The following is a 53,360-nucleotide window of genomic DNA, read 5'->3' as shown; positions in this document are numbered from 1 at the left end:
TAGAATTCAACAGAGATTAAACGACCTGTCTCCTGTAGAGTACAGAAAACTGGCCGCATAAATGTGTTTTTTCTTCTGTCCCATTATGTGGGTGCAGTGTCTATCTTCATGAACTCGCGTCTTTTTAGACCTATAGTGTCTGCAGTGAGTTAATCTACTAGAAGTATTGTAAAATTTTTATCTATCCAAAATCTGCATGACTCATAATGAAAAGCATCCCAAATTTGATCGCTTGATAACTCAATCTCATATTTAATACAAGTTAAACTAGAAGCCTCTGACAAGTTCATCAAAGATATAAAATACCAAATTCTTAGCTTTTGAAATTTCAAGAATTTTTAAAATCAAAATTTTCTTTGCTTTGGACACATCAAAAAAGAGAACCAATCTGATTCTCTCTCGTGCTTAACGATAAGTCACCCACTACAGTTGACAAAGAGCCGTAAAAATCCAGAACTTAAGGTTCTGGACAGTGTTCTCTATTCAACTGTTACGGCTTTTGCTAAATTACGTGGCTTATCAACATCAAGACCACGTTGCAGAGAAGCAAAGTAGGCAATCAACTGCGTTGGAATAACCATTGAGATACTAGCAAGATAAGGGTGTACCGTATTGACAATGATATCATCTGTATCAGTTGCCAAATCTTCCTCAACAATCGTCAAGACGCTGGCACCACGAGCAGCCACTTCTTGGATATTACCACGCGTATGGGCGGCCACAGCCTCACTTGATGAGATAAGAGCCAAAACGGGTACTCCTTCTTCAATCAGTGAGATGGTACCATGTTTCAATTCACCCGCTGCAAAACCTTCACATTGAATATAAGAAATTTCTTTCAATTTCAGTGAAGCTTCCATAGCTACATAATAATCGTTTCCGCGCCCAATATAGAAAGCATTGCGACTAGTTGGCAATAATTTGGCAACCTTCTCTGAAATCTGCTCTTTTTCAGATAGAGTGGATTCAATAGATTGAGCCGCAATAGAAAGTTCATGAACCAAATCAAATTCAATAGCCTCTTTCTTACCATTGGCTTCACCAACAGCCTTAGCTAAGAAAGCCAGAGCAGCAATTTGGGCTGTATAAGCCTTAGTAGAAGCTACGGCAATTTCAGGTCCCGCATGAAGCAACATGGTATAAGTTGCTTCACGTGATAGAGTTGACCCTGGAACATTGGTGATTGTTAAACTTGGAATATCAGCTGCATTAGCCTTAACCAAAACTTGACGACTATCAGCCGTTTCACCAGATTGGCTGAGTAGGACAAACATAGGCTTCTCACTTAAAAGTGGCATGTTGTAACCCCACTCAGAGGCCACACCAATTTCAACAGGAGTATCTGTTAATTTCTCAAACATTGACTTGGCTGCAAAACCGGCATTGTAAGAAGTTCCAGCAGCTAAAATATAGATACGGTCCGCTTCTTGAACAGATTTAACAATCGCAGAATCAATGTTCATATTACCTTCAGCATCCGCATATGTATTAATCAATTTGCGCATAACTGTTGGCTGCTCATCAATTTCCTTGAGCATATAGAATGGGTAAGTTCCTTTACCGATATCTGAGAGATCTAACTCAGCTATATAGCTATCACGCTTTTGAACATAACCTTCATAATCCTGAACTTCAACACTATTAGCTTTAACAATAACTAGTTCCTTATCATGGATTTCCATAAATTGATTAGTTTCACGAATCATAGCCATAGCATCGGAACAAACCATGTTATAGCCATCACCTAAACCAATCAAAAGAGGAGATTTATTTTTAGCGACATAGATTGTTTCTGGATCTTTTGTATCCATCAAAGCAAAAGCATAAGAACCTTCAATGATTGATAGAGCTTTTTTGAAGGCCGAGAGAACATCTAGTTGATCTTCTTCAACAAATTTACCAATCAAATGAACGGCAATTTCAGTATCTGTTTGGCCCTTAAAATCATGATCAGTAAGATAAACCTTTTTAATTTCAAGGTAATTTTCAATCACACCGTTATGCACCAAAGTAAAACGTCCTGTTTGTGATTGATGGGGGTGAGCATTAACTTCACTAGCTGGACCGTGAGTTGCCCAGCGGGTATGACCGATACCAGCTTTACCAACTGTATCACCTGCCTTGGCTCTCAACTCGGCAATACGACCGACAGCTTTAATCAAGTGATTAGTCTTTCCATCTGTTACATAGATACCTGCTGAATCATAACCACGATATTCCAATTTTTCCAAACCTTGAATCAAAATATCAGTTGCCTGATCATTTCCTACAACGCCAACAATTCCACACATATTCTTAATCGATAGCTTGAGCTACCTCTCCTTTAAATTTATTTCGCTTCAAATTGGTATAGTCAAATATCAAAATCAATTACGATAAATACAGTATATTTAAATGTTTTCAATTTGTCAAGAGAAAAATTGGTATAGTTCAATGATGTCACTATAAAACTAATTATTGACAGACTGTGGCTAGACTTGCAGTATTAAAATTGCTCATGAAAATAATTAAAGACATAAAAAAAGAGGAGCTCCGCTACTCCACTGTTACAAAGCCAAATCTGTCTAAAGGTAAAATTCTAAAGGAGATGACACCTTTAATCTGTTCCTTTGAGATAAAGCCAAAGGTACGACTATCTTTTTTATCTCGACGATTATCATTTAAAATAAGGTAGGAATTCTTAGGAATTTTGTTAAGATTGTCTTTTCCACTGATAGTCTGAGTAGTGAAATCATCTGTAAATAATTGTCCCGGCTGCGCTGTTTTCATAAAGTCAGCCTTTTGTCTTTTAAGATAATCTTCTTCTTTAACTTCACCATCAACATAGAGGACATCATCCATGGATGTTACCGTCTGACCGGGCTGAGCAACAATACGACCCATATATTCTTTTCCATCAATTGTATAGACTACAAAATCCTTATCAAGGACTGATCGCCTAGTAGCAACGGTTACTAAATCACCCGATTTAAGATACGAGTTGGCTGTTTTATCAGTTATTTTAAAGGTTGAAAAGAAAAAGATGCGCACCAAAATCAGGGCTAAGATAATTACTAAAAAAATGATAATATCTCTTATAAGATCACGTCTAGCCATATAAACTCCTTTTAATCTCTTATATTATAACACGTATAAAGAAAATACAAAAGGTAAATGACCAGCAAATAATCAACAAAAAATTAGCTGATATTCATTAAATAAGGCAAGAAAAAAAGAGCCGCATTCAGCGACTCTTTTTTAGATTACTTATTTGACAGTGCGAACACGCATTGTATTGGTACCACCTGAACCAACTGGAACACCAGCTACGATAACAATGTCATCGCCTGATTCAACAAGACCTGAAGCGATAGCTGCTTTCTCAGCAACATCAAACATGTCATCTGTTGATGCTGGACGCTCTGTTACTACTGGAATAACACCCCAGTTGAGCATCAATGATTTTTGTGTAATTTCATCGAAAGTTACCGCCAAGATATCAGCTTCTGGACGATATTTAGAAATCAAACGTGCTGTGTTACCAGACTCTGTTAAAGCAACAACTAATTTGATATTCATTGAGTTTGTGGCATCTTTTACAGCTGAAGCAACAACTTCTGTCTTAGTTGAACGTTCAAATTTGGAAGAATCCAAACGGCCATATTCGCTAAGAAGCGTTTGGGCATTCTTATCGATTGTAGCCATTGTACGAACAGATTCTCTTGGATATTTACCGTTAGCAGATTCACCTGAAAGCATAGTTGCATCCGTACCATCAATAACAGCATTGAAGACATCAGATACTTCGGAACGTGTTGCACGTGGTTTATCAGTCATTGTTTCCAACATGTTAGTAGCTGTAACAACGATTTTACCAGCTGTGTTAACTTTAGTGATGATCATTTTTTGGTAAACAGGGACCATTTCAAATGGAACTTCGATACCCATATCTCCACGTGCAATCATGATACCGTCAGCAGCATCAATGATTTCATCAATGTTGTCAATACCTTGTTGATTTTCAATTTTAGCCAAGAGTTTAACATGACTATTACCAGTTTCTTCACAGATAGCACGAACAGCTTCTACATCAGCAGCCGTACGAACAAATGAGATAGCGATAAAGTTCAAACCGTTTGAAAGACCGAAACGAATATCCGCATCATCACGTTCTGCAAGTGATGGGAAAGGAATGTTGGTATAAGGGATATTAACCCCTTTTTGCTTAGCAATGATACCATCATTTTCAACTTCAACTTCAAATTCACGTTTGTCAGTATCTTTACCAACGACACGAAGACCAAGTTTACCATCATCGATAAGAACTTGTTTACCAATTTCAACATCGTCAAAAATATCAAGAGCTCCGGCAACGTTCAAAGCAATAACATCTTTAGTTGATTGAATACCTTGTTTAGTTGCGACACGAATTTTATCACCAGTTTTATAAGAGTATTCTTTAGCATCATCCGCAAACAATTCTGTACGGATTTCAGGTCCTTTAGTATCAAGCAAGAAACCAACTTTTTGACCAGCAATTTCTTCTGCTTGACGGACAACATCCATACGTTCACCTTGTTCTGCATGGTCACCGTGTGAGAAGTTGAAACGGAAAACATTAGCACCTTCGCTGATTAAGTTAGCAATATTTTGTGCCGACGCTTCATGGTCGAGATTTTCACCCCAATAACCATCATCACCGAATTTTTTACCACCACGGATTTCTACCGCAGGACCAAGTGTTGCAACGATTTTTACGCGTTTATTCATGATAAATATGAACTCCCTCTATTTTTTATCCCCTTTGGGATGGAATTAACTAGAATTGATAAATAATTAGAATTAAGTGATTAGTAAGTCAAATCACGAGCCAGATCAGCAAAATCAAGGCGAGCCTTATGAGGATTATTAACAATAATCTTATCACCATCAAGTGAGAACAAAGCACCTTCCTCTGCTGTACCAAGGATTGGGCTTTCTACCAAGCTTTCATTGTGAATACCGATTGCAAGTCCACCACGTCCTTCTTTTAAAAGCTCAACAGCATGAGCACCCATCCAAGATGCGAGAACACGGTCACGAACACTAGGTGTGCCACCGCGAACAATGTGACCGAGATCAATTGTACGAAGATCGCTAGTATCCCCAGCTTCCTTCATTTTAGCCGCAAATTCTTCGGCCTTCATCACACCTTCAGCCAAAACGATGATGTGGCGTTTTTTACCTTTATTCTCATAACCATCTTTGACTTTGGCAACCACGTCCTTGAAAGTGAAATCTTCTTCTGGCACAATAATTTGATCAGCACCAGTAGCGATACCAGACCAAAGAGCAATATCACCAGCATTGCGTCCCATAACTTCAACAACAAAAGTGCGGCCGTGACTATAAGCTGTGTCACGAATTTTATCCAAAGCATCTGCCGCTGTCGTCACAGCTGTGTCAAACCCGATTGTATAGTCCGTTCCCACAATATCATTATCAATTGTGCCGGGAAGACCAACAGCTGGGAAGCCATGTTCAGTCAGACGCATAGCACCATGATAAGAACCATCACCACCGATAACTACAACGCCTTCAATGCCCTTGTTTTTAAGTTGCTCAATTCCTTTTAGTTGCCCCTCAAGAGTGGCAAATTCAGGGTAACGGGCTGATTGTAAGAAGGTCCCACCACGATTGATAATGTTAGTCACGCCTTGGGTATCAAATTGGAATATATCTCCTTCAACCATACCAGCATAACCACGATTAATGCCAAAGACTTCCATGCCCTCGGCGATTGCTTTACGAACAACTGCACGAATAGCAGCGTTCATGCCAGGAGCGTCACCGCCACTGGTCAAAACAGCAATACGTTTCATTCTACCTGATACTCCTTTTTAATTTTTAACCCTTTTATTATAGCATATTCATTTTTAAAATGCTCTTATTTCAGAATTTTTTTAATGAAAAACCGTTTTCATGACATAGCTTTTCAGGTCTTCTTGGAGTTGGGAAGATTTACTGACAAAATACTTCTGACTCTGGATAGTCTGATTGCTATCCTGATAGTGGAGGACAACTGGAATAGAACCTGGATAGGCTTGCAAAACTTCTGCAACTAGCTGATCCTGTTCATTATCTGCCAGCTGAATCCAAAATTTCTCTGTCGTAGCAGGAGTAATAGTCTGTAAGACTAATTGCAGGCGGTCATCACGCACCTGAGTACGACCGATCATATAAAAAATCTCACCTTCTTTTAAATACTCCTGCCATTTGGTAAAGGCCGCAGGGAAGACCGTCACCTCAAGCTTTTGCTTGGTATCTGTAAGAGTTACAAAGGCCATTTGCTCACCCTTGGATTTGGTTCGGATGACACGCACAGCCTCAATCTGCCCTAAAACACGTGCCTGGCTGTTCACCACCAGTTCCTCAAAAGGGGTATATGTGCCCTTTAATTCTTGCGCAATAGAAACCAGTGGATGTGGACTGAGGCCTACGCCCAACAATTTCAATTCCATATCGTATTTCTGACTGGCGCTATAATCCTCCGCTTCAGTCCAGCTGTAAGATGAATCCGCAAAGAGGCTCCCCAGTTCATGAACAAAGGTAAAAAGATTTTCCAGGTTTTCTTCAATTTTACGACGATTGGGATCAAAAAAATCAAAGAGACCAATCTGAATCAAGGGGCGAATAAAATCAGCCTTTTGGTAATTCTCAGGAAGCTTGGTCAAAAAGTCTTCAACCGATGAGAAGGGACGATTTTCAATGATCCAATAACCTAAATCTCTAGGGAAGCCCTTAATGTTTTTCATTCCCATATAAATTAGGCCATCTGAAATTTTATCACCATAAGGGATATTATTGATGGAGAGTTTGCCTACCTTAAAGTCAGCTTGAAGAGCGTCGGTAATGTAGTCACTACTTGAATAATTGAGCATGACATCGTAGAAAATGGACGGGTAGTGAGCCTTGAAATAAGCTAATTGGAAGGCCAGAGCCGAGTATGCAAAGGCGTGACTACGGTTAAAACCGTAGCCAGCAAACTTAGCCATGCGGCCAAAGAGTTCCTTGGCAGTTTCTGGATTGCGTCCCAATTCCTCAGAACCCTGCAGAAAGTCAGCTTCCATCTTCTGCATTTCAACAGGGTTCTTTTTAGACATAGCGCGCCGAAGCAAATCTGCTTTCCCCAGTGTAAAACCAGCAAAAATCTGGGCAATTTGCATAACTTGCTCTTGATAGAGCATAATACCATAAGTCGGCTCCAAAATGGGAGCGACGATTGAATCGATTAAATCGACAGTCTCACTACCATATTTACGATTGATAAAATTCTCAGTATAATCACTAGCTCCTGGCCGATTCAGACTGGTTGTTGCTACGACTTCTTCAAAGCGTGAGGGTTTGATTCGTCGCAACAGATTGATGGCCCCTGCCTGCTCGAATTGAAAAATTCCCTTAGTTTTACCAGCAGCAAAGAGGGCCAAGGTATCAGGGTCCTCCAAATCAATGGCTTTTATATCAATCTCTATTCCTTTTTCTTCAGCCAATTTTTCAGCCATCCGCTGGACAAAGGTCAGATTGCGCAAACCTAGGAAATCCATCTTAAGCAGGCCATTGGCTTCGATACTCCCCGCATCATATTGGGTAATCATCATATCTTCACCCGCTTTGAGTGGAATATGATCAGTCAAATCATCATCACTCATGACAATCCCCGCAGCATGGATAGAGGTCTGTCGCGGACGTCCTTCTATCTTCTTAGCAATGGCAAAAGCCTTTTGATACTCCACCTTACTATTGATGATTTGACGAAAGGACATATTCTTTTCGTAGGCTGTCTCTAAATCATCCCGAAAACTAATTTTACGCGTGATGTTGGTCAACTCAAATTCAGTAGCCCCAAAACGTTTGAAAACGTCTCGAATGGCTTGCTTGGCGCCAAAGGTTGAAAAAGTTACAATCTGAGCCGAATGGTGACTACCATAGCGGTCACGAACATAATGAAGAAATTCACCACGGTAAACGTCTGGTAAATCAATATCAATATCAGGCATGCTGTAACGTTCTTCATTGAGAAAGCGCTCAAATAGGAGGTTGTTTTTGACGGGATCAATACCTGTAATATCCAAGGCAAAGGCGACTAGACTACCCGCGGCAGAACCCCGCCCCATCCCCATGTAATAACGGCGACTGCGTCCAAAACGCAACAAATCCCAGACGATTAAAAAGTAATCATCAAATCCCATTTTATGGATGATTGTTAATTCTCGCTCCAAGCGCTCTTGATAGTTTGGCAGATCTAACCCTTTGTCTTTGAGTCCCTGCTCTACCCGCTCCCGCAATTCAAGTACCGCTTTCTTATGGCGGTTAAAGCGAGGTAATTTCAACTGATGATCAAACTGATAAGAAATATCTACCAATAAGTTATCAAGGTTGTTCAGACTTTCAGGAAATCTTTCCAGAAAGACTTGCTCCATAGTGTCACGTGGGTAAAGGAGCTGACGAGGTGCTAAAGGAGCAACATCTTTTAAGGGTAGATTATCACGGATGGCATGCAAGACCTGCAGAGTTTCTCTATCACCTTCCTCAAAATAGCGCACCGTATGCAGAGGCAAAATTGGCTTAGGATAAGCGATTTGTGGACTATCGAAGCTAACACCAATGTAGTAGTCAAAAGGAAAATCCTCATCCTCAATACCTTCAAAATAAGGTAAAATAACCGCTACTCCCGCTAAATAGTCGGACAGCGCCTCAAGCTGAAGCCCTTCACTCATCTTTAAAGTCGATAATTTAAGCAAATTTTTATAGCCTTCAGTATTCAGGGCTAACAAATCTACTTGGACTAATTGTTCCTCCTTGTGAAAACTAAACTCAAGACCAATCATTGGTTGTAATCCTTGAGCCTTAGCTTCTACGGCAAAATGATAGGCAGCATACAGATTGTCCTTATCCATAATCCCCAAATGGCTGTAACCCATATCTTTAGCACGGCTCACATAGGATTTTAAGTCAACCAAACTATCCATAAAACTGTAAACTGTTTTGGTGTCTAAGGGGGCAAACATAGCACTATCCTTTCTTAAATGTGGCTTTCTACTATTATACTATGAATATCTGTTTTTTTCTCTTCAAAGCCCTGAAATAATGCGATTTATTACTAATTAGTTAGTTCAATTACTTGAAATTTTCAAATATTTTCTGTATCATTTATCTATAACAATTATTAGTTATTGGGAGAGAGGAGATACTATGGCTTGGATATTTGATGAAAAATCACCTATCTATCTGCAAATTGCTAAAAATATCAAAATTAAAATTATTGGTCATGAAATCAAACAGGGAGAGCAATTGCCAACCGTTCGTGATTACGCTGAGGAGGCCGGAGTCAATCCCAACACTATGCAGCGAGCTTTCATTGAATTGGAACACGAAGGTATGGTCTATTCAAGACGGACAGCCGGACGCTTTGTAACAGAGGATCCTGTTCTAATCGAAAAAAAACGCTCTGAATTGGCGAAAGACGAGCTAGCAAATTTTATATCTAATATGAAGAATATCGGATTTTCAAACCAAGAAATTCTAGCAGAGACCGAAAATTATATTAAGGAGACAAACTAATGGAGAAATTATTGCAAGTACACCATGTCTCAAAGTCCTATGGGAAAATGCAAGCGCTCAACGATGTGAGCTTAACCATTCCCAGTGGGAAAATCATTGGGCTCTTAGGACCAAACGGGAGCGGAAAAACAACCCTCATTAAGTTGATCAACGGCCTCTTAAAACAAACGAGCGGTGAGATTGTCATCAATAGCTTCCACCCTTCTTTGGCAACTAAAAAAATTATTTCCTACCTACCAGATACGAGCTATCTCGATGAAAATCTAACTATTCAAAATACCTTAAATTTTTTCCAAGATTTTTATGAAGATTTTGACCGTCAAAAAGCTGAACAGCTTTTAAGTGATCTCAATCTCAACACCAAGGAAAAGCTTAAAAATCTTTCCAAGGGGAATAAAGAAAAGGTTCAGCTGGTACTCGTAATGAGCCGTCAGGCCAAACTCTACATCTTGGACGAACCTATTGGAGGAGTTGACCCTGCTGCACGTGAGTATATTTTGCGTACCATTATCAATAACTATTCTGATGAGGCTTCGGTTATCATATCTACCCACCTGATTGCCGATATTGAGCCCGTTTTAGATGATGTCATCTTTATCAAGGAAGGTAGTATTATCCTTGAAGGAAACGCCGATGATATCCGCTCTGAACACGGGAAATCCCTCGATGCCCTTTTCAAAGACTTGTTCCGCAATTAGGAGGTCCTCATGTTAGCAAAACTATTCAAATATGAATTTAAAACAATTGGCAACTGGTATTTAGCCATAAATGCACTCATTCTGCTGTTCAGCCTTATCACCGCCGTTTTTACGGCAATGCTGCCTTTCAAACCTGGAGAACTCACACTAAATTTATTAGTTTTAGCTGGACTTGCCTTAATCACTGGACAATTCCTTGCTACCCTTATTTTAATCATCCGCCGCTTCTACACTAACCTTTTAGGACGTGAAGGCTATTTAACCTTGACGCTACCAGTAACCTGCCACCAATTGATTATCTCTAAACTACTGGTGGCCTCAATCCTAACGATAGTCAATTACCTTATCTTGGCTATAGGGGGACTTATTATTTGGAGTGGTCTAAAATTTAATCCTTCCCTCCTCCATACAATAACTATAACATCAGACTTTAATAATATTCTTTACTTTTTATCCTATTTTTTTATAGGAACTATATCAAGTATTCTAGACATTTATTTGGCGATTGCCATCGGCCAATTATTTAGAAACCATCGCATCAGTATGGCCATTGTTAGCTACATTATCATTACAGCTCTCATATTTATTATGGAACCTATATTTGGTCTCAACAACCCGAGCCCTGATATTGATTCCAATATGCCCAAACTGTTGGCAATCGATATTCTCTTCAGTATCATTAATTACTCAGGTACCCATTATATCATTAAAAATAAACTGGATATCCAATAAAAAAAGCCTCTAAAGGCTTTTTTTATTAGCTACTTACTAGCCTCTCCAAGACCATTTTGGTCTTTGTCTGAGAGCTTGTTATTGGTAAAGTTGAGAATCATCTGACCTTGTTCTTGACCTTTAGCCAGCTTGAGGTTGCTGGACCAAACAGCCTGTAACTCTGTCTTATCAGAAGAGGCAGCCTCAGACAGATTGTCCGGTGCACCATATTTAGCAATGATATCGGAATAAGTCATTCCCTTTTTCAAATCAGCATAGTCGTCAGCAGTAAAACTAGCATCGCGATTATAGGTATAACCCCTGATTGAGCGAACGAGGGTACTATCATTATAGAGTTTGACCTCGACAGTTATCGTATCGAAAGTCCAAGTATAAACATCCAGAACGATGTCACCCGAAGATGGCTTTTCCTGCGTATGCTCCTTAGGTTCACCAAAAAGCTTTTTCAACTGTGCGATGGAGGTTCCTCCAGCAAAATCATTAGAGGACTTTCCTACTGTTACCTTATCAAAATTTTTGCGGACGCTGTCATGATTGTCGCTACTCTGCAGAGTACTTGATGACAGGGGTAAGGATGATGAAGTGCTTGTTTTATCATCCGAGGATTTATTACAGGCAGCTAAAATCACTGCTGACAATAAACAGACCAATCCTATTAGCAACTTCTTTGATCTCATTGGTAATCTTCCTTTAAATCCTTTGTATAAATGGAGCCGGTGGGAGTCGAACCCACGTCCAAACACCTGCCTACATATTCGTCTACAACCATAGGCTATGTCTTGAATTTAACTTAAGCACGATACATAGCTCAAATCTTGATTAAGCGAGCCTATCAAATCTCTTTTTAACCAGCTAGGCAATGGTCAAACGTAGCTTGCTGTTAAATAAAACCTTCTGACAGAACACAAGCAATCCTGAGAAGATCACGCGAGCTGTTTTTTAGGCAGCTACAGCGTAAGAGTTTGTATTTTTTGCAGTTATATTTAACTGAGCGTTAGCGGCGCCACCCGAGTTGCAAAATATGTCTCATAATGCCTGTCGAATCCGTAACGACCCCTAAACATTTTCGTCCAACATTATAGCAAATCCAGAAAAAAATAGCAAAAATATATCTTTTAAGGTATAATCAAGTTATGTACAATATTATCAAGAAAACGATAGAATGGCTAGGAACGCTAACACTTATTGCTACTGCTATTTTAGTTATCTGGCTATTGAAAGAAGGAACACTCAACGATTTTGAAGCCTTCAAAGCATGGGTAGCTCAATATAAAATATTATCTCCTTTGATTTTTATCCTGATTCAGATCATTCAGGTTGTACTTCCGATTATTCCAGGAGGAATAACAACTATCGCCGGTTTTGCCGTTTTTGGTTTCTGGCAAGGACTTCTCTATAATTCCATCGGTATCATCATCGGCAGTATCCTTCTTTTCATTCTAGTTCAAAAATTTGGAGTCAAGTTTATCCTCCTATTTGTTAAAGAAGCAACCTTTTTAAAATATGAGGCTAAATTAGAAAGTCCTGGCTATGAACGCCTCTTCATTCTTTTAATGATTTCTCCAATTTCTCCCGCCGATCTTTTAGTCATGGTCACCGGGTTGACTAATATGTCACTGAAAAAATTTTCTATCATTATGCTGATAACCAAGCCTATTTCGATTGTTGGCTACAATCTGATATGGTTAGTCGGTGGAGACTGGGCTTATTACTTCTTTGGTTTCACCAAAAAATAAATCTAAAGCAAATAAAACTGGACAAAAAATCCTTGTCCAGCTTTATTTTTTCCATCCTGAGGGAATCGAACCCCCATCTCAAGAACCGGAATCTTACGTGATATCCATTACACTAAGGATGGCAACGACTCCTATTATATCATGATAGTTGATAAGATACCATAGTAAAATAAAAAAAAGAAGGCTGAACCTTCCTATTTCTTATAATTCAATATCTCCAAAAAGGTCTGCCATCGAGAAACCTGTTTGTGTTTCCGGCAATTCGTAATCACGTTTCGCTTCACGTTTTGGACGACGTGGGCGTGATTGACGCTTTTCGTTGTTATTATTGTCACCTTCAGCATCAGCTGGACGTTCTTCAAGCGCCTTGATTGAGAGTGAAACACGCTCATCACCGGCATTGACATCAAGAACTTTAACTTTAACATCTTGACCTACAGACAAAACATCTTTTGGATTTTCGACACGCTTGTGTGAAATTTGCGAGATGTGAACAAGTCCGTCGATACCTGGTAATACTTCAACAAAAGCACCGAAATCAGTCAAGCGTTTTACTTTGCCATCGATAACATCGCCAACAGCCAATTTTTGTTCAACACCGTCCCACGGTCCAGGAGTTGTTGCTTTCAATGACAATGAAACACGACCTGCTTCTTCGTCGATAGCAAGAACTTTAACGTCAACTTCATCACCAACAGAAACAACTGATTTTGGTGACACATTACGTTCGTGTGACAATTCAGTCACGTGTACCAATCCGTCCACTCCACCGAGATCAATGAAGGCACCAAAGCTAGTCAAACGAGCAACCTTACCTGTTACGATTGAACTAACTTCAAGTTTAGAGAAGATTTCTTTGCGGGCTTCTGCATTCTTTTCTTCAACAACTTCACGACGAGACAAGATAAAACGGTTTTCAGCTGGATCAACTTCTTTGATTTTAGCTTCGAATTCTTGACCAACAAATTGCTCTGTATTGCGAACAAATCGTGTATCAAGCATGGAAGCTGGAATAAAACCACGAAGTCCCTCAAATTCAACAGAAAGGCCTCCCTTAACAGCGCGAGTCCCCTTAACGGTAACAACTTCTTCTTCACGACCAATGAGTTTGTCCCAAGCCTTGCGTGCTTCCAAGCGTTTTTTAGATACAAGGTAAGTTACTGTATCGGTGTCTTTTCCGACAACTTGACGAAGTACAAGTACTTCAATTTTATCACCAGCTTTAACAAAATCGTTAATATCAGCTTCACGTTCGTTAGTCAACTCACGAAGAGTGAGAACACCTTCGATACCAGTACCTTCTATGATTACGTTTGCTTGACCATTATCAACTGTCAAAACTTCAGCAGTGACAACATCACCAGGGTTAACTTCGCTAACACTGTTTAGCAAATCTTCAAATTCATTCATTCTAAAAAATCCTCCAGCAAGAACTAGGCTAGCCAGCTCTTGACAACACTATATTTTCTTAAGGCAACCCGCTAGGACAAACTAATATCACTTTGGCGGTCTTAGGAAAAATTCCTAATACCTCAGACTGGGGTAGCTGGATTCGAACCAACGCATGAGGGAGTCAAAGTCCCTTGCCTTACCGCTTGGCTATACCCCAAAATATCTCACTCAAGTGTTACTGGACTCTGCATAAAATACTGTGTGAAAATAGGAGATTTCCTAGAGCTCTTACATTATGAGCCGTCGTCAATCTCCTATTTTAATTTGCATATACAAGGTCCTAATATCTTGAATATGGAAGGGGAGGGATTCGAACCCCCGAACCCGAAGGAGCGGATTTACAGTCCGCCGCGTTTAGCCTCTTCGCTACCCTTCCATTTGCAACTAGGGCTTATTCTAACATAAACAAACCCTTGCTGTCAACAGTTTTTAGTGATTTAAATTGTAATTCTCAATGATGTTTTCTACGGCTTCATCCAATGTTTGATAGGAATTTGTGAGGGTTTCATTGTCAACTGTCACAAACTGTCCATCCACTTCAACGATTTGACCGACAGTTCGTTTTCCGATGGTCAATTCAAAGCCATTGAGTGATTTTCCAGATACAAGAACTTGGGCATCACTTAGTTGAATTTCGATTTTTTTGTCTTTCTTAGCCATGATTTACTCCGTCTTTTGAATTTCTTCCTCATTTTACACGAAAATAAAAAAGCTTGCAAGAGCAAGCTTAGAAATATCAATTAGTCAACCTTTACAATCCATCCTTCTGGCGCTTCGACATCACCAAACTGAATACCCGTTAAGAGGTCATATAATTGACGGGTGACTGGTCCGACCTCTGTCTCACTATAGAAGATATGGAAATTATCACCATCTTGAATACCGCCGATTGGTGAAATAACCGCTGCTGTTCCGCAGGCACCAGCTTCAGCAAAACGATTAAGTTCATCAATAGGTACATCGCCTTCAACAGGCTTCAATCCAAGACGTTCTTCAGCCAATTGGAGCAGAGAGTACTTAGTAATTGATGGCAAAATTGAAGGACTGAGCGGTGTTACAAACTCACCATCCTTGGTGATACCAAAGAAGTTGGCCGATCCCACTTCCTCAATCTTGGTATGGGTTGCTGGATCCAAATAGATGACATCAGAGAAGCCATTATCGTGGGCTTGACCGCCCGGAAGCAGGCTAGCCGCATAGTTACCACCAACCTTAGCTGCACCTGTACCATAAGGAGCAGCCCGGTCATAGTCTCTTGAAACAACGAAGTTGGTTGGTGCCAGACCACCTTTAAAGTAGTTGCCAACTGGCATAGCAAATACAGTAAAGATGTATTCCTTGGCTGGTTGAACGCCGATCACCTCCCCAACACCGATTAAAAGCGGACGTAGATAAAGGGTAGCACCTGTACCGTAAGGAGGCACATAGTCTTTATTGGCCTTAACAACTGTCTTACAAGCCTCAACAAATTTATCAGTTGGGACTTGTGGCATCAAAAGGCGATTAGCTGTTTTTTGCAAGCGTTCTGCATTTTTATCTGGTCGAAAGAGCTGAACCGTCCCATCTTTAGTTCGATAAGCTTTCAAACCTTCAAAAGCTTGTTGTCCATAGTGCAGGGCTGGTGAGCTTTCTGAAATATGAAGAGTGGCATCTTGGGTGAGTTGTCCTTGATCCCACTGACCATCTTTATAATAAGAGATATAGCGAAAGGGTAATTCGCTATATTCAAACCCAAGATTTTCCCAATCTAAATCAACCGTCATAATATATTCCTCTTTCTATCACATTGTGTGGTTCTATTGTAGAACTTTTCAAAAGCTTTTTCAAGGTTTTTTGGAAAAATTCTGAAAATTTTGTCATTATAAAAGAAGAGCCCTTTATAGTGGCTCTTACATTCTTTAATTAAGTGTTGCTGAGAAGACTTCCTCATCTGAAATACTGTCTGAGATGAAGCTACCATTGCTGGTACGCTCAGAAAGGCCTAAATCGACCAAGTTAATACGATCAATAGTTCCGGTCTTAGAAATGACTTCTAGAATTTGTGGATCATCATTAATCCTAGCTTCTGTACCGAAGAGGTCAAGTTCTTCGCTATTAGCATCTGACAGAACTGGTCCTGCCAGAAAAACGCGGTGCGGCTTAGACTTGAGCTCCCGTAAAACCTGAAGGCCACGACCAGCGCGCTTAGCTAGCGGAAGATCTGCAACCGATATCCGTTTGAGACTACCGCGTTGGGTTAGGATGAAGAAGGTCTTGGTATTGGTGATGAAGGCTGATTTGATTATATCTCCATCTTTCAGATTAATAGCCTTAACACCTGCTGCTTTTGCTCCCACAATCGGTACTTCTTCAATGCTAAAATGCAGGGCATAACCATTTTGTGTCACAAGCATGACTTGATCCAGTTTGATTGGTGAAATAGTGACCACTTGGTCATCCTTTCCTTTGAGTTTGGCATACTTAACCGATTTTGTCCTGTAGCTGCGCCAAGGCTGGAAGTCCTGACGCTCAAATCGCTTGATTTGACCGAGTTGGGTCACGGCAAAATAAGTCTCCGGTGTGAAATCATCAAGAACTTCAGCATAGAGCACCTCTTCATCGGTAGCAAAATTCGTGATAGTTTGCGATAAATGCTCACCGATTTCCTTCCAACGGATATCGGTCAATTCGTGAATCGGACGATAGATGACATTCCCCAGATTGGTAAAAATCAAGAGATGTTGAGTCGTCTTAGCCGCTACCACCAACACTACTTGGTCACCATCACGCTTACCGAGTTCTTCTGGAGTGGAGGCATTGTAGGAACGAGGACTAGTGCGTTTGATGTAGCCACTGCGGGTCAGGCTAATATAGGTTTCTTCCTCAACAATCAGACTGGCTGTATCAATCTCGATAGCTTGGGTTTGCGCCTGAAGCTCCGAACGACGGGGGACACCAAATTTCTTTTTGACCTCACGAAGTTCACGCTTCATGAGGTTATACATAGTACGTTCATCGTCAATAACAGCCGTCAGAGTAGCAATCTGCTCCCGCAGACTAGACTCTTCTTCTTCCAAGGTAACAATATCGGTATTAGTTAAGCGGTAGAGCTGCAAGGTCACGATAGCTTCTGCCTGTTCCTCAGTGAATTCATAGCTGACCTTGAGGTTTTCCTTGGCATCAGACTTATTTTCAGAAGCACGAATCAGAGCAATAATTTCATCTAGGATGGATAGCACCCGAATCAGACCTTCAACAATATGCAGACGCTTTTCAGCCTTTTCCTTATCAAACTTAGAACGCGCTACTATGATTTCCCTGCGGTGAGTAATGTAACTGCTCAAAATCGGAATGATACCAACTTGACGCGGAGTAAAATCATCAATCGCAACCATATTAAAGTTATAGTTGATCTGCAGGTCGGTATATTTAAAGAGATAATTCAGAATAGTCTGAGCGTCCGCATCCTTCTTGAGTTCAATAGCAATGCGTAGACCATCGCGATCGGACTCATCACGAACTTCAGCGATACCGGGTAGCTTATTGTTGATACGGACATCATCAATTTTTTTAACCAGCATAGCCTTATTGACTTCATAAGGAATCTCGGTAACAATGATTTGTTCCTTGCCGCCTTTAAGTGTCTCGATAGTTGTACGCGAGCGGACAACCACACGCCCCTTCCCAGTTTCATAAGCCTTGCGAATTTCATCTGCCCCTTGAATAATGGCACCAGTTGGTAAATCCGGCCCCGGAAGAAATTCTATCAATTTATCAACCTTAGCTTTAGGATGATCTATCATATAGATGACTGCATCAATAACCTCGGCTAAATTGTGGGGTGGAATATCTGTCGCATAGCCGGCCGAAATCCCTGTAGCGCCATTGACCAAGAGGTTAGGAAAAGCAGCCGGTAAAACCGTTGGTTCTTTCTCTGTATCATCAAAGTTCCAAGCCCAAGGAACTGTATTCTTGTCAATATCTTGTAAGAGATAACCCGCAATTTCCGAGAGCCTTGCCTCGGTGTAACGCATGGCTGCCGGTGGATCACCATCCATGGAACCATTGTTCCCGTGCATTTCAATTAAGGTTTCACGGTTTTTCCAGTCCTGACTCATCCTCACCATGGCATCATAAATAGAAGAATCTCCATGGGGATGGAAATTCCCCATAACATTACCGACAGACTTGGCAGACTTACGATAGCCCTTGTCATGAGTATTACCATCTTTATTCATCGAATAAAGAATACGGCGCTGGACAGGTTTGAGACCATCCCTGATATCAGGCAGCGCCCGCTCTTGAATAATATATTTGGAGTAGCGACCAAAGCGCTCTCCCATGATGTCCTCAAGGGACATGTTTTGAATATTGCTCATAATTATATGATACCAAGCCCAAGAAGGCTGGTTCAATTCCTTTCTAAAAATAGTAAAAGGTTAGTTATATTTAATACTACTTATCCTTGCGATACCTATCTGGATCACCCAAAACAAATTCTCGCTTACGAATGCCCATATTTTTAGCCATGCGTCTGACATTAAAGACGAGAAAGAAATCGGCCATTAAAAAAGTCAACACAAATAGAATAACAATAAGAGCTTGCGCATCATGCCTAAAGACAAGACTTAAGAGCAAGCCGATCGAATAGGTCAAGCAAAGTCCTGCTAGCAAGGCTTTACTGTAGGAGTGGCTTGCTTTGTTATAGCCCTTATGCGCCAGTATGGCTAGGTAAAAAATAGCCAGACCAGTATACAAGAAGCCTATAACAAACCAAGAGTTCTCCAACTGTGCCTCATGTAAAAATGTCAGAGAGACTGTTACCATGCTGATCCCCATAAAGATGGGATAGTGGAGATAAATCAAGGCGTAACCCGAAATGTTTTTTTGCTTTTCATCAATAACATGATCAAATTCAATGATATAGAAAAAGAAGAGAGCAACAATGATAAGTAATAATAAAACTGAATAAATGTTAAAGCTGTTAATAGTAAAAGTTGGGGCTACTGAAATAATCATTTCACCAAACATGATGATAACCAACAAGGTCACGCGCTCAAGTAAATGTGGAAAATCAACCGGTGTCACTTCTTTTTGCTTCAACTGAAAGAGAGGGTAGAAAGTTGACAATGCTATCCCTGTAGCAAAAACTGTCACTCCAATATAAAAGGGAAGAAAGAGGCTAATGACAATCATGACCAAACGAAAACTCAGTATTCCAATAAAACCTTTCGTTGTCTGTCGTGTTACGAGATCATTGGTTCGTTTGTAACAGACAATATATTGGAGAAGCAGGGTCAAACTTGCAACTCCGACCACCGACACGAAAGGGAGGTAATTCCGAGCGGCATCCTCAACTGTAAAAGTATTGGCCAAGTATAGCATAGCACCCATGTTGACTACCATAAAACCAATATCAAGCAGAGAATTGCTTCCATAACGATTGGTGAAAATCGTCTCAATCATCCAAGTGTTAACCAGTATGACCAGGGCCAAAATGCCAGAATATATATTAGCTAGAGGAATGACCCCGTGGTGCAGATGGTGAATAAACTCCGTCATCTGTGAAATCGCATAAACAAAGACCAAGTCATAAAAAAGCTCAGTCAACTCAACCTTTTTGTGCATAATGACCTCCTAAACGGGAAAATGACTGGATTTTTTGGTTTTTATCCAATAATAATTGTAAACGATTTGATGTCCCAGTAAAATAGTTGATAAAATGCAAATGAATACAGTGAAATTAGGGTTAAAAGGAAAATAAGGAATCAATTTCAACCCAAGATAGATTATTAAGCTTACTAACAATAATATAGCGACAATTTTATTAACTTTTTTTATGTTTAAATTTCTCTCTTCAAAAAATAAACACCATGCTACATAGTAAACAAGAGCCATTAAGATCAAGCCAAGCCAATAGGAAATCTCTAGCAAATAACCGTAAAATGCAGTGTTATCATTATCAGTTGTCATAGCATGAAATTTATCATGGACACCCAAAATAAAAATTAGCAATAAGAATCCCGAAAATAGAAAATAATTTTTATAGTGAAAAATCTTATCTATAAATAAAGAAAGCAAATAACTCATACCAAGGTATAACATACCGTGTAACAAGCCTATAAAATATACCAATATAAAAATAATGTTCCTCCTTTAGAACACCGTACTCTCTTCTAAAGTAAACTTAACATTGTCCTCAATCCATTGGCGTCTTGGCTCAACTTTATCACCCATAAGGACTGAAACACGACGCTCGGCACGCGCCAAATCTTCAATGGTTACACGAATTAGAGTGCGAGTTTCAGGATTCATGGTTGTTTCCCAGAGCTGGTCGGCATTCATTTCTCCAAGTCCCTTGTAGCGCTGCAGATTAGCCCCCTTACCGAATTTTACACGCAAATCTTCCAATTCACCATCGGTCCAAGCATATTCGGTCACTTCTTTAGCTCCCTTGCCCTTTGACATCTTATAAAGGGGGGGCAGGGCGATGTAAACATGACCCGCCTCAACTAATGGTCGCATGTAACGGTAAAAGAAGGTTAACAGCAGAGTCTGGATGTGAGCCCCATCAGTATCGGCATCGGTCATGATGATAATCTTATCGTAATTGGCATCTTCAACCTTGAAGTCTGGCCCTACTCCTGCCCCGATGGTATAGATCATAGTATTGATTTCTTCATTTTTGATGATATCGGACATTTTAGCCTTGGCTGTATTTAGAACCTTCCCTCGCAAAGGAAGGATAGCCTGGAATTTACGGTCACGTCCCTGCTTGGCCGAACCACCAGCAGAATCCCCTTCGACTAAGTAGAGTTCATTTTTCTTAGGATTTTTAGACTGGGCTGGAGTCAATTTACCAGACAGCAGGCCCTTATCCTTTTTATTCTTTTTACCATTGCGGCTTTCATCACGAGCCTTGCGAGCTGCCTCGCGGGCATCGCGAGCCTTGATAGCCTTGCGCACCAAGCTGGAAGCCATCTCCCCATTTTCCATGAGAAAATAAATCAGTCGATCAGAAACCAGTCCATCAACGATTGGACGCGCCAGTGGACTACCCAGCTTATCCTTGGTTTGGCCTTCAAACTGCAGATGGGCCTCTGGTACTAAGATAGACAGAACAGCTGACAGACCTTCACGATAATCAGCTCCCTCTAGGTTTTTATCCTTTTCCTTAAGTAGACCAGTTTTGCGAGCATAATCATTCATAGATTTGGTGATGGCTGTTTTCAGTCCTACCTCATGGGTACCGCCGTCCTTGGTGCGGACATTATTGACAAAGGATAAAATATTATCTGAGAAGCCATCATTGTATTGCATAGCTATCTGAATTTGAAAGCCTTGATCTTGCCCTTCAAAGTAGATAACAGGTGTCAGAGTCTCTTTATCCTCATTGAGGTATTCAACAAAATCTTGGACGCCATTTTCATAGTGAAATTCTTCTTCTTCACCACTACGTTCATCCTTCAAGACAAGGGTCACTTCCTTCAAGAGAAAGGCCGATTCTTTGAGACGCTCAGCAATTGTATTAAATTTAAAATCAGTCGTTGAGAAAATACTATCATCCGGTTTGAAGGTGACCTTGGTGCCTGATTTTGATTTCGGTACTGTCCCAATTTTCCTGAGCGTGGTGACAGGCTTGCCGCCATTTTCAAAACGCTGTTTGTAAACTGCGCCATCACGCGTGATTTCTACTTCCAGCCAGCTCGACAGAGCATTGACCACCGAAGAACCTACACCGTGAAGACCTCCTGAGGTTTTATAGCCCCCTTGACCAAATTTACCGCCAGCATGGAGAACCGTAAAGATAACTTCAACTGTCGGCATCCCCATAGCATGCATCCCAGTTGGCATCCCACGACCACTATCGGCCACACTGACTGAGCCATCCTGATGCAGTATTACCTCAATACGATCACCAAAGCCTGATAAGGCCTCATCGACAGCATTATCCACAATCTCCCAAACCAAATGATGTAGACCCGTTGCGTCGGTAGAGCCAATGTACATCCCTGGGCGTTTGCGAACCGCATCCAATCCTTCTAGTACCTGAATGGCATCATCATTATAATTATTGATTGAAATTTCTTTTTTAGGCATTCTGTCCTCCCAAATATTCATCCATCTTATCTTACAAGTTTTTGGGCAATTTTGCAAAAAAATTTGGCCTAGTCTCTTATTTTTACTCTTTTAACCCTTATGTATTGTTTGAGCCTATATTCCCACTCTTTCTTTTATGATATAATGGCAACATGAATAGTTTAATTTTAATTATTATCGCTTATCTGCTGGGGTCTATCCCAACCGGCCTATGGATTGGAAAGATTTTTTATCATAAAAATATCCGTGAGTTGGGCAGCGGTAACACTGGCACCACCAATACCTTCCGGGTTTTAGGAAAACGGGCCGGGACCGTAACTTTCTTGATTGACATGCTCAAGGGAACTCTGGCTGTCTTGCTACCGATCTGGTTTGGTACTGAACTCTCACCCCTTCTAATCGGATTCTTCGCTGTTTTGGGACATACTTTCCCCATCTTTGCTGGTTTCAAAGGAGGTAAGGCAGTTGCAACTAGTGCCGGTGTCCTGCTCGGCTTCACACCGATTTACTGCCTCTTTTTACTAGCTATATTTACTAGCGTTTTGTTTTTAACCAGCATGATTTCCTTTTCAAGTATCGCTGTATCTGTTATCGGTTTAGTGACCCTCTTTATCTTCCCAGCTTTCCATTTCATCTTGCGGGACTATGACTGGCTCTTTACTCTGATTGTTTCAGGTTTGGCTCTCATTATCATCACCCGTCACCGTGAAAATATGGTTCGCATTAAAAATCAGGAAGAAAGTTTGGTACCTTTTGGCCTCAATTTAACCCATCAAAAAACTAAAAAATAAGAGTGATATAAACAACTACATAAAGATGTTCCACTTAAGTGTACTGACCCCAAAAATTGAACAAAAAATCGAACATTGGGGTGGACTTAGTATAATAAAGTAGACACAAGATTAAGTGAAAACGAGGAAATGATTATGCTAAAAAACCTTTGATAAGGCATTAAACTATCTGCTGTAAAATTCATTCTTGAGGAAGAGCAGTCTGTAAAAATGGTTAGTTCAACTTTAGGAATTCATCCCAATAGTCTTTATCGCTGAATTCAAGAATATGGAGAAAGTGCGTTCCCAGGACATGGGAGCGCACTTCGTCATGCCCAATTTGAGATAAAAAACTTGAAAAAAAGAACAAGATGCTACAGAAGGAATTAGCTCTTCTGAAACAGTTCTAGGTCTTCTTGAAGCCAAACCGAAAATAAAATTTCGGTTTCTGAAGGAAAATAGCGTTAGCCTGAATATTCATCACGCTTGTCAAACCTCCAAGTTTCCCGTTCAGGTTTCTATGCTTATTTAAAACGTCGACCATCGTCAAGGCAGGCTGAGAATGCGGCTTTGAAGGAAATGATTAAAACTATTTTCTATGAACATAAAGAGCGTTACGGGAGTGTGCGAATTACCCAAGAACTTTGTAGACGTGGCATTCATGTCAATCATAAACGTGTCGGCAGACGACTTCATCAGCTAGGTTTCTATGCCAAAGGAAATCGTTATAAATATAAATACTATAACGACGTTCTTCATTAACTCGTCCCAATCTTGTTCATCAATGTTTCCAAGCGACAGGTAAAAATAAACTATGGCTAGGAGACTTAACCTACATTCCGACACAAGAAGGACTACTTATTTGCCTGTCTTTATAGACGTTTATAGTAGAAAGATTCTTGGTTGGGCAATGGGACGACACATGCAAGATAAGTTGGTAACAGATGCTTTCAATCAAGCTTATTATAGAGAAAAGCCTAAAGAAGGGGTAATCGTCCATACAGATCAAGGTTCTCGATATACCGGAGAACGATTTCAGGACCTACTTAGGCAGAAAAAATGTAAGTCTAGTATGAGTCGAAAAGGTAATCCATACGATAATGCACTCATGGAATCCTTTTATAAAACATTAAAAAGAGAGCTTGTCAATGATGCTCATTTCGCAACCATTGAGCAAGCTCAGCTTGAGATTTTTAAATATATTGAGACTTACTATAACCCTAAACGTCTGCATTTAGCTTTAGGGTCTCTCTCACCTGTAGAATTTGAAAAAATAGTTACTAATTAGCTTAACTATATGTCTATTTTTTCTTGACAAGTTCAAAATCTTTTATTATTTCACTGTCCACTTGACAGGGAGCAGTTCAGATTCTCTATTTTTACTTATTATTCTTACGGATACGGAAGTGGTCGAAGATAGCACCGGCCGCAACAATTGTCACACCTAGGGCACTGACTAAAATTTCATTAGCATGATTGCTTAAGTCAGCTCCTGTATCGGTCTGTGTGCTTAAAGGACGAGAATTTGCTTCCAGACTTGAGCCTGCCTGTCCCGGCTGAGCCGCACTACTATTAGCACCGCTACCGTCCAGAGAATGGCTGAACTTAGGTGTCTCTTTTTGATCTGAAAAACCTGCATCTGCAGTTTGGGAAGATTGATCTGAGCTATCTGATTGCTCAGTCTTATCTTTCATATCAGCCAAGTCATTTTTTAGCCCTGTTTCTACTGTGTCAGAAGCGGACTCAAGCTCTTTAGAGAGTGCAGTTGGAGCGATTCCTACAAGTTTACCCGATTGGAGGTCTGTTTTTTGCTCGTCAGCATCAGTTTCAGGATTCAAATTCGAATACTTATCAGGAAATGGTCTAACAAAATCATCAAAGTTGTTCTTAATCCAATACTCGTTATAATACTCTAATGCTGACACGGAGATCAGCCGAGAGTTGGGATTGATTATCTCATACTTCATCAGATCAACATCTGATACTAAATAGTCTTCAAAAACTTGATCCATAGAGGGGCCTTCTTCACGAAAACCTCCTAGCATAGTGTAATTATCCCCACCTGCTGCCAAAAAATCATTGGTCACTAGATAGTAAGTTGCCCTTTTATCCAAATCCTTATAGCTATTCGTTTCAGGATCCCAGATATCAATAGCCAGAATCCGCTTATCCGCACTTAGGTTAGTATCATAATAAACATGAGCTCCGGCAACTTGAAGAAAACCACCGCTCGGTTCTAAGAGAGGATTGCCATTCTCATCAACAATAGAATGACCATGATTATCTATCTGTGTCATAGACCCCAGAGAGGTTGTAAACATATCATAGATTTCTTGACCAGTCACCTGAATCTGTGAAACCGTATTGCCAAAGGGAAGTACTGAGATGATCTCTCCCTTAGTGATAGGCTCATCTTTCTTGATATTATCACGCAGTCCTCCACCGTTGGTTACCGCTAGATTGGACTTTTGACTAAAGCCGGTTTGACCATATTCCAGAAGAGCATCCGCAACAGCATTCCCAAGATTGGTTTCACGCACACGCACATTCATACGATCGCCGTTAAGCTCAATCGGACTGTTCTCATATACAACAACCGCAGTTTCTGTCCGATATTTTTCCTGAATAGCAGCGATAAGGTCGGAGATGCTATCATCTGGCACTAAATCTTTAACTTCATCAGCTGAGATAAGGTCCGCAGATGCCAATTTATCAGAATTAAGCGTGATTTTGCCAACATTATGCAGATAGCTTCCCGTCTGGCTATACGTAACATTGCCATAATTAGCCTGCAGAATGCTATGAGAATGTCCATCAATAACGATAACATTCTTACCAGCCAATTCTTCATTTTCGGACAAGGCTCGAGCTAGAGTCGTCCCTTGCCATTCAGTCTTAGTGGTATTATCAACACCTAGATGAGCCAGAACAACATAAGTATTATAGTTGACACCTTCTGCTCTAGCATTAGCTTCAATTTGGGCAATAACACTATTGACTTCTGTAATAGGGTCTGTAAAGCTGACACCCGCAATATTCTTAGGATGTGTTTTTGTTGCCGTTTCCGGAGTTGTCACTCCGATGACTACAACCTCATCACCAGTGATTTCAGGATTCTTATCAATAAAGGTTGAAGGTTCAAAAAGGCGGGCACCGTTGACATAAATATTTGAGCTGATAATTGGAAATTCTAACTTTTCTCTTAGACGCTTCAACTGATACAAACCAAAGTCAAACTCATGGTTACCCACTGTCATAGCATCAAAGCCAATCTTATTCATAACCTCAGCCATGTCTTCGCCTTGGCTGGAATTAGAGATGGGGAGTCCTTGGAAAGAATCCCCTGCATCAAAGACTAGGGTTTCGCTCTCTTGACGAGATTGATTGACAAGGGTTGCTAGTTTAGCATCCCCAATCACACCATCTTCTTCGACCATACGGCCATGCACATCATTGGTATGAATAATATTTATATTATTTGAAGCTGCTGCAGAAGCTGAAACTGCTGATAAACTACTTTCATCAAAATCGCCAGAAGCTTCAGAGGCCTCTACATCAGCTGTTTCTTGATTAGCAACCTGCTCATCTGCCTGCACCGATTGCTCAGATGAAGACAGGGAATCCGACTTTTTTAGCGCATCATCAGCCGCCTTTTCTTGATTGTTCACCGGCATTTGGGTAGAATCCACCTTCATCTCAGCATTCCCAGATGAATTAACCTCATCAGCATATGCTTTATTTGATAAAATCGCCGTTGAAAACAAGAGAGCAGATAATGTTGGAATGATAAGTGTTTGCTTGCGCATGAGGAACTCCGTTTTACTATAGTATTTCTATTATACTATAAATTATTTGATATATAAATTAAATTGTTCAGAAAAATTTAGTTAATGTTAAATACTATTGAGCCTGATAAACAATCTGACCATCACTGATGGTGTATTTCACAACCCCTTTAAGTTTTTCACCGATGAAGGGAGAGTTAGCAGCTTTAGAGGCAAAATTTTCTGATACAATACGGTCTTCCTTATCAGCAAAAATCACAATGTCAGCTGGACCATTTTCAGCGAGATAACCTGCTTCAAAGTCATATATAGCGGCTGGATTACTGGTCATTTTAGCTAATAATTCTGACAAACTTAGGTCCCCAGTCTCAACCAAATTAGTCAAACCAAGTGATAGAGAGGTCTCCAGACCGGTCATACCAGAAGGCGCCTTAGTGATATCTTCAACATTTTTCTCATCGGCATGATGAGGTGCGTGATCTGTTGCGATGATAGAGATGACACCAGATTTAAGGCCTTCAATGATTGCTAGACGGTCTTTTTCAGTCCGCAGCGGTGGATTCATCTTAGCGTTGCTTCCTTTTACAAGTAAAAGATCTTCTGTTTTGGAAAAATGTTGGGGTGCCGCTTCTGCTGTTACATGAGCTCCAAGATTTTGAGCAAATTCGACGATTTTTACAGATTCAGCCTTGGATAAATGTTGAATATGTAAATGGGCTTGTCTATCATAGGCTATCATAACATCCCGAGCAATCATACTGTATTCTGCTGCACCCGTTGCTCCACAGAAATGGAACTTATCCTCAGCAACGTATTCATTGAAACCAAGAATTCCATTGAGTTCTGGATCCTCCTCATGAAGGGCAATAAAGGTTCCCAGTTGCTCGGCTTGATTCAGAGCCTCTTTAACTACCTTGGTACTTTGTAAAGGAATACCATCATCAGAAAACGAAACAGCACCAGCAGCTAACAAAGCCTTAAAATCTGTCAGATCTTGCCCATTAAAATTCTTAGTAATCGTTGCATTGGTATAAATATGGATATTTTCCTTATCACTGCTAGCAAGAACTTCTTTTAAGGTCGCCACATCAGAAATAGTCGGGTTGGTATTGGCCATCATCACCACACTGGTAAAGCCACCTGCAGCTGCTGCAAGAGCCCCCGTATGGATATCTTCCTTATGAGTTTGACCCGGCTCACGAAAATGCACATGAATATCCACCAAACCCGGAGCCACCACCAATCCTGTCGCATCAATAACATCAGCATCAGCCATCTCAATCTGCTCCTCTATCTTGATGACTTTATTGCCATCAACCAAGATATCACAAACCTTGTCAAGCTGGGATTTAGGGTCAATTACGCGACCGTTTTTTATCAATAACATCTTAAACTCCTTGACTTTGTAAAAACAATAAAAATAGTGACCTTTTAGGCCAACCAATTGATTGGTGCCAGACCAGCTGCCTTTAGATAGCTATTGGTCTGAGAAAAAGGATGACTGCCAAAGAAACCACGGTGAGCCGATAGAGGACTGGGGTGCGGAGACTCAATAACATGATGGATGGGATTAGTAATAAGCGCCTTCTTTTTACGGGCATATCCCCCCCAGAGGATAAAGACGACCGGCGTCTCCTTCTGGTTGACCACCTTGATGACCGCATCCGTAAAAGGTTCCCAAATCTGCCCAGAGTGCCCATTAGCCTGGCCAGCTGGTACTGTCAGACTGGCATTGAGAAGTAATACTCCTTGCTTGGCCCAGTTGGTTAAATCATGGTGATCACGTTGACCTAAATCCTGAGCCAGTTCTTTTAAAATATTCTGCAAAGACGGAGGTGCCGGCACTTCCTCAGGTACCGAAAAAGATAAACCCTGCGCCTGATTGGGACCGTGATAAGGATCCTGTCCAATAATTACGACCTTAACGTCCTCCAGAGGGGTCGTCTGAATAGCATTAAAGACCTTTTCTCTGGGAGGATAGATGATCCCTTTGTCATAAACCTCATTCATGAACTGATTGATCTGGGCAAAGTAGCCCTGAGGCAGTTCTTTTTTTATTAAATCATGCCAAGCTGAATGTTGCATACAAGTCTACTCCTTTAGTTTTTTTACTCACCCAAGTCTTTCTAACTGAGACAGATATGCTAATATCTCCCTATCAAATCAAGACTTACACTGTCTAGGAGATGGGGTTTGACAGCTTTCTGCAATTCATTGAGATAAAAGCCCTCAGATAATTCAAGAAAATCATCCAAGGCAAAAACAGTCAAAGTATAGACGTGGTCCTGATCAGGTGGGTAAGGACCGATATAATTATTTTCAATAGCTGAAAAATCGGTCGCTAAAAATTTACTGACCAAGCTATTCTTACCGTGTAGGTGCTGAGTATCTAGGCGTGAAAAGTCGGCTTCAATTTTTGTCTTATCTGCAGGGAGATTGGCTACACACCAGTGGATATAGGCAAAACCACAAACCGGAATCGAATCGTAATCCACAAAGGTCCAAGCTAAGCTCTTAGCTTCCTTGGGCACGTCTAAAACTTCAAAGGGGAAGGATACAATAGCATTGCCAAGCTCCAGCTCATCTGTGTGCTTGCTGTAACGATCTGGCAAAATATTATGAGCAAAATCTGTTGTAATTTTCATACTATCCTCCTTTATCATAGCATTCAGAAATACGAAACCAGCCCCTACCCATTACTTTTTAGACTTGTCTTCTGGTATATTTTTTAGGATATACTTACTGATGAGATAGCCAACTGTCCCTAAGACGAGTCCCATAAAGCAAAGGTAAGGAAGGCAAAAATATAACCACTGACTTTGGTAGTATCATACCAGACACTGATTATCAGGCTGGGATAGACCGTGACTAGCATGACCAGACAATGTACAAATATCTTTTTCTTAACAAGGCAAACATCGTAATCATAAATAACCGTGGCTGCTGAAACTGCCGTTGCAATAAGCGTGACGGCTATCAAACTCCTGAAGGCTTTTATTCCCTGATTCTAATAGACAAAATAGGTGATGGTCCCCCATAATAAGCAAGGGAATAATCCCTCTAATCAAGGCATTTTTGATGCAGTTACGTTTTAAGTTCATTTAGTTTCTCCTTTGCGATAACTCTGGGAGTAGCTTGTTAGAACTCCTTAACCTTGCCAAGTTTCCTGATTTTCCTTGAATTTCTATACCTTATCTAGTGGCCCTGAGTCAATCGACTACTCTCCAACACCATACTTTTCAACTCATTCTCTGTCAATTCTGTTTCATTAACCAACACCGTTAGCCAGTGTTTCTTGTTCATGTGATAAGCTGGAATCACTCCCTTAGTGTCCAGCATAATCTCCACTTGTTCTGGTTTAAGTTTGAGATTGAGGAGGAGTTTTCCATCTTTTTCGGTGACCAATGCCAGCATTTTTTGATTATGCCTATGCCGGATAACAGGTGTGTACTTGCTTTTCTCACGGGTAAAGGGATAGGCTTCCTCCGCTCCTGTCACATCCAGCAGCCAATCTAAAAGTTGACGTTTTGTGAATTTCATATTAAAACTCCTTAACCTTAACTAATAGAAAAAGAGAGGGTAAAATTCATTTCTTAGCCTCTTCATCCTTTTTACTCCTGCCATGTTTCTTGGTTTTCTTTGAATTTCTTGAGAAGAGTCAAACCATCGGCATTGATATATCCTTGAACTTTAGCAACCTTAATCAGTTCTGAATAATTAGACAGTGTCACCAGTTTAACGCCTGCATTGTCAAAATTTTCCGCTGCCTTAGGCAATTCATAAGTAAAGATTGCCGCAACGCCAAGAACCTGAGCGCCTTCTTTTTCGGCTGCCGCCACAGCTTCAAGAACAGAACCACCTGTTGAAATAAGATCCTCAATCACAACCATTTTTTGCCCCTTGCTTACACGGCCTTCAATCTGATTGCCAGCTCCATGATCCTTTGGTTTGCTGCGGATATAAGCAAAAGGCAGATTCATCTTATCTGCGATAATCGCCCCATGAGGAATCCCAGCTGTCGCTGTCCCTGCAATCACTTCGACTTCAGGAAAGGCTTCCTTGATAGTGTCCACAAAGCCATTTTCAATCAGAGTACGTGTTTCTGGGTAGGAAAGGGTAATACGATTGTCCGTATAAATAGGGGACTTAATGCCAGATGCCCAGATGAAAGGGGCTTGGGGCTGCAAGTAAACAGCTTTGATATCTAGTAAGTCCGATGCGATTTGTGTTGCTAAAGTCATATTAAATCCTCTTTATCAATTTTATATTTAATTTAAGGGGCATTGTATCTAGGTAAAGCTTGAAATAGACAGGCTTAGGATTGCCATTCTTGGCAGATAGCCTGATAGGCGGCTACTGGGTCTGCTGCCTGAGTAATTGGTCGCCCAACAACAATATAGTCTGAACCAACGGCACGAGCAGCACTTGGAGTCATAACCCGTTTTTGGTCTCCTAAATCTGAACCAGCCGGACGAATGCCGGGCGTTAGGCAGATGAAATCATCTGTCGTTGCTGCTTTAATAGCCTCAACTTCATGAGCTGAGCAGACAACACCATTAAGAGCTGCTTGTGCTGCCTTACCAGCGTAATGAATAACTGATTCTGCTAGGCTAGTTTGGATATTTTGATTGTCCTGCATTTGCTCTTGCGATGTTGAGGTGAGTTGGGTTACAGCAATTAGTTTGGGCTGGCTACCCAAACCTTCACGCGCTGCTTTCATCATTTCAAGACCACCAGCTGCATGAACATTAGTCATATCAACACCCAGATTGGCTAAAACAGCCATGGCTGATTTGACCGTATTAGGAATGTCGTGCAGTTTCAAATCCAAAAAGACCCAATGCCCCAGCTTTTTTACATAGCGGACAACTTCTGGGCCAGCAGCATAGTAAAGCTCCATACCAATTTTAACATAGAGTTGTTCGCCTTCTGGGAAACGGGCAAGAAAGCTTTTCACATCATCAAATGATGGAAAATCAAGGGCAATAATGGGACGACTTTCGTTCATAGTTCCTCCTTGTTGCTTACAAAATAAAATAACCCTGCCTAAGGGCAAGGTTACACGAAAATTGGGTACTTTTTGACCCTTGGAATACTCCTTATCCGCCTGCTAACGATCATATAAAGACCGTCCACCTTCCTTGCCTCTCTGGACTCGATTAAAGGTATTTTCAATTGGTTCTATTATATAGCATGCACTCCCAGCTGTCAATTAATCACTGTAAGGATTGGCGGACTTCCTGACGAAATTGCTCTAGAGTTTGAATACCATAACGGTCCATGACTCTGGGAAGATCCGCAATGATATTAGGACAGGCATAAGGATCTGTAAAATTAGCAGCACCAACACCAATAGCAGATGCTCCTGCCAGCATCATCTCGAGAGCACTCTCGGCGCTATCAACGCCACCCATACCAATAATAGGAAGCTGGGAGCATTGAGCAACCTGACGAATGAGCTTGAGGGCTACTGGAAAAATGGCTGGCCCACTCATGCCGCCAGTGCCATTGGCAATAATCGGATCTCTGGTTTTCAGGTCAAAACGCATACCAATCAAGGTATTAATCATCGTAAAGCCAGTAGCACCAGCATCCTCTACTGCCTTGGCAATCTGTCCGATATCTGCTACACTGGGTGTTAATTTAACATAGACTGGTACCTTGGACGTCTCAACCGCTGCTTTTGTCGCAGCATAAGCCAATTCAGGAACCTGACCAATAAGAAGACCAGCATTGCCGTGATCAACGTTAGGACATGAAATATTGAGCTCAATAGCAGTTACGTTAGGTGCCTGTGAAATCTTAGCAGCTACATGAGCATATTCCTCATTGGAAAAGCCAGCAACATTGGCAATAATAGGGAGATTGGGATAATGTTCCTGCAACCAAGGCAACCTTTCGCTCAGAACAGCATCTACTCCTGGATTTTGTAGACCGATTGCATTAAGCATACCAGAAGGGGTCTCAGCCACACGGGGTGGGGGATTCCCAAAACGAGCCTCCTTAGTAGTCGCCTTAATCATGATAGAGCCTAGCTTATCCAAATCATAATACTTGGCATACTCTTGACCAAAACCAAAACAACCAGAAGCTGGAATAATCGGATTTTTTAAATCCAGTCCCGGCAGAGAAATAGCTAAACGATTATCGGACATGGGACCTCCTTACAAAATGACACTGCCTGTTTCAAAAACAGGACCATCTTCACACACACGCTTATTGGCTGTTTCTGACTGGTTTTTCAGATGAACAACACAAGCATAGCAAGCACCCATACCACAAGCCATCCGTGATTCCATCGACAGGTAGGCGTGAGGATGGTCTTCAAATTTAGTATCCACATATTTCAGCATACCAGGTGCTCCGCAAGCATAGATGGCTGTATAATCATCCGCCAGTTTATCAATCACACTTGAGACATAACCCTTTACTCCATATGAGCCATCATCTGTTGTCACCGTCACCTGAGCATATTGAGCGATTTCATCCTCTAAGATAACAGAATCTTTGTTGGCAAAACCGAGAACAGCTCTGATATCAACCCCTTTTTGAGCCAGGGCTTTGGCCGTTGCATATAGAGGAGGAACACCGATACCCCCACCAATCAACAGTACCTTCTGCCCTTTATCAACAACCGATATATCAAAACCATTCCCCTGAGGCCCCATGGTATCAACCTGGTCACCAGTCTTTAATTGCGACAATAGTTCTGTTCCTTGACCTTCAATACGATAAATAATAGTTGCCTGTCCCTTTTCTTTATCAATATCTGCAATTGATATCGGACGGCGCAAGATCTTACTTGGATCCGGCACACGTAAGTGCAGAAACTGCCCCACCTGCATCTCTTGTACCATGTCACCAGATAAGATCATTTTAAGAATACCTGGTGCAATCTCAATCTGATTAATAATCCGTAAATTCTCTTTGAGCAAGGTAGATTTTGGTTGATTATGAGACATCATTATTTCCTTTTCTATAAAAGAGAGAGATAATTCGAAGAAATTCAATTTTCACTCTCTTATGTTTAGCTTCGGGTAAAATTATTTACTGAATAATTTTTATCCCATCTTCTGAACAATTGGGAATCATAAGATCCCTCCTCAATAGTCCTATTAAAGCCAGCAGTGGATGATTGAGGCTAAGGCTTCAGTCAACTGTGAAGGGAAAAACGCTAAAGTTAATAAATCAACAAGCGTTTCTCCCGCATCTTTCAAGTAATACTATAAAAATTAGAGGTCGGGTACTTTTGTCCAAACCTCTTTACAAAAATAGCTAGATATAGTATTAGCTTGATTTTAAAAGTTCCTTTGAACTCTCTTTTTGGACACTATTAAAGTTTTTTTACTGTGACTTACTCATTAATCGTTCTCAACAAGTTCGTAAGGACGCTCGTACTCTTCTTTGAGAGCTGCTGTTGCAACCTGTAAACTACCAAATAAATCAACCAGAATACCAAAAGACTTGGCACGGTCTTGATCTAGAAGATTATAGAAAAATGGCTGAGCGACAGCAACGTCTTCTAAAAACTTCAACTTTGAGAGCCACTCTTCAACGACATCCAATGAAGTGTTCATCAAGCGAAAAGATGGCTCATCATACCAAGCCAAGGCTCGAACCATTTCTTCTTGTCTCTTGAGCGGATTGCAAGCTTCCAAAATCTTGTCAAGCTCCGGTTTAACCAAAACCGTTTCAACTGAAAACTCCAGTAGCGTTGGCTCCTGCTCTATCATTTTTAACTCAGTTTCAAAGAGATGTAAGTAGTGCCTCGTTACTGCAATCTTATGTAACAACTGTCGATAATCTTGAAGCCCTTGTTCCATAGCGGTCTCCCCTTTTCCTTACTTCTTATTTTCTTTATTTTACCATAAAATAGGCAGAAAATTAAACGCTATTTTTATTTTAGGCGATTTCTTGCTCCTTAGTCGCAAAAAGACAAAACAAGGTTTGAAACTGTTTATCCCAACCTTGTTTTCACAGGCGTAACGATAGTTATATTAAGCAACTGATAGTTTATTTGACCGCACATATTACAGACCTTCTTCAAAAAAAAGGCGAAATGGTAGCCGTATTGGCTTTGAAGGCTACGATAGCTTCTTTCTGAATGTTGTTTTGGATTCAATTCAAGCACTTCGACCGAGATTTGACAGTCTTGGGTAACAGGAGCGTCAATAACGGCCATACCTTGTTTGATTAATTCGACAGCTTCTTTGATATCCCCATTGGTATCTTCAATACAATCAACACTAAAGCCAGCAGCACCTTTTATTGCTGCGGTTTTTGCCTAGTTCTGCATTAACAAAATCCACACCAAACAAGTTTTTATTGGCATCTTGATATTTTTCTTTGATAAAGCCGTATTCATCATTTGAAAAAGCAATGTCGCTAACTGGGAGATTATTTAGAGAGCATCTAAGTTGGCTCAGTTGCCGTGATCCGCGGATGGTAAGACAGGGAAGTATTATCCATAGCCGTATCATAAATCCTATTGATGAGATGGATCTCTCCTGACCACCAGAACCAACAGTAGCACTGGTTGAAGCACAAAATTTTCTTTGCATGACTGCAGCAAGGATATCTGTTTCCTCACGATGCACTTGCAAGAAGCGGATATCCTCATCTCCAACCAAGGCATCCATCAGAGAAACTTAAGATCTCCGAAAGAACACCATAAATGGTATAACCTACCATGCTTTAAGAATGTCTAGCATACAGCTGAAGCAGTGATTTTTTTGTTAAACCTATGATCTAAAAACAGGCGCCCAGATTATTAACAAGCTTACGATATACATCAAATAAATCATTTTGTGTAAACCATTTGAAGCAGAAATATCTGATAAGAGTTTTTAAAAGACGCTTCATAATCAGATAAACAGTTACTCTATCACGCTGTCAAAAAATAAGCAAACAACTCTTATAATGTTAAACTTTTTTGATTAACAGTTAAGTCAGAACCCTGACAAGCAAAAAACTGTCCTCAAGAAAGCTTGAGAACAGAATTTTATAGCACTATTTAATAATCTCTTGAGTTTGGGCGTATTTCGCTTCAACACTTTCTTTTTCAGTCTTCCACCAGTCTTGATGTTCAGTATACCATTTAATGGTTTCTTCCAATCCTTCTTCAAAATTGGTAAACTGTGGTTCCCAGCCAAGTTCTTGACGAAGTTTTGTGGAATCAATAGCGTAGCGCAAGTCGTGTCCAGCGCGGTCTGTCACATGGTCGTATGCATCTTTTGGTTGACCCATTTTTTCCAGAATCAACTCGAGCACTTCCTTGTTGTTTTTTTCACCATCAGCACCAATCAGATAGGTTTCGCCAATCCGACCCTTGGTTAAGATAGCCCAAACACCTGTTGAGTGGTCATTAGTATGGATCCAGTCACGGACATTTTTCCCTTCACCATAGAGTTTTGGTCGAATGCCTGACAAGATATTGGTAATTTGACGGGGAATGAATTTTTCAATGTGCTGATAAGAGCCATAGTTATTAGAACAATTTGAAATGGTCGCTTTAACACCGAAAGAACGGACCCAGGCTTTAACAATCAAGTCTGAAGCAGCCTTGGTTGATGAATAAGGCGAGCTTGGATTGTACTTGGTCTCAGCGGTGAATTTTTCACCTTCGCCTTCACCGTGCCCTGGCAAATCCTCACGCAGAGGCAAATCGCCGTAAACCTCATCAGTAGAGACATGATGAAAACGAATATCGTATTTACGAGCCGCTTCCAAGAGGGTATAGGTCCCAATAAAGTTGGTATGAATGAAAGGACTTGGATCATTGAGCGAATTGTCATTGTGGCTTTCAGCCGCATAGTGAACAATAGCATCAGCTTTTGCTGCCAATTTGTCTACCAATCCAGCATCTGCGATATCACCGACAACGAGCTCTACTCGATCACCGAGGATTGCCTCAATATTAGCACGATTCCCAGCATAAGTGAGCTTGTCAAGGACAGTCACATGGACATCTGGATGGTTGTTGTAAACGTAGTGCACAAAGTTAGAGCCGATGAAACCAGCTCCACCAGTAACGATAATGTTTTTATATTCCGACATATTCTTACCTTAATAAATTTTTTATTTTTGATGTTTTTTCTAAAGCGAGGGTGGACGTAAGCAAACTTCTATAAAGTTTCATTGCAAAAAACATCGGTTTATGCTTGCTTTGCAAGCTTTTATATTGTGAAGTAGCCATATTGAGAGATTGGAGCAAAGGTACCCAACCTCTAATTTTTTATAGTTTCACTTGCAAGACGCAGAAAGATGGGATAAAAATTATCCAGTGGATGATTTTACCCGAAGTTAAAAATAAGAGAGCGAAAAAAATTGAATTTCTTCGAGATTACCTAAGTTTTCAGTTGGTTTTACTTATAAATCTTCTTTTGTGAGTGGTTTGACATCCTTAAGCATGGGATGATTTTTATCTGCTTCTGAGACTTCTGCTTCTTCAAGATTTTCCCAATCAATCCCTAGACTTGGATCTGCATAATTGACAAAGGCATATTTAGGTTTTAATTCAAGTGCCCAGTAATCATTGACAAGATAGCTGTAAGAAACCTTGTCGGACAGAACTTGGAAGCCGTTAGCTACACCTCGCGGTACGAAAATTCCTTTAGAAGCGTCAATGATAGTCTGGTAGACATGGCCGAAAGACTCCCCTTCACGCAGGTCAACCCAAGACCCTAGAACCTTACCTTCATCAGCCACCGAAATGTATTTATCCCAAGGCTCTGCATGCAGACCACGCAAGACATTTTTACGTGAAAAGCTGACATTGTTTTGCAATTTACCTTCGGTAAAAAAGCTTTCTGGAAAACCTAAAGGTAACATTTTTTCCTTTTGGAAATTTTCCTTGAACCAACCGCGGTTATCCCCATGTACCGGAATATCAAATTCAATCATGCCTGGAATGGCTCCAATTGGACGACCCGCTAATTCTTTTTCAAAAAATTGTTCTGTCATTAAGCTTCTCCAATCAAACGGAGCAAATATTGTCCGTATTCATTTTTCTTAAGGGGTTGTGCCAATTCACGCACCTGAGCCTTGGTAATATAGCCCATGCGATAAGCAATTTCTTCAAGATTAGCCACTTGCAGATTTTGCATACGTTGCACTGTCTCGATGTATTGAGCTGCTTCCAGAAGACTTTCATGTGTTCCTGTATCGAGCCAAGCAAAACCACGCTCCATGACTTCTACCGACAGATTTCCACGTTCAAGGTAGGCCTTATTAACATCGGTAATTTCCAGTTCCCCACGAGGACTTGGCTTGATGTTTTTAGCAATCTCAACCACGTCATTGTCATAGAAATAAAGCCCCGTAACAGCATGGTTAGACTTAGGATGTTCTGGTTTTTCTTCGATGGAAACGGCATTCATATTCTCATCAAATTCAACCACCCCGAAGCGTTCAGGATCTTTGACTTGGTAGCCAAAGACCGTTGCCCCTTCTTCCTTGTTAGCTGCTTTTTGCAACATACGACTGAGCCCAGGACCATAATAGATATTGTCACCTAGGATGAGAGCAACATTGTCATCACCGATGAATTCTTCTCCAATAATGAAGGCTTGAGCCAGTCCATCTGGACTTGGTTGTTCAGCATATGAGAGCTTGATTCCAAACTCTGAACCATCTTGAAGCAATTCCTTAAAACGTGGTAAATCCTGAGGTGTTGAAATAATCAAGATATCCTTGATTCCCGCCAACATCAAGGTTGAAAGCGGATAATAAATCATGGGTTTATCATAAACTGGCATCAGCTGTTTTGAAGCCGCACGTGTCAATGGATAGAGGCGAGTTCCAGACCCACCTGCAAGAATAATACCTTTCATCAGAAAAGCTTCCTTTCATAAATTGTCACTTAAAATTATATCACAAGCCTTTCTAAATGTCAGTAAAAATGGGGGATCCGCAAAAAATCATAACTTCAAAACAAGTTGAAAATATTTCCAAAGTTATAGCCTGTAACTATAGCTGTTTTATGTTAGAATAGGGTCATGCGAATTCAACAATTACACTATATTATTAAAATTGTCGAGACGGGTAGTATGAATGAGGCTGCTAAACAACTCTTCATTACCCAGCCTAGTCTTTCTAACGCTGTCAGGGACTTAGAACGGGAAATGAATATCAAAATTTTCATCCGCAATCCCAAGGGCATCACTCTTACCAAGGACGGGGTTGAATTTCTCTCCTATGCTCGTCAGGTCGTGGAACAGACCAATCTACTGGAGGAGCGCTACAAGAGTGTCTCTAACAGCCGAGAGCTCTTTAGTGTCTCAGCCCAACACTATGCTTTTGTTGTCAATGCTTTTGTCTCCCTTTTAAAAGGGGCTGATATGAGCCAATATGAGCTTTTCTTGCGGGAAACACGGACCTACGAAATCATTGATGACGTCAAGAACTTCCGTTCAGAAATCGGTGTCCTCTTTCTCAACAGCTATAATCGGGATGTCCTGACCAAGATGTTTGAGGACAATCACCTAATCTACACTCATCTCTTTGTAGCCCAACCACATATTTTTGTCAGTAAATCCAACCCTCTAGCTGATAAAAAATCGGTTACCCTCAGTGACTTAGAAGACTTCCCCTACCTTAGTTATGAGCAAGGCTTGCACAACTCTTTCTACTTTTCAGAAGAGATTATGTCTCAGGTTCCTCACAAAAAGTCGATTGTTGTTTCTGACCGAGCTACCCTTTTTAACCTCCTGATTGGTCTGGATGGCTATACGATTGCGACCGGTATTCTCAACAGCAATCTCAACGGTGATGACATTGTTTCTATTCCTCTTGAGGTTGAAGACCAAATTGATATCATTTATATCAAACATGAAAAAGCCAATCTCTCTAAAATGGGGGAACGCTTTATTGACTATCTTTTAGAAGAAGTTAAATTTGATAAAAATTAAGAGGTTTGCCCAACCTCTTTTTTTACGTTTTAACTGCGATTGTGCCATAAACAGGATTGTTTTCACGGGAACACAGTCTTATCCCCATTCTCACCAGAAAAAGCCACCGATATAATAATGCTCCGTGTATTTGGGGATGGAGTAATCATTTTGAATCATGGCGATTTACTGCTTTCGATTGCTTCTTGCACTGTACTGCCGCACTCATCCATATCAATACTTGGTTCCGAAAAGAAGTCTTGTAGTTGCCGAAAGGCTTGCGGCAGTCGAGCTGATAACCTTCATTATCATCTTCATAATAGCTGATAAAACTTGAATCAACCATCGAACGCAGGCAGCTCGAATGGAATATTCTTTTTAATCCAGAAGATTGTACCATGTTGATATTGGAATTTTCCTAATAAGAAAAGTAAAGACAGTCCTGTCTTCTGTTGGAACAACGGTCTGGATGGCTGCTACCACTTTTTAACAATTGAAGAAACCCCTTCTTGAATCCATTCACTATCCTAGATTTCATGACCAATTTTCCAGATATCCATATCGTCTGACAAGTAGCATTAGAAGTCCGCAAAACGCTTTTGATAACTGGCGGCATCCTCATACTGATCCATTCAAGAATAAACAGACCCAGCCATAATATGGGCGACTTTATGGATTTACCCAAACAGCTTTACCTAATCTTTTGGTACAGTCTTCTTCGACACCAATTCTAACAGTCGGTTGGATGGGCATGGCTTTCAGAGCTGCTACCATAGATTTTTTGTTTTAGTCTTTTCATACCAGAGACCGTCAATCGTTACACCAAAAGTGGTTGATCTTTTTTTAGTTTCGGCTTATCCTTTCTGACTCCACTTGAAATAAATCATAGAGGCAAGAAGAGATAGACCCAAGGGACCTAGAACTAACAGTATCACTAAACGTCTCACGGACTCTCCTCACTACAGTTTTTATAGTATAAATAATCTGACAAGCCCCAACATCTTCAACTCCATTATTCAAAAAATACCTTCCAAGTGAGTATCTAGCCCAACTTAAAAGGTATTTCTTATCAAAACAGATTCACTAGTATAATTGAACTAATCCCCATGATGAAACCAGCTAGGATAACGCCAGCAATGACAGCAATAACACTGTTTTTAAACTTCAAGTCAAGAATTGAAGCAGCTAGAGTACCTGTCCAAGCACCTGTGCCTGGAATAGGAATCCCTACAAAGAGAAAGAGAGCATAGTAAATCCCTTTTTCGCCTGTACTCTTGGTCAGTTTTTGACCCCCGCTGTGACCCTTTTTCAAGCACCAAGAGAAAAAGCCACCAATAACAGGCTTATCTGCCCCCCATTTCAAGACGCGGTGGGCAAAGAAAAAAATGACGGGAACGGGCAACATATTTCCAATAACACCGATGATAATAGCCTGCCACATGGGAATACCATTAGCTACACCATAAGGAACTGCTCCACGTAACTCAATCAAGGGAACCATGGCAATTAAGAAAGTATAAAGATAAGTCATAGATTTAAAATAAAGCCTTTCATTGAAATTATAAAAGTGATATGATCAATTGATTCATCTGATCAAAATAAAAGGAGTGCTCATGATAGACTACACCGGTATAGCGAGCCAGTTTAATAATCATTTCCAAGAAGGAACGTGAAGAAAAACCAGTTGTCTGATGCAAAATCTTCTCATCAAAAGGCCGAATCAGATGAGCCAGAGGATTTCTGACAGATTTTTCCATATCCCTCAAAAAGCTCACGTCTTTTTTGAGGGATTCTGAGATAGCGAGTTGAGAAATCAAACTGGCCAAACTCCGCGAAGTCACTCTAGGATCGTGCCAGATTTGAACAAAACTCTTTAGAGCCGGATAGGGAGCAATTGCCATTTTGTCAAATTTCCAGGTGTCATACTGGGCTCCCTTGGCATCCGTCATATAATCTTCAATATCGGGAATTTCTTTGGCAATTAAGCGCATAAAGAGCCGATAGATGATGGGACTAACGGCCCTCACAAAGTCAATAATGTCCTCTGTAAGTACCTTGGCCTGCAAGTCCATGATATAATTGGCTAGCAATTCTTCGGCGGGTGGGTTAGCGGTCAAACGGCACTGATAAGTTTTTTGAAAATGCTGAGTTAGGGACAGTTCAAAGAGCTCTTCGATAGCTAACTGTCGGCGTTTTTTCATCAGTAAAATTAGTCTTTTAGCATCCTCAGAGATGTCATGTTGATCGATGACGCGGTAGGCCGAAGCATAATCATAATGCTTGAGTAGAACCTCCAGCCTTTCTTTAAGACTGGGACTATCCATTTTAACTAATCAGTGTTTCCAGTCCAACCTTCATCATATCCGTGAAGGTCGTTTGGCGCTCGTGGGCAGTTGTATCTTCATCAGCAACCAAACTATCAGAAATGGTCATAATTCCCAGCGCTTGAACACCGTGCTTAGCCGCTAGATAATAAAGTGCAGCTGCTTCCATTTCAACGGCTTTCACCCCCATTTGCCCCAGTTTAAGATTATAATCAGCAAAATCGGAGTAAAAAGCATCAATAGAGAGGACGCTACCAACATGAGTTTTTAAGCCCAACTCTGCTGCGATGTGGTAGGCTTTATCCAAGAGTTCAAAATCAGCAATTTGCGGAAAATCATATTGGGGCCACTCGTTTTTAATCATACTGGAAGTCGTCCCAGCTGCCTGTGCTAAAACAAGATCACGAACATGAACATCCTTATTGAGCGAACCGGCAGTACCTACACGAATTAATTTTTTGACACCATAGGAAGTGATCAGCTCATTAGCATAGATTGAGATGGAAGGCATCCCCATACCGGTCCCCATGACTGAGATACGATAACCCCTATAGGTCCCAGTATAACCCAACATACCACGAACGTTATTGAAACATTTGGCGTCTTCTAAAAAGTTCTCCGCAATAAATTTTGCTCGCAAGGGATCACCTGGTAAAAGAATCTTATCGGCGATTTGACCTTCCTTGGCTTCAATATGAATAGACATAACTTCTCCTTTATTGTATTAAGTCATCTAAAAAGCTAACTAAAGTTTGGGTTCATTTCAGTATAATCATAAGACAAGATTTCATCAGTTAGTTGACAAAAAGATTACCTTCTTATGGCTTGTTCATGGGCTACCTCTTCATTCAATAAAGATTTATCTCAGTCTATTGAACCAACTAAGGACAACCTACGACATCGGCAAGACTTCAGCATTATCTGTCAATCTAGAAATGTCTCCATGCCAGCCTTCCATCATAGAATTTGGATAAAGCAGAATATATTTCTCCAGCATCTGTAAGTTGAACTGAAGAATTATCAATCTCATGATTTTGATTCATCTCGACCTGTGCTCCCAAGGCCTGATCAATTAATTGAGCACCCAAGCTAAACAGACACCTGGTCCTTCAAAAAACTCATGAAGAATGAATGAGCACACATAGTATCTTATAGTTCCGCTAAAATAGTCTTAATCAGTATCTTGAAATCACTCTTGATCCGTTGGGTCACTTTAACCACTTCTTCATGGTTGAGCTCTTCTTGGAAACCTGCCGCATGATTGGTAATACATGAAATGCCAAGTATCTTTAAACCCGAGTGGGCAGCGACAAGCACTTCAGGAACTGTAGACATACCAACAGCATCCGCACCCAAAGTTTTAAAAGCACGGATTTCGGCTGGGGTTTCATAGGCGGGGCCTGAAACGCCAAGGTAAACACCTTCATCCAATTTAATACCAATTTTTTCAGCTACTTGATGAGCCTTTTCACGGTATTCCAGCGTATAGGTCTTGGACATATCAGGAAAACGTGGACCAAATTCATCAAGATTAGCTCCTATCAGCGGACTAGTCCCTGTCATGTTGATATGATCTGAGATGACCATAAGGGTACCTGGACCAAAACCAATGCCACCAGCTGCATTAGTCACAATCACACCCTCACAACCTAGGACTTTCATCACACGAACTGGGAAAGTTACTATCTCTGTGCTATTTCCTTCGTAAAAATGGAAACGACCTTGAAGAGCCAGTACTTTTCGTCCTGCCAAGTCACCATAAACCAGTTTCCCTGCGTGACCAGACACTGTTGATTTGCCCCAATGAGGGATATCTGCATAATCCAAGATAATGGCATTATCAATTTCTTCCGCCAATTCTCCTAGACCCGAGCCTAAAATCAATCCTAATTCCGGCTCTATCATCCCTTCTTCTTGCAAAAAGGCTGCTGTTTCTTTAATTTTTTCTAGTAATGTCATGATCTCTCCTTACACCAATTTATCTAGGAAACTTTCGCCAATCATAGCAGCATCAACATCGAAATTTTCAGCAATAGTTGCTGATATATCTGAGAAGTAGCCTTGTGAGATGACCCCATTTCCTGTGAAAGCAGGGCTATAAATCAAGAGTGGAATGTATTCACGAGTATGGTCTGTTCCTGCATAGGTAGGATCGTTGCCGTGGTCAGCAGCAATCATAAGCAGATCATTTTCTTTCATAGCGTCAATGATTTCCGGCAAGCGTCCATCGAACTCTTGCAAGCAATCACGATAACCATGCGGATTACGACGATGACCGTAAAGCGCATCAAAGTCGACAAGATTTGTAAATGAGAATCCTTTTTCAAATTCAGGCAATCCCATAGTTTTAATCAAGGTATCTACACCATGATTGTTTGATTTATTGTGGCCCATATCGTGATTGATACCAGCGCCATTGAAGATATCATTGATTTTACCAACGGCATAGGTGTCAATTCCAGCTTCATTAAGTTTATCCAAAACTGTCGGCGCAAAAGGCGACACTGCTAAATCATGGCGGTTGGCTGTCCGCGTAAAATTACCTGGTGTTCCCACATAAGGACGAGCAATGATACGGCCAAGAAGAACTGGTCGCTCTAAAGTAATAGAACGTGCATATTCACAAATACGATAGAGTTCATCTAATGGAATCACATCTTCATGAGCCGCAATTTGAAGTACTGGGTCAGCTGATGTATAGATAATCAACTCACCAGTCTCCATTTGACGTGGACCAAAGTCATCAATAACAGCCGTTCCTGAATAGGGTTTATTAGCTTCACGAATGACCTTACGACCTGAAAAGTCTTCAATTTTTGTGATGATCTCTTCTGGGAAACCATTCCAAAAGGTATCAAAGGGATCTGTGATATTGAGACCCATAATTTCCCAGTGTCCTGTCATGGTATCTTTACCCAGAGAGACTTCCTCTAATTTTGTGGCATAACCGCTTGGAATTGGCTCATTAGGTACTGTTTTTAATACTTGTGAACGTGGAATATTTCCCAGACCAATTTTAGTCATATTTGGCACATCAAGTCCCACTGTTTTTGAGATATGACCTAGTGTATCTGATGCGCCATCTGGTACACCATGATTAACAAAATTATTGGCATCTGGGGCTGCCCCAATCCCTACAGAATCCAAAATAATTAAGTGAATACGATCAAATTTCGACATGATTATTCTTCTTTCTAAGAAATTAAAAAACTTACTTTCATTATAACACAAACTATATATAAAAGTCTGCCAACTCCCTGTCGGGTAGACTTTTATCTCTATTTTTCAATAATTTCTGGGCCATCTTCATGACCAACAATGACTTTGGAAATCATATTAAGAAAAAGACCATGCTCAACCACACCAACGGTCGTATCCAACTCCGCAGCAAGGGATTGAGCGTCCTCAATCTTTTTCAAATCTAAATCAATGATGAAATTCTTCATATCGGTCACATAGCGCTGATTATTCTTCTGGCGAAAAGATGGGTGATAGCCCTTGTTTTCAAAATAACGAAAAAGATTCTCTGCTCCGTATTGAACAACCTCAACTGGCAGTTTAAAAGCACCAAGTGTCTCTACTACTTTTGACTCATCGACAATCCAGATACAATCTTTACTATTGGTAGCAACAATTTTCTCCATCAAGAGGGCTCCTCCACCCCCCTTGATACCATTCAGAGAACCATCAACTTCATCTGCTCCATCAATAGTCAAATCAACAGCTTCTACTTCATCAATTCCTTTGAGAGGGATGCCGAGCTCTTGCGCTTGAGCATAGGTTACGCTGGAGGTAGTCACCGCTGTGATCTGCAAACCTTCTTCTTGAATACGACGACCGATTTCATCTACAAAATAAGCCGCTGTCGACCCTGTTCCGAGACCAAGAATCATCCCATCTTTGACAAACTCTGCTGCTTTAATCCCCACTTGTTGCTTTAAGTTAGACATGATCTTCTCCTTTTAAAATACTAGGTTTATTATAGCATGAGCAGGAGGTATTTCAAAGCAACATTGAAAGGAGCCTACAAATAATTTTCGATTTTTGAGCTTTTTCTCTTGACAGGTAAGTGAACACTCACTATAATAAGTTTGTATTTAGAAGTGAGTAAACACTCACCTAGAAAGGGGAATTATGAAACAATTACTTGCTTTAAAGGATTTAGAAAAATCTTTCGGAAATCAGTTGGTGCTGGACCGCGTTAGTTTCGGACTGCCTAGCGGTCAAATTATCGGTCTCATCGGACCTTCTGGTGCCGGAAAATCGACTTTGATTAAAACAACATTAGGCATGGAAAAGGCAGATGCTGGTTCTGCTTTGGTATTGGATAAGACCATGCCCAATCGCCATGTTCTCGGGCAAATCGGCTATATGGCTCAATCCGATGCCCTCTATGAATCCCTCTCAGGTATTGAAAACCTCACCTTCTTTGGGCAAATGAAAGGCTTGACCAAAAAAGAATTGCCAGAAGCTATCGCTCATGTGGCTGAGGTTGTCGATCTGACCGATTCCCTCAATAAAACTGTCTCAGGTTATTCGGGAGGGATGAAGCGCCGCTTGTCACTCGCTATTGCGCTTTTAGGAAATCCCGAACTGCTCGTCCTCGATGAGCCTACCGTCGGGATAGATCCTTCGTTGCGCCGCAAAATATGGCAGGAGTTAGCTGTCTTGAAGAAAAAGGGTATTGGTATCTTGGTAACAACTCACGTCATGGATGAGGCAGAATTATGCGATCAAGTCGGTCTACTTCTAAGGGGTAAAATGATTGCCTTGGATACTCCCCATTCATTAAAGAAACAGTATCATGCGGATAGTATTGAAGAAGTCTTTTTGAAAGCAGAAGGAGATGACTAAAAAATGAGAACATTAGCGATTGCAACAAAAGTAATGAAGGAACTCTTCTGCGATAAACGTACATTAGCTATGATGTTTATCGCTCCTATTTTTATCATGTGGCTCATGAACCTTATGTTTTCAGCCAACACCAGTGTTGACGTCAACCTAGCGACTGTCAATATCTCTAGCTCTGTCGTCAAGACTTTAGATAAGGTAGATTCGGTATCAACAGACTCCTACGATAAAAAGTCAGAGGCTATGCAAGCCTTGAAAGACGAAAAAGTAGACGGGGTCATTGTCGCCGACAAAGATGGTAACTATACGGTAACCTATGCTAATACCGATGCTTCAAAAACAAGTGTCACGCGCCAAGCCCTTCGCTCAGCTGTAACAAGCAGCAATACGCAAACATTACTAGCCACTGTTAAAAAAGTCAGGCCACAAGTTGGACAAGAGGCGACTGCTAAGGTAAACATTGATGAAAAATATGCCTACGGCGATAAAGACACCAACTTCTTTTCTAAAATGCTACCTATCCTCATCGGTTTCAATACCTTCTTCTTTGTTTTCTTAATTTCAGGTATGGCCCTGCTCAAAGAACGCACCAGTGGAACCTTGGACCGTTTATTGGCAACACCAGTCAAACGTTCCGAAATCGTCTTTGGCTACATGCTTTCCTATGGTATCATCGCTGCTATTCAATCGACCATCATCGTTTTATCAACCGTCTGGTTGCTTGATCTAGAGGTCGTCGGTAGTATTGTCAATGTTATCATTGTGAGTGTCGTCTTAGCCTTGGTTGCCCTAGCTTTTGGTATCTTACTCTCTACACTGGCTAAATCCGAGTTCCAGATGATGCAATTCATTCCTCTAATTATCATGCCACAGCTCTTCTTCTCAGGATTGATTTCCCTCGAAGCAATGGGAGACTGGGCTGTTGTCATCGGTAAATTCCTACCACTGACCTATTCGGGTGAGGCTCTCAATAAAATTATTCTCCATGGAGCAGATTTCAGTAGTGTTATCTACGAAATCTTGATTTTACTGGCCTTCCTCGCCGTTTTGACTGTTCTTAATATTGTCGGACTTAGACGCTATCGCAAAGTATAGAAAGACTTGCAGGATTAAGCAAACTATGGTAGTTTTAAACTATAAACCACTTGGAAGGGAGCTTTTATGACCTCCGATATCTTACTTTCTTATGCTGATAGACTACAAAATGAAAGCATGCCCCCTGGTAAGAAGAAAACTCTTCTGGCAGCGGTAACCCTCTTTGCTCAACAGGGTTTTAACGGCACTTCGACCGCCCAGTTGGCTCAAACCGCTGGCGTCAGTCAGGCTGCCATTTTTAAATATTTCAAAACCAAGGACGATATTCTACAAAGCATTTTGGAGCAATCCTTACCCTACCTCATTCAGGATTTCATCAGCGAATTAAGTCAATATTCTGCTTTAACAGATATTATTCATTTTACTGTTTTCAATCGTTTTGCCTTCATTAAGCAAAATCAGGAAATCATCAAAATTATCTTCCAAGAACTATTGGTCAATCCCAATCTAAAAACATTTATCAAGTCAAATTTTGATAATCCGACGTTTTCTGGTCAATTAAAGCTTTTTATTGAGCAACTAGCTGCTAACAACCCCCAATTCAATAAAAAGCTCACTCTAGCTGAAATCATCCGGATTTGGGTAGCTAATCTAGGGAGCTACTTTTTCCAACGCTTTGTCCTTGATATTCCTACGGAAGATGAGACGGCTGATCTAACACTTATTGAACAACAAATTATGACCTTGCTATCTTCTTAAGTTGAAACAAAGGTAGCCAGTATCCCTCGGCTTTAGCTGAGGGTTTTATTTATCAAAGCAACCGTTTACTATCAAGACTTTTCTGGCACTTCGTGATACACTATAAATAACGAAACTTTGACGAGGTAGAACTAATGATTACCAAAGAATTCGATACCATTGCAGCTATTTCTACTCCTTTAGGTGAGGGAGCGATTGGTATTGTACGTTTATCCGGCACAGAAGCCTTAAATATTGCCAACAAGGTTATCAAGGGCAAAGATATTCAAAAAGTTAGCAGCCATACCATTAACTATGGTCACATTCAAGATCCCGATTCTGGTGAAATCTTAGACGAAGTTATGGTTTCGGTTATGAGGGCTCCTAAGACCTTTACGCGGGAAGATGTTATTGAAATCAATACCCACGGAGGGATTGCGGTTACCAATGAAATCTTACAACTGCTGATTCGCCAAGGGGCCCGTATGGCAGAACCTGGTGAATTCACCAAGCGGGCCTTCCTGAATGGTCGTGTTGATTTGACACAGGCAGAGGCGGTCATGGACGTCATTCGTGCTAAAACAGATAAAGCGATGAACAATGCCGTCAAACAGCTTGATGGTTCGCTTTCCAACCTTATCAATGACACACGCCAAGAAATCCTCAACACTCTGGCTCAGGTCGAGGTCAACATTGACTATCCTGAGTACGATGATGTGGAAGAAATGACCACTAACCTCATGCGAGAAAAAACTCAGAAATTTGAGACTCTGCTGACCAATCTGCTCAAGACTGCCAAACGTGGAAAAATTTTACGCGAAGGCATTTCAACGGCTATCATCGGCCGTCCAAATGTTGGAAAATCGAGCCTTCTCAACAATCTACTGCGTGAAGATAAGGCTATCGTCACCGATATTGAAGGAACGACCCGCGATATCATTGAAGAATATGCCAATATCAACGGTGTCCCTCTTAAACTGATTGATACCGCAGGTATTCGTGATACCGATGATATTGTTGAAAAAATCGGGGTGGAGCGTTCCAAAAAAGCGCTCAATGAAGCAGACCTTGTACTATTGGTGCTCAACGGTTCTGAAAAGCTGACCGATCAGGATCGTTCTCTACTTAACATCAGCAAGGACAGCAACCGCATTATTCTCATCAATAAGACAGACCTTCCACAACAAATTGAAAAAGATCAGCTGCCCGATGGAGCTATCCCCATCTCTGTTCTACAAAACAACAATATTAATCTTATTGAAGGCCGCATCAACCAACTCTTCTTTGACAATATCGGTTTTGCAGAAAAAGATGCTACCTATCTCTCTAACGCCCGCCATATCTCTCTAATCGAGCAAGCGCTCGCCAGCTTACAAGAGGTCAATAAAGGGCTAGAGTTAGGCATGCCGGTCGACCTCTTACAGGTTGATATGACTAAAACATGGGAGATCCTCGGTGAAATCACCGGCGACGCTGCTCCCGATGAACTCATCACCCAGCTCTTTAGCCAATTCTGTTTGGGAAAATAAGACGACTATCCTAAATCATTAAAAAGAGACTGGGACAAAAATCCAGCCTTTTTTGTTTTGCTCTAGCTTTACCAAGTTTAACAAAAGGAATGATTGGCAAGACGACAAAAGTCGAAATTGTGATGAAATCACAATTACCGATCTTTGTCCCACTCTCTTTTTTTACTCTGCTGCTCATTTAAAAATTGACGCAACTCTGCGATTTCTTCTTCTCTCCGATCGCGATGGCTAACCTGAGTTAGACGGTAGCCAATTAGATAGGGAGAGGCAACAAAACGAGGGACAATTTTACAAATAATAGTCTCCCCATATCGATAAAAGAAAAGATTATAAGAGCTACAACGCCCTGATGAATAAAGACTCATCACGTATTGAACCAGAGCTTGAACCATGTCAGCTAAGTGATCCAGAGCATCGAGATGGCTGATAGAAACATTAAATTCACTAAAAGTGCTCAAGGGCTGCTTGGACAGGGTTACTTTAGCTCGACTGGCTGTTTGTTGGCAAATAAGGTAACCGTCAAAATTCTCAGGTTTAATATCCGCATAGGCATCAAGATTCTCAAAACCAATCACCTGCATGTGGGGATGGCGCAGAGAACCACCTGATAAGGGGCCAAAATTTTTAAAAAGACCTACTGATTTGAAACGTCCGCTGTTCTCCAACTCTTGCCAAGCCTTGAGTGCAAAGGCAAATAACTTACGGTTATGATTCTGACTGTAGGTGGCTATATCTCCAAGGTGTTTATCAGACTCAATAATAAGAGTCTGATAAACACCTTCCAAAACAGGATATTTATTATCGAGCCAAATCATATTGTCTTTCTGATCAATAATTTTTTCCAAGTGACTGATGTCACAAAAAGGACAGGCATCGTGATTGTTCGGCTTAGATCTAGCGATATGGGGATTAAATATGAGGGGCTGATTCATGTCTCTAAAATCTCTCTCACTAATTTTTGTAAATCTGGCAGGACTTCTTCTTTAAACCAAGGGTTCTTAGCTTGCCAGATATTATTGCGCGGGGAAGGGTGTACCAGCGGAAAAAAATTTGGTAAAAAATCTTGATAATTGCGGACATTATCAGTGAGTTTCACCGATGATTTTTGTCGGAGATAATAATGTTGGGCATAATTTCCAATCAAAAGAGTTAAGGCGATATGAGGCAGTTCCTCCAAAATTAAGGGGTGCCATTTTTCCGCAAAACCCTTGCGAGGGGGTAAATCACCCGATTTCCCCTTGCCTGGATAATAAAAGTCCATGGGAATCACAGCAATCTTATCCGAATTGTAAAAAACATCACGATCAATTCCCAACCAATCTCTAAGATTATCGCCAGAAGGATCATTCCAATAAAGTCTAGATTCTTGTGCCCGAATACCAGGTGCCTGCCCAACAATATTGATACGGGCAGTCTTGGGAGCTGTAAACAAAGGCTCAATTCCTTGCTCTGTATAAATTTGATTCTGAGGGTCATCCATGATGGCCTTGATAATTTTTTGCATGCTTGCCATTATTTTTCTCCTACATAGGTGCTAAACGAAGGGGGCTTAGCACAAAACCATATTCAACCATCTAAAAAGGAAGGCAGGAGCTCTCCAACCTCCCTTGTTAAGATCTACAGATTATTTAATCAATTCGTAAATAGCTTCGGCATAGATTGCCGCAGCACGGTAGAGCTCCTCAACATCCACAAATTCATTGGCCTGATGCATGGTATTTTCATAGTCTGGGAACATAGCGCCAAAGGCAACACCACGTTCCAAGAGACGGCCAAAGGTGCCACCACCAATAATCTGCTCATAACCCTTGAGACCAGTCTGTTTTTCATAAACGCTAAGCAAAGTAGCAACCAAGGGATCATCTATCGGCACATAGTGAGGAGTGTGCTCGTGTTCGGAGATAGTCACCTTTTCTACACCTGATAATTTTTCTAGGCCTGCCTTGATGCTTGCCGAGTCCGTCCCTTGCGGATAACGAAAATTCAAAGCAATGGTATTATCAGATGAACTCTCCTCAAAGTTAAAGACACCAGCATTCACTGAAAGGGACCCCATTTTAGTATCCTCGTGAGCAACCCCTAATTTGTGCCCAGCAAAATCATCATGGAGTATGTCTGCTGTCAATTGGACAAAGGCTTGAGCTGGTCCTGCTAAAGTAAATTGGTTCAAAAAGAGTGCTAAATAGGTAGCGCCATTGAGGCCTTCTTCTGGCGTTGAACCATGAGCAGCCTTACCAATAATTTGAACTGTAAACCGGTGATCCTTAGTCATTACTGAACCGGAAATCTGAGGGTGGGCCGCAAGAAAGACGGACAACTTGTCCTGCAATTCTTCAAGACTGATCTGACCGGAAATAATGGCTGTCGCCGATTCCGGAACCATATTTTCACGCAGACCACCTGTGAAGTGATGCAAAACAACATCTCCTTGATTGTCACCAGCAAAATGCAAATATTCGGTGATATTGCCCTTTTCCCCGTTAATAATTGGAAATTCGGCATCTGGTGCGAAGCCAAAATCAGGCTTTTGCACATCTGGATGAGCGAAATAATAAGCCATATCACCCCAGCCCGATTCTTCATCTGTTCCCAGAACAAAACGAACCTTTTTAGATATAGGTAATCCTAAATCCTTGATGATTTTCAAGGCATAGTAGGCAGCTAACGTTGGCCCCTTATCGTCAGATGATCCACGCGCGTAAAGTTTCCCATCTTTAATAACGGGTTGATAGGGATCCGTATTCCAGCCTGTTCCTGCTGGTACAACATCTAAATGGGCAAAAATTCCCAAAGTCTCATCACCCTGACCAAATTCAAAATCCCCAGCATAGTTGTCAATATTTCTGGTCTGATAGCCATCGCGCTCAGCCATTGCAAGAAAATGCTCCAGCGCCTCAACAGGCCCCGGTCCGAAAGGATGATCTTTATCCACTTTTGTATCATCACGCTCAGAATTGATGGCCAGCAAATTAAACAGATCCTCCATCATCTCATTGCGGCGTTTATCTATTTCAGCTTTGAAATCCACTGTCATTTCTATTCTCCTCGTAAAATAAGTTTATGGGGATTTTTCGATCCCAAATTTTAATCATTATTATAACATTAACTTGACTAGTGCAAGGTTTTTCAGAACAATAGAGTCATGGAATGGTCTCATGGTTGTTT

At 40.9% G+C, this 53,360-nt stretch carries 48 protein-coding genes, 3 tRNA genes, 1 other RNA gene and 1 pseudogene; 11 read left to right on the top strand and 42 right to left on the bottom strand.

Features of this window, described 5'->3' with window-relative positions; translation table 11 throughout:
- Positions 1 to 479: 479 nt before the first annotated feature.
- The 5 genes from glmS to ACFOSE_RS03115 form a co-directional block, all read right to left on the bottom strand.
- Positions 480 to 2,291, bottom strand: coding sequence for a glutamine--fructose-6-phosphate transaminase (isomerizing) (gene glmS, locus ACFOSE_RS03135; protein ID WP_380430379.1), 1,812 nt, complete (start codon positions 2,289 to 2,291; stop codon positions 480 to 482).
- Between the two features lie 244 nt (positions 2,292 to 2,535).
- Positions 2,536 to 3,096, bottom strand: coding sequence for a signal peptidase I (gene lepB, locus ACFOSE_RS03130; protein ID WP_380430376.1), 561 nt, complete (start codon positions 3,094 to 3,096; stop codon positions 2,536 to 2,538).
- 150 nt (positions 3,097 to 3,246) lie between these two features.
- The gene (gene pyk / locus ACFOSE_RS03125; RefSeq protein WP_380430374.1) at positions 3,247 to 4,749 is read right to left on the bottom strand and encodes a pyruvate kinase; all 1,503 of its coding nucleotides are present in this window, start codon (positions 4,747 to 4,749) and stop codon (positions 3,247 to 3,249) included.
- Between the two features lie 80 nt (positions 4,750 to 4,829).
- Positions 4,830 to 5,840, bottom strand: coding sequence for a 6-phosphofructokinase (gene pfkA / locus ACFOSE_RS03120; protein ID WP_380430371.1), 1,011 nt, complete (start codon positions 5,838 to 5,840; stop codon positions 4,830 to 4,832).
- A gap of 81 nt (positions 5,841 to 5,921) precedes the next feature.
- Positions 5,922 to 9,026, bottom strand: a complete 3,105-nt coding sequence (locus ACFOSE_RS03115; RefSeq protein WP_380430368.1) for a DNA polymerase III subunit alpha — start codon at positions 9,024 to 9,026, stop codon at positions 5,922 to 5,924.
- A 184-nt stretch (positions 9,027 to 9,210) separates the two neighbouring features.
- Here ACFOSE_RS03115 and ACFOSE_RS03110 point away from each other — a divergent pair, with 184 nt between their 5' ends.
- The 3 genes from ACFOSE_RS03110 to ACFOSE_RS03100 are packed head-to-tail and all read left to right on the top strand — an operon-like array spanning position 9,211 to position 11,009.
- On the top strand, positions 9,211 to 9,579 hold the full coding sequence (locus ACFOSE_RS03110) for a GntR family transcriptional regulator (protein WP_380430366.1): 369 nt from the start codon (positions 9,211 to 9,213) through the stop codon (positions 9,577 to 9,579).
- A complete protein-coding gene (locus ACFOSE_RS03105; RefSeq protein WP_380430363.1) occupies positions 9,579 to 10,277 on the top strand; it encodes an ABC transporter ATP-binding protein in 699 nt (232 codons plus the stop codon). The genes ACFOSE_RS03110 and ACFOSE_RS03105 overlap by 1 nt, the downstream gene beginning before the upstream one ends.
- A gap of 9 nt (positions 10,278 to 10,286) precedes the next feature.
- Entirely contained in the window at positions 10,287 to 11,009 is a 723-nt protein-coding gene (locus tag ACFOSE_RS03100; protein ID WP_380430361.1) for a hypothetical protein, read from the top strand.
- 29 nt (positions 11,010 to 11,038) lie between these two features.
- Here ACFOSE_RS03100 and ACFOSE_RS03095 read toward each other — a convergent pair whose 3' ends face one another.
- Both ACFOSE_RS03095 and ssrA read right to left on the bottom strand, forming a co-directional pair.
- Positions 11,039 to 11,686 carry a DUF3862 domain-containing protein gene (locus ACFOSE_RS03095; RefSeq protein ID WP_380430359.1) on the bottom strand — a complete coding sequence of 216 codons (648 nt, stop codon included), beginning with the start codon at positions 11,684 to 11,686 and terminating at the stop codon, positions 11,039 to 11,041.
- A gap of 28 nt (positions 11,687 to 11,714) precedes the next feature.
- Positions 11,715 to 12,066, bottom strand: a transfer-messenger RNA (tmRNA) gene (ssrA, locus tag ACFOSE_RS03090).
- A 76-nt stretch (positions 12,067 to 12,142) separates the two neighbouring features.
- Between ssrA and ACFOSE_RS03085 the strand changes: the two genes are divergently transcribed.
- Positions 12,143 to 12,745 (top strand): VTT domain-containing protein, encoded by a 603-nt coding sequence (locus tag ACFOSE_RS03085; RefSeq protein WP_380430356.1) that lies wholly within the window; start codon positions 12,143 to 12,145, stop codon positions 12,743 to 12,745.
- Positions 12,746 to 12,795: 50 nt separating this feature from the next.
- On the opposite strand, the gene ACFOSE_RS03080 is transcribed toward ACFOSE_RS03085, so the two are convergent.
- From ACFOSE_RS03080 to parE, 10 genes are all read right to left on the bottom strand, one after another.
- Positions 12,796 to 12,867 (bottom strand) — tRNA-Arg (locus tag ACFOSE_RS03080).
- 79 nt (positions 12,868 to 12,946) lie between these two features.
- Complete coding sequence (gene rpsA, locus ACFOSE_RS03075; protein WP_380430354.1) at positions 12,947 to 14,155, bottom strand: 30S ribosomal protein S1; 1,209 nt, start codon at positions 14,153 to 14,155, stop codon at positions 12,947 to 12,949.
- A gap of 127 nt (positions 14,156 to 14,282) precedes the next feature.
- Positions 14,283 to 14,354, bottom strand: a tRNA-Gln gene (locus ACFOSE_RS03070).
- A 138-nt stretch (positions 14,355 to 14,492) separates the two neighbouring features.
- Positions 14,493 to 14,573: transfer RNA gene (locus ACFOSE_RS03065), tRNA-Tyr, on the bottom strand.
- Positions 14,574 to 14,626: 53 nt separating this feature from the next.
- A complete protein-coding gene (locus ACFOSE_RS03060; RefSeq protein WP_380430351.1) occupies positions 14,627 to 14,857 on the bottom strand; it encodes a DUF2969 domain-containing protein in 231 nt (76 codons plus the stop codon).
- Positions 14,858 to 14,937: 80 nt separating this feature from the next.
- Complete coding sequence (locus ACFOSE_RS03055) at positions 14,938 to 15,960, bottom strand: branched-chain amino acid aminotransferase (protein WP_380430348.1); 1,023 nt, start codon at positions 15,958 to 15,960, stop codon at positions 14,938 to 14,940.
- A gap of 135 nt (positions 15,961 to 16,095) precedes the next feature.
- The gene (parC, locus tag ACFOSE_RS03050) at positions 16,096 to 18,555 is read right to left on the bottom strand and encodes a DNA topoisomerase IV subunit A (RefSeq protein ID WP_380430345.1); all 2,460 of its coding nucleotides are present in this window, start codon (positions 18,553 to 18,555) and stop codon (positions 16,096 to 16,098) included.
- A 76-nt stretch (positions 18,556 to 18,631) separates the two neighbouring features.
- Positions 18,632 to 19,804 carry a low temperature requirement protein A gene (locus ACFOSE_RS03045; protein ID WP_380430343.1) on the bottom strand — a complete coding sequence of 391 codons (1,173 nt, stop codon included), beginning with the start codon at positions 19,802 to 19,804 and terminating at the stop codon, positions 18,632 to 18,634.
- A gap of 9 nt (positions 19,805 to 19,813) precedes the next feature.
- Positions 19,814 to 20,281, bottom strand: a complete 468-nt coding sequence (locus ACFOSE_RS03040) for a hypothetical protein (RefSeq protein ID WP_380430342.1) — start codon at positions 20,279 to 20,281, stop codon at positions 19,814 to 19,816.
- A 51-nt stretch (positions 20,282 to 20,332) separates the two neighbouring features.
- A complete protein-coding gene (gene parE / locus ACFOSE_RS03035; RefSeq protein WP_380430340.1) occupies positions 20,333 to 22,276 on the bottom strand; it encodes a DNA topoisomerase IV subunit B in 1,944 nt (647 codons plus the stop codon).
- 152 nt (positions 22,277 to 22,428) lie between these two features.
- Here parE and plsY point away from each other — a divergent pair, with 152 nt between their 5' ends.
- Complete coding sequence (gene plsY / locus ACFOSE_RS03030; protein WP_380430337.1) at positions 22,429 to 23,067, top strand: glycerol-3-phosphate 1-O-acyltransferase PlsY; 639 nt, start codon at positions 22,429 to 22,431, stop codon at positions 23,065 to 23,067.
- 159 nt (positions 23,068 to 23,226) lie between these two features.
- Positions 23,227 to 24,334: pseudogene (locus ACFOSE_RS03025) on the top strand (IS3 family transposase).
- 91 nt (positions 24,335 to 24,425) lie between these two features.
- On the opposite strand, the gene ACFOSE_RS03020 reads toward ACFOSE_RS03025, so the two are convergent.
- The 16 genes from ACFOSE_RS03020 to rfbA all read right to left on the bottom strand — a co-directional run bounded on the left by ACFOSE_RS03020 (position 24,426) and on the right by rfbA (position 38,662).
- Positions 24,426 to 26,852 (bottom strand): 5'-nucleotidase C-terminal domain-containing protein, encoded by a 2,427-nt coding sequence (locus tag ACFOSE_RS03020; protein ID WP_380430335.1) that lies wholly within the window; start codon positions 26,850 to 26,852, stop codon positions 24,426 to 24,428.
- 94 nt (positions 26,853 to 26,946) lie between these two features.
- Complete coding sequence (locus ACFOSE_RS03015; protein WP_380430332.1) at positions 26,947 to 28,218, bottom strand: dihydroorotase; 1,272 nt, start codon at positions 28,216 to 28,218, stop codon at positions 26,947 to 26,949.
- A 44-nt stretch (positions 28,219 to 28,262) separates the two neighbouring features.
- Positions 28,263 to 28,916, bottom strand: coding sequence for a uracil-DNA glycosylase (locus ACFOSE_RS03010; RefSeq protein WP_380430330.1), 654 nt, complete (start codon positions 28,914 to 28,916; stop codon positions 28,263 to 28,265).
- A gap of 59 nt (positions 28,917 to 28,975) precedes the next feature.
- Positions 28,976 to 29,476: a YbhB/YbcL family Raf kinase inhibitor-like protein gene (locus ACFOSE_RS03005; protein ID WP_273450533.1), complete on the bottom strand. Its 501-nt coding sequence runs from the start codon at positions 29,474 to 29,476 to the stop codon at positions 28,976 to 28,978.
- 119 nt (positions 29,477 to 29,595) lie between these two features.
- A complete protein-coding gene (locus ACFOSE_RS03000; protein ID WP_380430327.1) occupies positions 29,596 to 29,811 on the bottom strand; it encodes a hypothetical protein in 216 nt (71 codons plus the stop codon).
- A complete protein-coding gene (locus ACFOSE_RS02995; RefSeq protein WP_380430382.1) occupies positions 29,756 to 29,932 on the bottom strand; it encodes a hypothetical protein in 177 nt (58 codons plus the stop codon). The genes ACFOSE_RS03000 and ACFOSE_RS02995 overlap by 56 nt, the downstream gene beginning before the upstream one ends.
- A 94-nt stretch (positions 29,933 to 30,026) precedes the next feature.
- Positions 30,027 to 30,371 (bottom strand): MmcQ/YjbR family DNA-binding protein, encoded by a 345-nt coding sequence (locus tag ACFOSE_RS02990; RefSeq protein ID WP_380430325.1) that lies wholly within the window; start codon positions 30,369 to 30,371, stop codon positions 30,027 to 30,029.
- A gap of 71 nt (positions 30,372 to 30,442) precedes the next feature.
- Entirely contained in the window at positions 30,443 to 31,072 is a 630-nt protein-coding gene (pyrE, locus tag ACFOSE_RS02985) for an orotate phosphoribosyltransferase (RefSeq protein ID WP_380430322.1), read from the bottom strand.
- A 74-nt stretch (positions 31,073 to 31,146) separates the two neighbouring features.
- Entirely contained in the window at positions 31,147 to 31,839 is a 693-nt protein-coding gene (pyrF, locus tag ACFOSE_RS02980; protein WP_380430320.1) for an orotidine-5'-phosphate decarboxylase, read from the bottom strand.
- 208 nt (positions 31,840 to 32,047) lie between these two features.
- Positions 32,048 to 32,986, bottom strand: a complete 939-nt coding sequence (locus ACFOSE_RS02975) for a dihydroorotate dehydrogenase (RefSeq protein WP_380430317.1) — start codon at positions 32,984 to 32,986, stop codon at positions 32,048 to 32,050.
- A gap of 9 nt (positions 32,987 to 32,995) precedes the next feature.
- Positions 32,996 to 33,793 carry a dihydroorotate dehydrogenase electron transfer subunit gene (locus ACFOSE_RS02970; RefSeq protein ID WP_380430315.1) on the bottom strand — a complete coding sequence of 266 codons (798 nt, stop codon included), beginning with the start codon at positions 33,791 to 33,793 and terminating at the stop codon, positions 32,996 to 32,998.
- A 399-nt stretch (positions 33,794 to 34,192) separates the two neighbouring features.
- Positions 34,193 to 34,654, bottom strand: coding sequence for a hypothetical protein (locus ACFOSE_RS02965; protein WP_380430312.1), 462 nt, complete (start codon positions 34,652 to 34,654; stop codon positions 34,193 to 34,195).
- A 423-nt stretch (positions 34,655 to 35,077) separates the two neighbouring features.
- Positions 35,078 to 35,470, bottom strand: a complete 393-nt coding sequence (locus tag ACFOSE_RS02960) for a hypothetical protein (RefSeq protein WP_380430310.1) — start codon at positions 35,468 to 35,470, stop codon at positions 35,078 to 35,080.
- A gap of 370 nt (positions 35,471 to 35,840) precedes the next feature.
- On the bottom strand, positions 35,841 to 36,887 hold the full coding sequence (gene rfbB / locus ACFOSE_RS02955; RefSeq protein ID WP_380430308.1) for a dTDP-glucose 4,6-dehydratase: 1,047 nt from the start codon (positions 36,885 to 36,887) through the stop codon (positions 35,841 to 35,843).
- A 312-nt stretch (positions 36,888 to 37,199) separates the two neighbouring features.
- Positions 37,200 to 37,793 (bottom strand): dTDP-4-dehydrorhamnose 3,5-epimerase family protein, encoded by a 594-nt coding sequence (locus tag ACFOSE_RS02950; protein WP_380430305.1) that lies wholly within the window; start codon positions 37,791 to 37,793, stop codon positions 37,200 to 37,202.
- Complete coding sequence (gene rfbA, locus ACFOSE_RS02945) at positions 37,793 to 38,662, bottom strand: glucose-1-phosphate thymidylyltransferase RfbA (RefSeq protein ID WP_380430303.1); 870 nt, start codon at positions 38,660 to 38,662, stop codon at positions 37,793 to 37,795. Before rfbA ends, ACFOSE_RS02950 begins: the two co-directional genes overlap by 1 nt.
- Before the next feature lie 165 nt (positions 38,663 to 38,827).
- On the opposite strand from rfbA, the gene ACFOSE_RS02940 reads away from it, so the two are divergent.
- On the top strand, positions 38,828 to 39,739 hold the full coding sequence (locus ACFOSE_RS02940) for a LysR family transcriptional regulator (RefSeq protein WP_380430300.1): 912 nt from the start codon (positions 38,828 to 38,830) through the stop codon (positions 39,737 to 39,739).
- A 1,048-nt stretch (positions 39,740 to 40,787) separates the two neighbouring features.
- On the opposite strand, the gene ACFOSE_RS02935 is transcribed toward ACFOSE_RS02940, so the two are convergent.
- From ACFOSE_RS02935 to rpiA, 6 genes are all read right to left on the bottom strand, one after another.
- Positions 40,788 to 41,249, bottom strand: coding sequence for a COG2426 family protein (locus ACFOSE_RS02935; RefSeq protein ID WP_380430297.1), 462 nt, complete (start codon positions 41,247 to 41,249; stop codon positions 40,788 to 40,790).
- Positions 41,250 to 41,277: 28 nt separating this feature from the next.
- Positions 41,278 to 42,042, bottom strand: a complete 765-nt coding sequence (locus ACFOSE_RS02930; RefSeq protein WP_380430294.1) for a LytR family transcriptional regulator — start codon at positions 42,040 to 42,042, stop codon at positions 41,278 to 41,280.
- 1 nt (position 42,043) lies between these two features.
- Positions 42,044 to 42,748: a purine-nucleoside phosphorylase gene (deoD, locus tag ACFOSE_RS02925; RefSeq protein WP_380430292.1), complete on the bottom strand. Its 705-nt coding sequence runs from the start codon at positions 42,746 to 42,748 to the stop codon at positions 42,044 to 42,046.
- A 443-nt stretch (positions 42,749 to 43,191) separates the two neighbouring features.
- Positions 43,192 to 44,001, bottom strand: a complete 810-nt coding sequence (locus tag ACFOSE_RS02920; protein WP_380430289.1) for a purine-nucleoside phosphorylase — start codon at positions 43,999 to 44,001, stop codon at positions 43,192 to 43,194.
- A 9-nt stretch (positions 44,002 to 44,010) separates the two neighbouring features.
- Positions 44,011 to 45,222 (bottom strand): phosphopentomutase, encoded by a 1,212-nt coding sequence (locus tag ACFOSE_RS02915; protein WP_380430287.1) that lies wholly within the window; start codon positions 45,220 to 45,222, stop codon positions 44,011 to 44,013.
- Between the two features lie 98 nt (positions 45,223 to 45,320).
- Positions 45,321 to 45,992 (bottom strand): ribose-5-phosphate isomerase RpiA, encoded by a 672-nt coding sequence (rpiA, locus tag ACFOSE_RS02910; RefSeq protein WP_380430285.1) that lies wholly within the window; start codon positions 45,990 to 45,992, stop codon positions 45,321 to 45,323.
- A 184-nt stretch (positions 45,993 to 46,176) separates the two neighbouring features.
- Between rpiA and ACFOSE_RS02905 the strand changes: the two genes are divergently transcribed.
- The 4 genes from ACFOSE_RS02905 to mnmE all read left to right on the top strand — a co-directional run bounded on the left by ACFOSE_RS02905 (position 46,177) and on the right by mnmE (position 50,195).
- Positions 46,177 to 46,896: an ABC transporter ATP-binding protein gene (locus ACFOSE_RS02905; protein ID WP_380430282.1), complete on the top strand. Its 720-nt coding sequence runs from the start codon at positions 46,177 to 46,179 to the stop codon at positions 46,894 to 46,896.
- A gap of 3 nt (positions 46,897 to 46,899) precedes the next feature.
- The gene (locus ACFOSE_RS02900) at positions 46,900 to 47,988 is read left to right on the top strand and encodes an ABC transporter permease (RefSeq protein WP_380430280.1); all 1,089 of its coding nucleotides are present in this window, start codon (positions 46,900 to 46,902) and stop codon (positions 47,986 to 47,988) included.
- A 66-nt stretch (positions 47,989 to 48,054) separates the two neighbouring features.
- Complete coding sequence (locus tag ACFOSE_RS02895) at positions 48,055 to 48,687, top strand: TetR/AcrR family transcriptional regulator (RefSeq protein WP_380430278.1); 633 nt, start codon at positions 48,055 to 48,057, stop codon at positions 48,685 to 48,687.
- Positions 48,688 to 48,821: 134 nt separating this feature from the next.
- Positions 48,822 to 50,195 carry a tRNA uridine-5-carboxymethylaminomethyl(34) synthesis GTPase MnmE gene (mnmE, locus tag ACFOSE_RS02890; protein ID WP_380430276.1) on the top strand — a complete coding sequence of 458 codons (1,374 nt, stop codon included), beginning with the start codon at positions 48,822 to 48,824 and terminating at the stop codon, positions 50,193 to 50,195.
- A gap of 134 nt (positions 50,196 to 50,329) precedes the next feature.
- Here mnmE and ACFOSE_RS02885 read toward each other — a convergent pair whose 3' ends face one another.
- From ACFOSE_RS02885 to pepV, 3 genes are all read right to left on the bottom strand, one after another.
- The gene (locus ACFOSE_RS02885; RefSeq protein ID WP_380430273.1) at positions 50,330 to 51,127 is read right to left on the bottom strand and encodes a DUF4931 domain-containing protein; all 798 of its coding nucleotides are present in this window, start codon (positions 51,125 to 51,127) and stop codon (positions 50,330 to 50,332) included.
- Positions 51,124 to 51,708, bottom strand: a complete 585-nt coding sequence (locus ACFOSE_RS02880; protein WP_380430270.1) for a uracil-DNA glycosylase family protein — start codon at positions 51,706 to 51,708, stop codon at positions 51,124 to 51,126. Before ACFOSE_RS02880 ends, ACFOSE_RS02885 begins: the two co-directional genes overlap by 4 nt.
- Before the next feature lie 111 nt (positions 51,709 to 51,819).
- On the bottom strand, positions 51,820 to 53,229 hold the full coding sequence (pepV, locus tag ACFOSE_RS02875) for a dipeptidase PepV (RefSeq protein ID WP_380430268.1): 1,410 nt from the start codon (positions 53,227 to 53,229) through the stop codon (positions 51,820 to 51,822).
- Positions 53,230 to 53,360: the final 131 nt, after the last annotated feature.

Source organism: Streptococcus dentapri (genome assembly GCF_042649885.1).
Taxonomy (GTDB): Bacteria; Bacillota; Bacilli; order Lactobacillales; family Streptococcaceae; genus Streptococcus; species Streptococcus dentapri.
Note: the sequence above shows the minus strand (reverse complement) of the source record. Positions and strands in the feature narration are given on the sequence as shown.

What these genes read in the sequence shown, in the direction of transcription:
- deoD (WP_380430292.1), bottom strand. Translation starts at nt 42,748, where the DNA reads ATGTCTATTCATATTGAAGCCAAGGAAGGTCAAATCGCCGATAAGATT.
- ACFOSE_RS02960 (WP_380430310.1), bottom strand. Translation starts at nt 35,470, where the DNA reads ATGGATGCCTTGGTTGGAGATGAGGATATCCGCTTCTTGCAAGTGCAT.
- ACFOSE_RS02935 (WP_380430297.1), bottom strand. Translation starts at nt 41,249, where the DNA reads ATGACTTATCTTTATACTTTCTTAATTGCCATGGTTCCCTTGATTGAG.
- rfbB (WP_380430308.1), bottom strand. Translation starts at nt 36,887, where the DNA reads ATGTCGGAATATAAAAACATTATCGTTACTGGTGGAGCTGGTTTCATC.
- rfbA (WP_380430303.1), bottom strand. Translation starts at nt 38,662, where the DNA reads ATGAAAGGTATTATTCTTGCAGGTGGGTCTGGAACTCGCCTCTATCCA.
- rpsA (WP_380430354.1), bottom strand. Translation starts at nt 14,155, where the DNA reads ATGAATGAATTTGAAGATTTGCTAAACAGTGTTAGCGAAGTTAACCCT.
- ACFOSE_RS03100 (WP_380430361.1), top strand. Translation starts at nt 10,287, where the DNA reads ATGTTAGCAAAACTATTCAAATATGAATTTAAAACAATTGGCAACTGG.
- glmS (WP_380430379.1), bottom strand. Translation starts at nt 2,291, where the DNA reads ATGTGTGGAATTGTTGGCGTTGTAGGAAATGATCAGGCAACTGATATT.
- ACFOSE_RS03010 (WP_380430330.1), bottom strand. Translation starts at nt 28,916, where the DNA reads ATGCAACATTCAGCTTGGCATGATTTAATAAAAAAAGAACTGCCTCAG.
- ACFOSE_RS02895 (WP_380430278.1), top strand. Translation starts at nt 48,055, where the DNA reads ATGACCTCCGATATCTTACTTTCTTATGCTGATAGACTACAAAATGAA.
- pepV (WP_380430268.1), bottom strand. Translation starts at nt 53,229, where the DNA reads ATGACAGTGGATTTCAAAGCTGAAATAGATAAACGCCGCAATGAGATG.
- plsY (WP_380430337.1), top strand. Translation starts at nt 22,429, where the DNA reads ATGAATAGTTTAATTTTAATTATTATCGCTTATCTGCTGGGGTCTATC.
- ACFOSE_RS02965 (WP_380430312.1), bottom strand. Translation starts at nt 34,654, where the DNA reads ATGGAACAAGGGCTTCAAGATTATCGACAGTTGTTACATAAGATTGCA.
- ACFOSE_RS03005 (WP_273450533.1), bottom strand. Translation starts at nt 29,476, where the DNA reads ATGAAAATTACAACAGATTTTGCTCATAATATTTTGCCAGATCGTTAC.
- parE (WP_380430340.1), bottom strand. Translation starts at nt 22,276, where the DNA reads ATGCCTAAAAAAGAAATTTCAATCAATAATTATAATGATGATGCCATT.
- ACFOSE_RS02950 (WP_380430305.1), bottom strand. Translation starts at nt 37,793, where the DNA reads ATGACAGAACAATTTTTTGAAAAAGAATTAGCGGGTCGTCCAATTGGA.
- ACFOSE_RS03020 (WP_380430335.1), bottom strand. Translation starts at nt 26,852, where the DNA reads ATGCGCAAGCAAACACTTATCATTCCAACATTATCTGCTCTCTTGTTT.
- pyrF (WP_380430320.1), bottom strand. Translation starts at nt 31,839, where the DNA reads ATGAACGAAAGTCGTCCCATTATTGCCCTTGATTTTCCATCATTTGAT.
- ACFOSE_RS02880 (WP_380430270.1), bottom strand. Translation starts at nt 51,708, where the DNA reads ATGGCAAGCATGCAAAAAATTATCAAGGCCATCATGGATGACCCTCAG.
- ACFOSE_RS03040 (WP_380430342.1), bottom strand. Translation starts at nt 20,281, where the DNA reads ATGTTATACCTTGGTATGAGTTATTTGCTTTCTTTATTTATAGATAAG.
- ACFOSE_RS02975 (WP_380430317.1), bottom strand. Translation starts at nt 32,986, where the DNA reads ATGTCCGATAATCGTTTAGCTATTTCTCTGCCGGGACTGGATTTAAAA.
- ACFOSE_RS03045 (WP_380430343.1), bottom strand. Translation starts at nt 19,804, where the DNA reads ATGCACAAAAAGGTTGAGTTGACTGAGCTTTTTTATGACTTGGTCTTT.
- ACFOSE_RS03060 (WP_380430351.1), bottom strand. Translation starts at nt 14,857, where the DNA reads ATGGCTAAGAAAGACAAAAAAATCGAAATTCAACTAAGTGATGCCCAA.
- ACFOSE_RS02970 (WP_380430315.1), bottom strand. Translation starts at nt 33,793, where the DNA reads ATGTCTCATAATCAACCAAAATCTACCTTGCTCAAAGAGAATTTACGG.
- ACFOSE_RS03105 (WP_380430363.1), top strand. Translation starts at nt 9,579, where the DNA reads ATGGAGAAATTATTGCAAGTACACCATGTCTCAAAGTCCTATGGGAAA.
- ACFOSE_RS03115 (WP_380430368.1), bottom strand. Translation starts at nt 9,026, where the DNA reads ATGTTTGCCCCCTTAGACACCAAAACAGTTTACAGTTTTATGGATAGT.
- ACFOSE_RS02920 (WP_380430289.1), bottom strand. Translation starts at nt 44,001, where the DNA reads ATGACATTACTAGAAAAAATTAAAGAAACAGCAGCCTTTTTGCAAGAA.
- ACFOSE_RS02990 (WP_380430325.1), bottom strand. Translation starts at nt 30,371, where the DNA reads ATGAAATTCACAAAACGTCAACTTTTAGATTGGCTGCTGGATGTGACA.
- ACFOSE_RS02905 (WP_380430282.1), top strand. Translation starts at nt 46,177, where the DNA reads ATGAAACAATTACTTGCTTTAAAGGATTTAGAAAAATCTTTCGGAAAT.
- ACFOSE_RS02900 (WP_380430280.1), top strand. Translation starts at nt 46,900, where the DNA reads ATGAGAACATTAGCGATTGCAACAAAAGTAATGAAGGAACTCTTCTGC.
- ACFOSE_RS02915 (WP_380430287.1), bottom strand. Translation starts at nt 45,222, where the DNA reads ATGTCGAAATTTGATCGTATTCACTTAATTATTTTGGATTCTGTAGGG.
- ACFOSE_RS03085 (WP_380430356.1), top strand. Translation starts at nt 12,143, where the DNA reads ATGTACAATATTATCAAGAAAACGATAGAATGGCTAGGAACGCTAACA.
- ACFOSE_RS03110 (WP_380430366.1), top strand. Translation starts at nt 9,211, where the DNA reads ATGGCTTGGATATTTGATGAAAAATCACCTATCTATCTGCAAATTGCT.
- rpiA (WP_380430285.1), bottom strand. Translation starts at nt 45,992, where the DNA reads ATGTCTAACTTAAAGCAACAAGTGGGGATTAAAGCAGCAGAGTTTGTC.
- mnmE (WP_380430276.1), top strand. Translation starts at nt 48,822, where the DNA reads ATGATTACCAAAGAATTCGATACCATTGCAGCTATTTCTACTCCTTTA.
- ACFOSE_RS03055 (WP_380430348.1), bottom strand. Translation starts at nt 15,960, where the DNA reads ATGACGGTTGATTTAGATTGGGAAAATCTTGGGTTTGAATATAGCGAA.
- ACFOSE_RS03015 (WP_380430332.1), bottom strand. Translation starts at nt 28,218, where the DNA reads ATGTTATTGATAAAAAACGGTCGCGTAATTGACCCTAAATCCCAGCTT.
- ACFOSE_RS02995 (WP_380430382.1), bottom strand. Translation starts at nt 29,932, where the DNA reads ATGAACTTAAAACGTAACTGCATCAAAAATGCCTTGATTAGAGGGATT.
- ACFOSE_RS02940 (WP_380430300.1), top strand. Translation starts at nt 38,828, where the DNA reads ATGCGAATTCAACAATTACACTATATTATTAAAATTGTCGAGACGGGT.
- lepB (WP_380430376.1), bottom strand. Translation starts at nt 3,096, where the DNA reads ATGGCTAGACGTGATCTTATAAGAGATATTATCATTTTTTTAGTAATT.
- parC (WP_380430345.1), bottom strand. Translation starts at nt 18,555, where the DNA reads ATGAGCAATATTCAAAACATGTCCCTTGAGGACATCATGGGAGAGCGC.
- pyk (WP_380430374.1), bottom strand. Translation starts at nt 4,749, where the DNA reads ATGAATAAACGCGTAAAAATCGTTGCAACACTTGGTCCTGCGGTAGAA.
- pyrE (WP_380430322.1), bottom strand. Translation starts at nt 31,072, where the DNA reads ATGACTTTAGCAACACAAATCGCATCGGACTTACTAGATATCAAAGCT.
- ACFOSE_RS03095 (WP_380430359.1), bottom strand. Translation starts at nt 11,686, where the DNA reads ATGAGATCAAAGAAGTTGCTAATAGGATTGGTCTGTTTATTGTCAGCA.
- pfkA (WP_380430371.1), bottom strand. Translation starts at nt 5,840, where the DNA reads ATGAAACGTATTGCTGTTTTGACCAGTGGCGGTGACGCTCCTGGCATG.
- ACFOSE_RS02930 (WP_380430294.1), bottom strand. Translation starts at nt 42,042, where the DNA reads ATGGATAGTCCCAGTCTTAAAGAAAGGCTGGAGGTTCTACTCAAGCAT.
- ACFOSE_RS02885 (WP_380430273.1), bottom strand. Translation starts at nt 51,127, where the DNA reads ATGAATCAGCCCCTCATATTTAATCCCCATATCGCTAGATCTAAGCCG.